General features: G+C 69.7%; 57 protein-coding genes (2 of these 57 running past the window's edge). 19 read left to right on the forward strand and 38 right to left on the reverse strand.

Translation table 11 applies throughout. From position 1 onward, the window contains the following. Positions 1-120, forward strand: the 3' portion of a protein-coding gene (locus OHA64_RS22195) for a PP2C family protein-serine/threonine phosphatase (RefSeq protein WP_405615697.1). The gene continues 1488 nt to the left of window position 1, outside the view; the window shows 120 of its 1608 coding nt (coding positions 1489-1608); its start codon lies beyond the left edge, outside the window; its stop codon occupies positions 118-120. 46 nt (positions 121-166) lie between these two features. Here the strand turns inward: OHA64_RS22195 and OHA64_RS22200 are convergent, their stop codons facing one another. From OHA64_RS22200 to OHA64_RS22215, 4 genes are all read right to left on the reverse strand, one after another. Further along, positions 167-502 (reverse strand): DUF2516 family protein, encoded by a 336-nt coding sequence (locus OHA64_RS22200; RefSeq protein ID WP_405615699.1) that lies wholly within the window; start codon positions 500-502, stop codon positions 167-169. A gap of 130 nt (positions 503-632) precedes the next feature. Continuing rightward, entirely contained in the window at positions 633-1370 is a 738-nt protein-coding gene (locus OHA64_RS22205) for a hypothetical protein (RefSeq protein WP_405615701.1), read from the reverse strand. 77 nt (positions 1371-1447) lie between these two features. Then, the gene (locus OHA64_RS22210) at positions 1448-2008 is read right to left on the reverse strand and encodes a helix-turn-helix domain-containing protein (protein WP_405615703.1); all 561 of its coding nucleotides are present in this window, start codon (positions 2006-2008) and stop codon (positions 1448-1450) included. Positions 2009-2205: 197 nt separating this feature from the next. After that, positions 2206-2940 carry a hypothetical protein gene (locus OHA64_RS22215; protein ID WP_405615705.1) on the reverse strand — a complete coding sequence of 245 codons (735 nt, stop codon included), beginning with the start codon at positions 2938-2940 and terminating at the stop codon, positions 2206-2208. A gap of 187 nt (positions 2941-3127) precedes the next feature. Here OHA64_RS22215 and OHA64_RS22220 point away from each other — a divergent pair, with 187 nt between their 5' ends. From OHA64_RS22220 to OHA64_RS22230, 3 genes are all read left to right on the forward strand, one after another. Beyond that, entirely contained in the window at positions 3128-3736 is a 609-nt protein-coding gene (locus tag OHA64_RS22220; RefSeq protein ID WP_405615707.1) for a TetR/AcrR family transcriptional regulator, read from the forward strand. Positions 3737-3912: 176 nt separating this feature from the next. After that, on the forward strand, positions 3913-4800 hold the full coding sequence (locus OHA64_RS22225) for an NAD(P)-dependent oxidoreductase (RefSeq protein ID WP_405615709.1): 888 nt from the start codon (positions 3913-3915) through the stop codon (positions 4798-4800). A gap of 189 nt (positions 4801-4989) precedes the next feature. Next, the gene (locus OHA64_RS22230; RefSeq protein ID WP_405615712.1) at positions 4990-5832 is read left to right on the forward strand and encodes a nitroreductase/quinone reductase family protein; all 843 of its coding nucleotides are present in this window, start codon (positions 4990-4992) and stop codon (positions 5830-5832) included. Positions 5833-5921: 89 nt separating this feature from the next. Here OHA64_RS22230 and OHA64_RS22235 read toward each other — a convergent pair whose 3' ends face one another. The 4 genes from OHA64_RS22235 to OHA64_RS22250 form a co-directional block, all read right to left on the reverse strand. Continuing rightward, the gene (locus OHA64_RS22235; RefSeq protein WP_405615714.1) at positions 5922-8027 is read right to left on the reverse strand and encodes a HelD family protein; all 2106 of its coding nucleotides are present in this window, start codon (positions 8025-8027) and stop codon (positions 5922-5924) included. A gap of 55 nt (positions 8028-8082) precedes the next feature. Beyond that, a complete protein-coding gene (locus OHA64_RS22240; RefSeq protein WP_405615716.1) occupies positions 8083-8688 on the reverse strand; it encodes a TetR/AcrR family transcriptional regulator in 606 nt (201 codons plus the stop codon). A 57-nt stretch (positions 8689-8745) separates the two neighbouring features. Continuing rightward, positions 8746-10923, reverse strand: a complete 2178-nt coding sequence (locus tag OHA64_RS22245; protein WP_405615718.1) for a phosphotransferase family protein — start codon at positions 10921-10923, stop codon at positions 8746-8748. 181 nt (positions 10924-11104) lie between these two features. Further along, positions 11105-12223, reverse strand: coding sequence for a phosphotransferase (locus tag OHA64_RS22250; RefSeq protein WP_405615720.1), 1119 nt, complete (start codon positions 12221-12223; stop codon positions 11105-11107). Positions 12224-12471: 248 nt separating this feature from the next. Here OHA64_RS22250 and OHA64_RS22255 point away from each other — a divergent pair, with 248 nt between their 5' ends. Further along, positions 12472-13236: an HAD family hydrolase gene (locus OHA64_RS22255; protein ID WP_405615722.1), complete on the forward strand. Its 765-nt coding sequence runs from the start codon at positions 12472-12474 to the stop codon at positions 13234-13236. On the opposite strand, the gene OHA64_RS22260 is transcribed toward OHA64_RS22255, so the two are convergent. Further along, positions 13199-14098 (reverse strand): winged helix-turn-helix domain-containing protein, encoded by a 900-nt coding sequence (locus OHA64_RS22260; RefSeq protein WP_405615723.1) that lies wholly within the window; start codon positions 14096-14098, stop codon positions 13199-13201. The two genes, OHA64_RS22255 and OHA64_RS22260, sit on opposite strands and share 38 nt — an antisense overlap. Before the next feature lie 69 nt (positions 14099-14167). Further along, positions 14168-15055: a winged helix-turn-helix domain-containing protein gene (locus OHA64_RS22265; protein ID WP_405615725.1), complete on the reverse strand. Its 888-nt coding sequence runs from the start codon at positions 15053-15055 to the stop codon at positions 14168-14170. A gap of 169 nt (positions 15056-15224) precedes the next feature. Here OHA64_RS22265 and OHA64_RS22270 point away from each other — a divergent pair, with 169 nt between their 5' ends. Further along, positions 15225-15413 (forward strand): hypothetical protein, encoded by a 189-nt coding sequence (locus tag OHA64_RS22270; protein WP_405615726.1) that lies wholly within the window; start codon positions 15225-15227, stop codon positions 15411-15413. Here OHA64_RS22270 and OHA64_RS22275 read toward each other — a convergent pair. Beyond that, positions 15404-16141, reverse strand: coding sequence for an HAD family hydrolase (locus OHA64_RS22275; RefSeq protein WP_405615728.1), 738 nt, complete (start codon positions 16139-16141; stop codon positions 15404-15406). The genes OHA64_RS22270 and OHA64_RS22275 overlap by 10 nt on opposite strands. Beyond that, positions 16141-17025 carry a GntR family transcriptional regulator gene (locus tag OHA64_RS22280; protein ID WP_405615730.1) on the reverse strand — a complete coding sequence of 295 codons (885 nt, stop codon included), beginning with the start codon at positions 17023-17025 and terminating at the stop codon, positions 16141-16143. The genes OHA64_RS22275 and OHA64_RS22280 overlap by 1 nt, the downstream gene beginning before the upstream one ends. A gap of 169 nt (positions 17026-17194) precedes the next feature. Here OHA64_RS22280 and OHA64_RS22285 point away from each other — a divergent pair, with 169 nt between their 5' ends. Further along, positions 17195-17383 carry a hypothetical protein gene (locus tag OHA64_RS22285; RefSeq protein ID WP_405615732.1) on the forward strand — a complete coding sequence of 63 codons (189 nt, stop codon included), beginning with the start codon at positions 17195-17197 and terminating at the stop codon, positions 17381-17383. A 45-nt stretch (positions 17384-17428) separates the two neighbouring features. Here the strand turns inward: OHA64_RS22285 and OHA64_RS22290 are convergent, their stop codons facing one another. Further along, positions 17429-18346: a winged helix-turn-helix domain-containing protein gene (locus OHA64_RS22290; RefSeq protein WP_405615734.1), complete on the reverse strand. Its 918-nt coding sequence runs from the start codon at positions 18344-18346 to the stop codon at positions 17429-17431. Between the two features lie 173 nt (positions 18347-18519). Here OHA64_RS22290 and OHA64_RS22295 point away from each other — a divergent pair, with 173 nt between their 5' ends. Continuing rightward, positions 18520-18705: a hypothetical protein gene (locus OHA64_RS22295; RefSeq protein WP_362447847.1), complete on the forward strand. Its 186-nt coding sequence runs from the start codon at positions 18520-18522 to the stop codon at positions 18703-18705. Positions 18706-18952: 247 nt separating this feature from the next. Here OHA64_RS22295 and OHA64_RS22300 read toward each other — a convergent pair whose 3' ends face one another. The 3 genes from OHA64_RS22300 to OHA64_RS22310 all read right to left on the reverse strand — a co-directional run bounded on the left by OHA64_RS22300 (position 18953) and on the right by OHA64_RS22310 (position 22040). After that, entirely contained in the window at positions 18953-20206 is a 1254-nt protein-coding gene (locus OHA64_RS22300) for a GNAT family N-acetyltransferase (RefSeq protein ID WP_405615736.1), read from the reverse strand. 160 nt (positions 20207-20366) lie between these two features. Next, the gene (locus OHA64_RS22305) at positions 20367-21362 is read right to left on the reverse strand and encodes an asparaginase (protein WP_405624052.1); all 996 of its coding nucleotides are present in this window, start codon (positions 21360-21362) and stop codon (positions 20367-20369) included. A gap of 87 nt (positions 21363-21449) precedes the next feature. After that, complete coding sequence (locus OHA64_RS22310) at positions 21450-22040, reverse strand: aerial mycelium formation protein (RefSeq protein ID WP_405615738.1); 591 nt, start codon at positions 22038-22040, stop codon at positions 21450-21452. Positions 22041-22199: 159 nt separating this feature from the next. Between OHA64_RS22310 and dtd the strand changes: the two genes are divergently transcribed. Beyond that, the gene (gene dtd / locus OHA64_RS22315; protein ID WP_405615740.1) at positions 22200-22625 is read left to right on the forward strand and encodes a D-aminoacyl-tRNA deacylase; all 426 of its coding nucleotides are present in this window, start codon (positions 22200-22202) and stop codon (positions 22623-22625) included. A gap of 49 nt (positions 22626-22674) precedes the next feature. Here dtd and OHA64_RS22320 read toward each other — a convergent pair whose 3' ends face one another. The 3 genes from OHA64_RS22320 to OHA64_RS22330 form a co-directional block, all read right to left on the reverse strand. Further along, a complete protein-coding gene (locus OHA64_RS22320; protein WP_405615742.1) occupies positions 22675-23640 on the reverse strand; it encodes a YgfZ/GcvT domain-containing protein in 966 nt (321 codons plus the stop codon). A gap of 10 nt (positions 23641-23650) precedes the next feature. Further along, positions 23651-24088: a Fur family transcriptional regulator gene (locus OHA64_RS22325; RefSeq protein WP_405615744.1), complete on the reverse strand. Its 438-nt coding sequence runs from the start codon at positions 24086-24088 to the stop codon at positions 23651-23653. Positions 24089-24154: 66 nt separating this feature from the next. Beyond that, entirely contained in the window at positions 24155-24730 is a 576-nt protein-coding gene (locus OHA64_RS22330) for an FABP family protein (RefSeq protein WP_405615746.1), read from the reverse strand. Between the two features lie 278 nt (positions 24731-25008). Between OHA64_RS22330 and OHA64_RS22335 the strand changes: the two genes are divergently transcribed. After that, positions 25009-25371: a DsrE family protein gene (locus OHA64_RS22335; RefSeq protein ID WP_405615748.1), complete on the forward strand. Its 363-nt coding sequence runs from the start codon at positions 25009-25011 to the stop codon at positions 25369-25371. Between the two features lie 101 nt (positions 25372-25472). Here the strand turns inward: OHA64_RS22335 and OHA64_RS22340 are convergent, their stop codons facing one another. The 7 genes from OHA64_RS22340 to OHA64_RS22370 form a co-directional block, all read right to left on the reverse strand. Beyond that, the gene (locus OHA64_RS22340) at positions 25473-25733 is read right to left on the reverse strand and encodes a DUF3099 domain-containing protein (protein WP_405615750.1); all 261 of its coding nucleotides are present in this window, start codon (positions 25731-25733) and stop codon (positions 25473-25475) included. A 108-nt stretch (positions 25734-25841) separates the two neighbouring features. After that, entirely contained in the window at positions 25842-26129 is a 288-nt protein-coding gene (locus OHA64_RS22345; RefSeq protein WP_007382995.1) for a DUF1416 domain-containing protein, read from the reverse strand. A gap of 41 nt (positions 26130-26170) precedes the next feature. Continuing rightward, complete coding sequence (locus OHA64_RS22350; RefSeq protein WP_405615753.1) at positions 26171-27010, reverse strand: sulfurtransferase; 840 nt, start codon at positions 27008-27010, stop codon at positions 26171-26173. A 428-nt stretch (positions 27011-27438) separates the two neighbouring features. Further along, the gene (locus OHA64_RS22355) at positions 27439-28176 is read right to left on the reverse strand and encodes a DUF2993 domain-containing protein (protein ID WP_405615755.1); all 738 of its coding nucleotides are present in this window, start codon (positions 28174-28176) and stop codon (positions 27439-27441) included. Between the two features lie 174 nt (positions 28177-28350). Then, positions 28351-29598, reverse strand: coding sequence for a hypothetical protein (locus OHA64_RS22360; protein ID WP_405615757.1), 1248 nt, complete (start codon positions 29596-29598; stop codon positions 28351-28353). A 2-nt stretch (positions 29599-29600) separates the two neighbouring features. After that, positions 29601-29855, reverse strand: a complete 255-nt coding sequence (locus tag OHA64_RS22365) for a MoaD/ThiS family protein (RefSeq protein WP_405615759.1) — start codon at positions 29853-29855, stop codon at positions 29601-29603. A 38-nt stretch (positions 29856-29893) separates the two neighbouring features. After that, positions 29894-30778 (reverse strand): alpha/beta hydrolase, encoded by an 885-nt coding sequence (locus OHA64_RS22370; protein WP_405615761.1) that lies wholly within the window; start codon positions 30776-30778, stop codon positions 29894-29896. Between the two features lie 170 nt (positions 30779-30948). Between OHA64_RS22370 and OHA64_RS22375 the strand changes: the two genes are divergently transcribed. From OHA64_RS22375 to OHA64_RS22400, 6 genes are all read left to right on the forward strand, one after another. Further along, positions 30949-31728: a winged-helix domain-containing protein gene (locus tag OHA64_RS22375; RefSeq protein ID WP_405615763.1), complete on the forward strand. Its 780-nt coding sequence runs from the start codon at positions 30949-30951 to the stop codon at positions 31726-31728. Between the two features lie 96 nt (positions 31729-31824). Continuing rightward, the gene (locus OHA64_RS22380; protein WP_405615765.1) at positions 31825-32847 is read left to right on the forward strand and encodes a LacI family DNA-binding transcriptional regulator; all 1023 of its coding nucleotides are present in this window, start codon (positions 31825-31827) and stop codon (positions 32845-32847) included. Between the two features lie 130 nt (positions 32848-32977). Then, positions 32978-34216, forward strand: a complete 1239-nt coding sequence (locus OHA64_RS22385; protein ID WP_405615767.1) for a S1C family serine protease — start codon at positions 32978-32980, stop codon at positions 34214-34216. A gap of 29 nt (positions 34217-34245) precedes the next feature. Beyond that, positions 34246-34428, forward strand: a complete 183-nt coding sequence (locus OHA64_RS22390) for a hypothetical protein (protein ID WP_405615770.1) — start codon at positions 34246-34248, stop codon at positions 34426-34428. Positions 34429-34532: 104 nt separating this feature from the next. Continuing rightward, on the forward strand, positions 34533-35264 hold the full coding sequence (locus OHA64_RS22395; RefSeq protein ID WP_405615772.1) for a response regulator transcription factor: 732 nt from the start codon (positions 34533-34535) through the stop codon (positions 35262-35264). Continuing rightward, positions 35261-36724 (forward strand): sensor histidine kinase, encoded by a 1464-nt coding sequence (locus OHA64_RS22400; protein WP_405615774.1) that lies wholly within the window; start codon positions 35261-35263, stop codon positions 36722-36724. The genes OHA64_RS22395 and OHA64_RS22400 overlap by 4 nt, the downstream gene beginning before the upstream one ends. 50 nt (positions 36725-36774) lie before the next feature. Here the strand turns inward: OHA64_RS22400 and OHA64_RS22405 are convergent, their stop codons facing one another. From OHA64_RS22405 to OHA64_RS22435, 7 genes are all read right to left on the reverse strand, one after another. Next, entirely contained in the window at positions 36775-37809 is a 1035-nt protein-coding gene (locus tag OHA64_RS22405; protein ID WP_405615776.1) for a hypothetical protein, read from the reverse strand. Positions 37810-37863: 54 nt separating this feature from the next. Next, a complete protein-coding gene (locus OHA64_RS22410) occupies positions 37864-38373 on the reverse strand; it encodes a SigE family RNA polymerase sigma factor (RefSeq protein WP_405615778.1) in 510 nt (169 codons plus the stop codon). A 179-nt stretch (positions 38374-38552) separates the two neighbouring features. Further along, complete coding sequence (locus OHA64_RS22415) at positions 38553-39722, reverse strand: ABC transporter permease (RefSeq protein ID WP_405624053.1); 1170 nt, start codon at positions 39720-39722, stop codon at positions 38553-38555. Between the two features lie 104 nt (positions 39723-39826). Next, a complete protein-coding gene (locus OHA64_RS22420) occupies positions 39827-40531 on the reverse strand; it encodes an ABC transporter ATP-binding protein (RefSeq protein ID WP_405615780.1) in 705 nt (234 codons plus the stop codon). Next, positions 40528-42075, reverse strand: a complete 1548-nt coding sequence (locus OHA64_RS22425; protein WP_405615782.1) for a peptidoglycan-binding protein — start codon at positions 42073-42075, stop codon at positions 40528-40530. The genes OHA64_RS22420 and OHA64_RS22425 overlap by 4 nt, the downstream gene beginning before the upstream one ends. 56 nt (positions 42076-42131) lie before the next feature. Then, complete coding sequence (locus OHA64_RS22430; protein ID WP_405615784.1) at positions 42132-43097, reverse strand: hypothetical protein; 966 nt, start codon at positions 43095-43097, stop codon at positions 42132-42134. A gap of 191 nt (positions 43098-43288) precedes the next feature. After that, positions 43289-43690 (reverse strand): hypothetical protein, encoded by a 402-nt coding sequence (locus tag OHA64_RS22435; RefSeq protein ID WP_405615786.1) that lies wholly within the window; start codon positions 43688-43690, stop codon positions 43289-43291. A 396-nt stretch (positions 43691-44086) separates the two neighbouring features. Here OHA64_RS22435 and OHA64_RS22440 point away from each other — a divergent pair, with 396 nt between their 5' ends. The 3 genes from OHA64_RS22440 (at position 44087) to OHA64_RS22450 (ending at position 49224) form a co-directional block, all read left to right on the forward strand. Continuing rightward, entirely contained in the window at positions 44087-45040 is a 954-nt protein-coding gene (locus OHA64_RS22440) for an aminoglycoside phosphotransferase family protein (RefSeq protein WP_405615788.1), read from the forward strand. Positions 45041-45185: 145 nt separating this feature from the next. Next, on the forward strand, positions 45186-47288 hold the full coding sequence (locus tag OHA64_RS22445) for a pectinesterase family protein (RefSeq protein WP_405615790.1): 2103 nt from the start codon (positions 45186-45188) through the stop codon (positions 47286-47288). Between the two features lie 175 nt (positions 47289-47463). Further along, complete coding sequence (locus OHA64_RS22450) at positions 47464-49224, forward strand: Imm49 family immunity protein (RefSeq protein ID WP_405615792.1); 1761 nt, start codon at positions 47464-47466, stop codon at positions 49222-49224. 12 nt (positions 49225-49236) lie between these two features. Here the strand turns inward: OHA64_RS22450 and OHA64_RS22455 are convergent, their stop codons facing one another. From OHA64_RS22455 to OHA64_RS22475, 5 genes are all read right to left on the reverse strand, one after another. Beyond that, positions 49237-50343: a serine hydrolase domain-containing protein gene (locus OHA64_RS22455; RefSeq protein ID WP_405615794.1), complete on the reverse strand. Its 1107-nt coding sequence runs from the start codon at positions 50341-50343 to the stop codon at positions 49237-49239. 134 nt (positions 50344-50477) lie between these two features. Continuing rightward, positions 50478-50645 carry a DUF397 domain-containing protein gene (locus OHA64_RS22460; protein WP_405615796.1) on the reverse strand — a complete coding sequence of 56 codons (168 nt, stop codon included), beginning with the start codon at positions 50643-50645 and terminating at the stop codon, positions 50478-50480. Positions 50646-50709: 64 nt separating this feature from the next. Further along, on the reverse strand, positions 50710-52128 hold the full coding sequence (locus OHA64_RS22465) for a DUF6177 family protein (protein WP_405615798.1): 1419 nt from the start codon (positions 52126-52128) through the stop codon (positions 50710-50712). A gap of 50 nt (positions 52129-52178) precedes the next feature. Then, positions 52179-53195, reverse strand: a complete 1017-nt coding sequence (locus OHA64_RS22470) for a hypothetical protein (protein WP_405615800.1) — start codon at positions 53193-53195, stop codon at positions 52179-52181. Further along, positions 53192-55363 carry the 3' portion of a hypothetical protein gene (locus OHA64_RS22475; RefSeq protein WP_405615803.1) on the reverse strand. 66 nt of this gene lie beyond the right edge of the window, so the window shows 2172 of its 2238 coding nt (coding positions 67-2238); its start codon lies off the right edge, out of view; it ends in the stop codon at positions 53192-53194. Before OHA64_RS22475 ends, OHA64_RS22470 begins: the two co-directional genes overlap by 4 nt.

Consider the following 55363-nt stretch of genomic DNA (forward strand, 5'->3'; position numbering starts at 1 on the left):
CTCTCCGCGGGGTTGCGCGGGGAGGAGTTGCTGCGGGCCACGGTGAACGAGGCGCGCGATCTCAACGGCGGCGAGCTCACCGATGACGTGGCGGTGCTGTTGCTCGACCGGACGGGCTGAACGGAAACCCGCCCCTCAGGTCCCCCCGCTCCCCCTTCGGGACGCTTCAGCGGCCGCCGTTGTAAGGGCCGTACGGACCGTCGCTGCTGGAGCCACCGCGTCGGCTGCGGCCCCCGCCGGGCAGGCCGCGCAGGGCCGGTCGTACGTCGACCATGTACACGATCGTCGCGACGAGGCCGATGATCGGCAGGAACGACAGGATGTTGAAGATCAGGTTCACCACGAACGCGAGCCCCAGGACGATCAGCCAGAAGGGCTTGGTCTTCTTGTCGGCCGCGCGGTAGGCGTCCTCGCGGCGCGTGGCGGCGTCGATCAGCGCGAAGCCGCTGAAAAGGATCAGGGCGACGCTCAGCAGCCACATGAACCCTGCGAAACCCTGCATCAGCACTACGTCCACCACCAGACTCGGCTTGTCTTCACGCGGTCACCGTACCCGTTCCCGGAATCCCGCTACCCGGAGAACGGGCCGGGCACTCCGAGAGTGCCCGGCCCGTGATCCGTACCGCGGTGCCTCACTTGGCGGGCGGCGTGGTCTTCTTGGCGGTGCTGGTGGGGGTGACCTTGCGGGCCGGGGTTGCCTTCTTCGCCTCCGGCTTCTTCGCCGGGGCGGGCACGGTCTTGGCCTCGGTGGGCTTCGGCACGGTCTTGACCGGGGCGGGCTTCGGCTCGGCCTTGACGGCGGAGGGCTTCGGCTCGGTCCTGACCGGGGTCGGCGCCGGCTTCGGCTGAGCGCTGGGCTCGGCGTTCGGCTCGACGGCGATCGCCAGGTCCTCGATCTCCTCGGCGGCCTCGCCGCGCCAGGTCCGCACGGTCTGCTCGCCGTGCTCGGCGACCTTCTCGTACGTCTCGCGGGCCTTGACGGCGTACTCGGCGGCGACGCCGACACCGCGCAGGGCGAAGTCCTGGGCGCTCTCGCCGAGCTTCTTCAGGTCGGAGTCGAGGGTGCTGCCGAGCTTCTTCAGGTCACCGTCGAGGGTGCCGAAGAACTCGCCGACCTTGGCCTGGATGCTCTCCTGCGCCTCCTTGGCCTTGACACTGGCCTCCTTGGCGCGCGCCTGGGCCTTCTCCTGGACGGTCTTGGGGTCGGTGCTGCGCACGGCCTCGATCCGCGCAGGGGCCTCGGCGCGCAGCTGCTCGACCAGACCGGGCACCTTCTTGGCCTGCTGAAGGGCCAGGTCGGCGGTGCCGGCGGCGAAGTAGAGCGGAGTCGGGTCGCTGAGGGTCTTGCGCAGGTCGTCGGTGATGGCCATGGTGATGGTCCTCCCGGATTCGCTTTCGGCTGAGGGTTTTGTGGTCCGCAGTCAGGCGGCCGGCGCCCTGGTCCGGCTCAACTGGCCGTCTGCTGCGGGTCGGCGTCATTGCCGCCGGTTGTACGGGTACGTCGGGTGGGCGTGCGCCCGCCCGCCGTGCGGGTCTCTCGTACGGCGAGGTCACCGTCGCGGACGGCCGGGTCGCCGTCACTCAGGGCATCGTCACCCGGAGCGCCGACCTTGACCCCTATGTCCGTCTCGTCGTCCTCCTGGCCCGCTTCGTCGATCCCGAACCCGTTCTCCTTGCGGAAGGACTCGTAGATCTGGAGCAGCACCTGCTTCTGCCGCTCGTTCAGCGTGGGATCGGCGAGGAGGACCGCACGCGTCTCCACCTCGTCGCGGTCCCGCTCGGCGTCGAGGATGCCGGCCCGCACGTACAACGTCTCGGCGGAGATCCGCAGGGCCTTGGCGACCTGCTGCAGCACCTCCGCGCTCGGCTTGCGCAGCCCGCGCTCGATCTGGCTCAGATAAGGATTGGACACCCCGGCGGCGTCGGCGAGCTGCCTGAGCGAGAGCTGCGCGGTTCGCCGCTGCTCGCGCAGATAGTCACCGAGGTTGCCGACGTTGAGAGATGCCATGCGTCCACCTTGCACCACCCGCGCTAACTTTTGCAAGCACCCGCTTGCAAAAGTGCGCCACGCCACGCCGAGGTCCACCCGAGTGCCCCAACCTCACCCACCGACGCACCCTCCCAGCCTCCGCAGCGGCCCCTGTTCCACCCCCTGCGACACCCGGACCGCCCGGCGGTGCGTCTCGGCGATCATGGCCCTCCGGCTCACTCCACGACCGGGTCCACGACCGGGCCGCCCGACGGCCGTAACACCCGCCAGTACTGCCGTCGCCTGTCGTCCCTCACCACGACACCGAGACGGGCAAGTTCCTCCCGAAGCTCCTGGACGTCGTCATCGCCGGGCCCCTTCTTCTCCAACGACTCCTGGCGGGCCCTGAGAACAGCGTTCGCACCCTCCGGCAGGCCGGGAGTGCCCGGGACCCAACGCCGGAACGCGTCCTTGTGCGGATCGACGTCCACCCACACGTACCCGTGCCTGGTGAAAGCGCCGGAGACGCGGCCTGCGCTCAGGTCGCATTCCTGACGGGCGAGTTCACCCTCGTCGTGACCGAGCAGGACAAGATGCTTGCCGTCCCGGAACACCGCCGCGACGGCGTCGCGAGAGAACTCCCGCTCACGGCCCTTGCGGGTGAGGACCACACGGTCGCCCGACAGGCGGATCACCAACTGCTCGTACTGGGCGACAAGTCCGAGCGCCAGCCCCGCCACCGCGCCGACGGCGGGCAGCACCGGACCGGGAAGGGACTCGACGAGTCCGGCCGGTTCCCGCAGCGGCGCCACGGGCAGGGACACGAGCCAGCCGGCCAGGAGGTCGACCAGCAGTCCGAGGCCGGCCCCGAGCAGTACGAGAACGACGTAGACACAGACCGTGCTCCACACCGGGTCGCGCAGCACAGTGCCACCCCGTGTACCGCGCCCGGATGCCACTTCCCTGTCCATACCCCTGTCCCCCTTGATCTTGATCTCTTGTTCCTGACCCTCTGCGCCTGTCTGTCTCTGTCCGTTCCTGACGCTGCCGTAATAATAAACCGAGCCCTCGGTCTAGTATTGTTGCCGAAGACTATCTGGGATCGGTCGAGGACCGAAGGAACCGAGAACCGCAGGATCAAGAAGGAGACAGGCCCCGATGAGGACGGTCGACCCCGCCAAGCACCGGGCCCGGCGCCGGCACATCATCAACGTCGCGGCCGACCTCTTCGCCGCCAAGGGCTTCGAGCGCACCACCACCGCGGAAATCTGCAGGGCCGCCGGCATGAGCGCGGGCAACCTGTTCCACTACTTCCCCAACAAGCGCGCGATCTTCCACGCCGTCTTCGAGGACGACGAACCGGACGGCGGTGCGACCAAGGCCGAGCGACTCGCCGCCGCCCGCGCCTCCGACGACCCGTGGAAAGCCCTCCTCGACACCGTGGACCTGCTCGCCGCTCCCGCCACCGAGCCGCTGGTCCCCGCCCTGGTCATGGAGGCGATGGTGCAGGCCTATCGCGACCCCGAACTCGATGCGCTGCTGAGCCGCGACAACGACGAGGAGCGGTCCACCGTCACCACTCTGCTGCGCGACGCCGCGGCGGCCGGGCAGATCGATCCCGCCCTGGACCCGGACGACACGGCGGCGTGGGTCATGGCGCTCATCGCCGCCCTCTACACCAGCGCGGCCACCGACCCGTCCTTCCGCCCGGCCGACCAACTCCCCACCCTGCGCCTGATCCTCGAACGCTTTCTCCGGCGAACCTGACGCGAGGTCCTGACGCAAGGCGCCCTCCACGCAGTACGTACTTTTTTGTAAGTACTTGGCAGCTCCCGGCGCACGGCAGAAGCTGAAGACCGTCACGCGGAAGCCCGAGGCTGCCCACGAGGCATCACAGGTTTCGGCTGTCGGCCAATACCCCTCCCCTGCACCGGAGTTGAAGCATGCCCGTGTCCACCGACCTGCCCGCCGTCACCGTTCTCGGCCTGGGCCCGATGGGTCGCGCGCTGACCCACGCGTTCCTGGAAGCGGGGCTGCGGACCACCGTGTGGAACCGCACCCCGGGCCGGGACCGGGCGTTACTCGAACGCGGGGCGGTCGGTGCCGCGTCCGCGGCCGAGGCGGTCGCCGCGAGTCCGCTGACCGTCGTCTGTGTGGTCAACTACGACGCCGCCGACGCGATCCTGCGAAACGCACCGGTCTCCGACGCCCTCAAGGGCCGCACCGTCGTCAACCTCACCGCGGACACCCCGAACCGCGCCCGGGAGACAGCGAGTTGGGCGGAGGCCCACGGCGTCCGCTACCTGGACGGCGCGATCATGACCCCCACCACGACCATCGGCACCCCCGCCGCGGTGTTCCTGCACAGCGGCCCCGAGGACCTCTACCGGGAACACCGGCCCGCACTGGACTCCCTCGGCGGCACCCACACCCACCTCGGCGAGGACATCGGGCGGGCCGCCGCGTACGACATCGCCCTGCTCGACCTCTTCTGGACGGCGACGGCGGGCTACGCCCACGCCCTGGCGGTGGCGCGGGCCGAAGGTGTCAGCGCCCGCGAGCTGGCCCCCTTCGCGCAGGGCATCGCCGCGATCCTGCCGCCGCTCATCGCGGAGTGGGCGGACGACGTCGACGCCGGCACCTTCTCCGGCGAGGGCAACCCGATCACCTCGGCGGTCTCGTCGATGGCGCACATCGTCCAGGCCTCGGAGTCCCACGGCATCGACGCGGGCGTGATGCGGGCGGCCGAGGGCCAGGCCCGCCGGGTCGTCGGACTCGGCCACGGCACGGACGGGTTCATGCGGGTCACGGAACTGCTGGGCCGCCGCTGAGAAACTCCGTGGCTTCGATTACGACCAGGACGCTACCGTGCAGCCATGACTGCCGGGTCGGCCTTGTGCCGTGAGCGAGTTGGGTGCCCGGCCTCTGAGTGAGGCCCCGGGCCAGGAGCCCGCCTCTTTCTCTGCGCCGCCTTCGAAGTTCAGAAGACTCCAGCGACAGAGAAAGAGAAAGAAGAGCGAGTGCCCAATCCTTTCAATGACCAGGTCATCGAAGAGTTCCGCGCCAACAAGGGCCGTATGGGCGGCCACTTCGAGGGCGCCCGTCTGATCCTCCTCACCACCACCGGCGCCCGCACCGGCACCCCGCACACCGCCCCCGTCGGCTACCTCCCCGACGGCGGCGACCGCATCCTCGTCATCGCCTCGGCGGGCGGTGCGCCCCGGCACCCCGACTGGTACCGCAACCTCCTCGCGCACCCCGAAGTCACCGTGGAGAGCGGCCCGTTCACGTACCAGGCGCGGGCCGAGGCACTCACCGGCGAGGAGCGGGACCGGGCCTTCGCGCGGGCGGTGGAGGCGGAGCCGGGCTGGGCGGCCTACCAGGAGAGGACGGAGCGGGTGATCCCGGTGGTCGCCCTGCACGAGATCGCCCAGGGCGGACCGCCGAACATCAACGCCGACTCCTTCGGCGAGGCGATCAAGGTCGTGCACGACGCCTTCCGTCGCGAACTCACCCAGATCCGCAAGGAGATGAGCTCGGGTACGTCCACGCTCGGCGCCCAGCTCAGGGTGAACTGCCTGACCTTCTGCCAGGGCCTGCACAACCACCACACCGGCGAGGACCTCGGTATGTTCCCGCTCCTCGCCGACCGCCATCCGAAGGCCGCCCCCGCGCTCGCCCGCCTGCGCGAGGAGCACGAGCGGATCGCGGCCCTCGTCGAGGACCTGCGCCACGCGGTGACCGCCGAGGACACCGACCTGGACACGGCCCGCGCGGAGGTGGAGCGCCTCACGACGGAACTGGAGGCCCATCTGACGTACGAGGAGCAGCAGTTGATCCCGCTTCTCGACGCCACCGCCTGACGGATCGACGCCACCGTCTGACGGAAAGGGCTCCACACGGGCGGCCGTCGCCCAGCACCTGCCCCCAGGATCTGCCCCCAGGGCCCGTCCTAGAACGGCAACGGCCGCCCGTGCACCACGTCCAACCGGGACACCGCCCGCGTCAGCACCACGTACAGCCGATGCAGCCCCCGTTGCTCCGCCTCCGCGATCGCGGCCGGCTCCACGGCGACGACATGGTCGTACTCGAGTCCCTTCACCAGGCTCGCCGGGACGACGCTCAGCCGGGCGCCCAACTCCTCCGGGCCGGCCGCCACGATGCCGGCCGCGTCGAGCGCGGCGCGCACCCGGTCCACATCCGCGTCCGCCGCGACGACCCCGACCGACCCCTCGCACGCGAGCGCGTCCCGAGTGGCGCCCACGACCGCGTCGAGCAGTCCGCCCGCAGCCGCCTCCCGGATCCGCAACTCCCCGTCCCCGCGCAGCGACCGCCCCGTCGGGACGTCCACGTCCAGCCTCTCCAACAGCCGGTTCGCCAGCGTCACGACAGCCTCCGGAACCCGGAACCCGATGGTCAGCGGCACCACGGCCGCGTCCGGTTTCCCGAGGTGCCGCAGCACCGTGCCCCAGGACCGCGCCGCCCAGGGGGTGGTCGCCTGCGCCAGGTCGCCGAGGACGGTGAGCGACCCGAAGGCGGCCCGGCGGGCGATCGCCCGGCACTCCATCGGGGAGAGGTCCTGGGCCTCGTCGACGACGAGGTGGCCGTATCCCTCCGGATGCTCGACGAGTCCGCCGACCTCGTCCAGAAGGACCAGGTCGGCGGCCGACCAGCGCGCCGACTTCCAGGACCGCGGCGGCTTCGCCCACAGCAGTGCCCGCTGCTCGTCGGCGTCCAGCAGTCCGTCCGCCGCGGCCGCCAACACCGCCCCGTCGGTGAGGAGTTCGGCCACCACCTCCTCCGCCCGCACCCGAGGCCATACGGCGTCCACGTACGCCCCGACCGCCCGCGACCGCGAGATCTTCTGCACCCAGGCGTTGCTCTGCGGCCCGGCCCGCAGCTCCGCCTGCGCCTGCACACACCGCACGACCCTGCTGCGCACCCGCTCCCGCCCGACCCCGTACGGCGGCTCCTCGGCCCGTACGCCACGCAGGATCCGCGCGAGTTCGCCACCGGACACCCGCCACCGGTACGTCCCGTCGGGCACGACGAGGGCCCCGACATACCCGACGGAACCGCCCTCCCCCTCCCTCTCCCCCTCCGACACCCGCGCGTACAGCGCCCGCCGCAGCACCTCCGCCATCCGGCCGTCGTGCTTGATGACGGCGGTCCGCTCGTCGTCCGCCCCTGGACCGGCCGCCCCGCGTGCTCGGGTGATCCGGGGGTGCCGTGCGATCTCCTCGTGGAGGGTCGACTGCCGCACGCCGGTCTCGCCCAGCGCCGGCAGCACCTCCGCGATGTAGGAGAGGAAGGTCCGGTTGGGCCCGAGGATGAGCAGTCCGCCGCGGCGGATGCGCTGCGGGTGGGTGTAGAGCAGATAGGCGGCCCGGTGCAGTCCGACGGCGGTCTTCCCGGTGCCCGGGGCGCCCTGCACGCACACCGAAACGGGCAGGTCCCCGCGTACGAGATCGTCCTGCTCGGGTTGGATGGTCGCGGCGATGTCCCGCATGGGACCGACTCGGGGCCGCTCGATCTCCCGGGCGACGATCCCGCTGGCCCGCGACTCGCCCCGGCCGAGGTGCTCGTCCTCCAGCCCGGTCAGGTCGGCGGAGTCGCCCCGGCTGCCCGGCGCCCAGCCGAACCGCCGGCGCACGGCGACACCCTGTGGCTCATGGGCGCTCGCCTGGTAGAAGGCGCGGGCGACGGGGGCCCGCCAGTCGACGACGAGGGGCGGCACGGCCGGGTGCTCGCTGATCCTCAGGCGCCCGATGTGGTACCGCTGCCCGGAGTGGTCACCCGCGCCCCCGCCGAAGTCCAACCGCCCGAAGAACAGGGGCCCTTCGGGCAGTTCCCGCAACTCCTTGGCCTGGCTGCGCAGGCGGTACCCGAGAACCTCGGCGTCGGCCCCGGAGGCGGAGACGTCCACACCGGTGACGACGTGTTCCTGGGCCCCGTCGACCATGGCGGCGAGGGCGGCGCGGCAACGGTCGTGGTGACCGCGTTCCTGGTGGAGGGAGCCGTGGAGAGTGTCCTGGAGAGCGGGGTCGGATGACGTCATTCCACTGAGCGTACCGGAATAGCGTAACCGAGTAACATTTTTTACCGAGTCTCAATCATGCGAGGTGAGGCAACCCGACCGCCAGTTGCCCGAAGGCCCGCTCGGCGGCGGCCACCGCGTCCGCCTTGACGTCCGCCACCCGCTCCCCCTCGGCGATCCGCCGCCAGTTGTCCAGCGCGAGGACGCGCCGGACGGCGATGATCTGTCCGGCGGCCAGCCGTGCCTCGAGCCCGCCACCGAGTGCCTCGGCAAGCGCGGCCTCGGACCGCTCCTGGTACGCGTACACACGAGCCGCCAGCGCGGGAGTCCCGTACAGCAACGTGTGGAAGGCGAGCACCCGCGGATCGTCGTTGAGCCCGGTGACGGGATCTGACCGCTCCAGCCCGTCCAGGAAATGCCGCCGCAGCGCGCCGAGCGGCGGCGCCTCCCCGGCGACGACCCGCGCCGCCTCGTCCTCGTGGTCGGCGATCCGGTACAGGACGAGGTCCTCCTTGGCCGGGAAGTACCGGAACAGGGTCGGCTTGGAGATCTCGGCCGCGGCGGCGACCTCCGCGACGGACACCGCGTCGAACCCCTTCTCCAGGAAGAGCCCGATCGCGACCTCCGACACCACCTCGTACATCCGCCGCTTCTTGCGCTCACGCAGACCGGTCTCGCTCATGGGGTGAGCGTAACCACCCGGGCGGATCTCCTCCGAGGGCAGAGCACCTCAGTGGAGTCACGGTCCGTACGCCAGAACCCAGGCAAGGTAGGGGTTCGCCGTCGAGCGGGCAGGCAGACCGAGCGAGGCCCACGCGGCCTGCAGGGTCATCGCGTACGAGTCCACGGCCCGCCGGACGTTGGGGGCATCCAGGCCCGCCCCGGTCACCAGGCGGTCGAGGTCGACGTAGGCGGACCGGACGATCTCAATCCGGCGGTACACCCCCCAGTCCCTGCGCCAGTCATGTGTGTACTCGGGCGGCAGCTGCTTCTCCCAGCGGCGGAACATGCGCTTCCGGATCTCCGTCCGGGTGGGCGTGAGATACATGTGCCGGACCAGGTCGTAGAGCGGATCCCCGACCAGGGCCATCTCCCAGTCGATGATGGTCAGGGCCACGTGATCCTTGCGGCGCACGAGATTCCACGGGTTCAGGGCACCGTGCAACAGTGCGGGTGCCCGATTGCTCGTCTCGTGGCGGGACAGGAGCTCGCGCAGACGCTCCGCGTCGGGCAGACCGAGAACCCGGGCCAAATGTTGTGACTCGTTCGGCAAGTCCTGCACCATGAGGACGAGTTGCTCCTCCAGCCACCAGGTGAAGCCACCCTCCCCCGCTGTCGGGTCGAGCTGCTTGTAGTCCACCCCTGTCAGGGCGCAGAGTTGGTCGACCAGCGCGTCCGCTTCGTGCGGGAGGAGACCGTGCACGGGATGGTCGGGCGGCACCGTGCCGTGCGGTGCCGCATAGGAGTGGATGGCGAACCCGTCGCCCCTCGGGCCGCTTTCGCCCAGCGCCAGGCACCTCGGTGCCGCCACCGCCACCCATGACTCCTCGATGGCCCTCAGAACGGCGTGCTCACTCAGGTAACTGCGCTCGAGCCGACGGACCTGGGGCAGCTTGCGTCGCACAACGACCGGGAACTCGATGCCCGGCACATGAACGATCGAATTCAGGTGTGTGGTGCCTTTGAACACCCGGTCGGCCGGGACCGCGCCTTCGAGGAGAAGAGCTTCGCCGACAGCGGCACTGGGGAAGTCGAAGCTCTCCGGAACGCGCATGTCCGGCCTCCACGCGATCCCTTGGCGAAAACGATCCAAGCCGCCGTGGCTCGCGCCCGCCCGTCGAGCGGTCCGCCAACGGACCAAGGCCCGCTCGATCTCGTCCTCACTCGGGATGCCCGGCAGCCTCAGCGGCCTCTCCCCAGCTTCCAGGGCCCTGCGGACCGACGCCGTCGCCACGTCCAGGCTCCTCTGGTCGAAGGAGTCCTCCAAGGACTTCGCGGCACGCATCACATCCGGATAGACGGACTGTGCCCGCTCGAAGTCCACGTAATGGCGCAGGTCCCCGCACACTCCGCGGACGGCTGCGGGGCGGATGGCCTGCATGGCCTGCGTCCAGGTGTCGATGACCTCGTCCCACTGGTGGGGCGGGTACTGCATCCGGACGAGATGGGTCGAGAGGTCGTGCAGAGGGTCGCCATACGTCGCCAACTCCCAGTCGACGCATATGAGGGGTGGCTCACCGCCGTACGAAAGGATCAGGTTGTCGCGGTGCAGGTCGGCGTGGAGCAGACTGTACGGCCGTCGGGTCATGGCGGGTGCTCGTTCGGCGAGCCGGACAAGTGCGTCCTCGGGAATGCCGAGGGCCGCGAACAGTCCGCCGAAGGCACTCCAGTTCGGCTGCCGGATCTGCGTGTCCGCCATGCGCGCCAGTGTCCGCAGGAAACCCTGGCTGTCCGTGTGGCCGGCAGGCCAGATCGCGGGCAGAGCCGGCAACGCTCCTCGTCTCACTTGGGACATCTGGGCGAGCAGCCCGGCCAACGCCCTCATGAGCAGCGGGTCCACGGGCTTGCCGTTCCCGCACACAGCGGAGAGCGGGACACCTTCCACATAGCTGTGGACGGCGAAGCCCTGCCCGCGGAAAAGGCACTCGGGGACATGGGGCAGCACACCCTTGAGCGCTCCGAGGATCTCCGCCTCGTTCTGCCAGGTACGGATCACCACCGGCAACGCCTCGGGGCGCCGGACCCGCACGGTCACGGAGGTTCCCGCCGCACGGCCGACAATCCGCGCCACGTCCTCGGTCAGCGGCAGCACGTAGTTCTGGTTGTGGTGCCCACTGCTTGCCTGCCGGGACGTCACGGCGCGTGCCACGAACGCGTCGACGGCGAACACATCACGGGTGACACGCTCCCCGGGCAAGAGCCGGGGAAGAGAAGGTGCGCCCACTGGCCGCTCCGGTGTGGTCGAGCTGTCGGCAGAGCCGGGATCCCGGACTGCCGCAACCGGCATCCAGGTATACGAACGTACAGCAATGCAAGGATCACGCGTTGTGAAGAGTCCCGGCGAGGCAACGACGACCCGGCGTCAGGTCCCGTACGTGTCAGACCGGTTCGACGCGCTCCGGCACCTGTCCGGCACGCGCCGCCCGCGTCGCGCCCAGAACGCGGTTCCAGCGGACGAGCGCTCCCATGATCCGCGCATGGCTCGGCGCTCCCTCCAGCCCGAGCGGCTCGGCGGCGTTGTCCAGGATCCTCTGCAGCTTCAGGGCGGCCCAGGGAAGGGCAGCCCAGTTGAACCCTGTTCCTTCACACAGCGACAGCGACGTCCGAATGACGTCGGTGAAAACCGACTGCACTCTCTTGAAGTCGAGGAGCAGCGGCAGATCATTTTCCCACCCGTCCGTACCGCCTGGGCGGGTGCGCTCGACCACCCTGATCCATTCCTGGGTCATACGCCGTTCCTGATCCGCCGGATAGCGCATCAGGTACAGGTGGGTGGCCAAGTCGTACAGGGGGTCGCCCAGCATGGCCAACTCCCAGTCGATCGTCCAGAGTTGGCCGTGCGGATCGAGGACGAAGTTCTTTCTGTGCAGATCCGCGTGCAGCAGACAGAAAGGGCGCTGTCGCATCCCCTTCGCGCTCTCCCGGATTCGCGCGAATGATTTTCCGTCCACACCGAGATCTCCGAAAAGAGCCGCGAATTCATCGTGGTTCTTCGTGTAGACGTGCTTCTCGGTGAATATGATGAGACGTTCCAGAAAGCCGGTCGTGTCACCGTTCTTGGGACGGTCCTCCTCCTTGCAGCGCCGCTCCACACCGAGCAGCCTGTCCGGTGTGATGCGAACCATCTCCTGGAAGAGGTCGACGATCTGATCGAAGACCGAGTGGGAGACCCGTTGGCCCCTCCAAGGGTGGGTCCCGAGGGTTCGCCCCTCGATGAACCCCTGCATTCCCATACCCGCCACGTCGTGAATGTCGGGGATACGCGTGACGCTCCCGTTGAGGGCGCGGAGCAGATCCTCCTCCGACGTGAAGCACCTGCGGTCGAACCACAGGATCTCGGCACGTGGCTCCCGGAACTTGACGGTCTGTCTCCCGTTCGGCAGGGCCAGCACGTACGTCTCGTGGTGGTACCCCTTGAGCGGACCCATGACCACGCTCGAGGCGTCGCTCACTTCCTCGGCGCGCTGCCGAGAGCCGGAGACCAGATGGGATGTCATTCTCTGGGTTCAGCCCGTTCCGATGGAACCGATGGGGTAAGGGGGATGGACGTTACTCCACCGCCCTCACGTCTCGGTGGAGAACCCGTCCATGGGACCACCCAGGTCGCCGTCCCGGGCGAACCGGTGCACGCGCGACCGACGGGCCCGAAAGGAGGGACGTACTCCGTCTGATGAGCCCCGGACCTGTGGTGTTGGAATCACGAGGCCTTGTTGCGACACACTGTCGCACCTACCGAGGAGGCCCCTTGACAGACGCGACCGACGACCAGGATGCGGTACTGGGCCTGCTCGACACCACGCGCGCCGTGCTGTTCGACTTCGACGGTCCCGTCTGTGACCTCTTCGGTGGCGCGTCCACGGCTTGCGTCGCTGAGAGAATCAAACAGGTGGCCCGACAGGACTGGGAGCCGCTCGACAGGCAGGTCGAAACCTGCGACGACTCGCACGGCATCCTCCGTCGACTCCGGGACATGTATGACCGGCGAGCCCCGGAACAACTCGGCCGACGCCCGCTCGTACGGGCTGAAAAGATCGTCGCCGATTTCGAGTCGGAGGCCGTACGGACCGCCCGGGCTTCAGAGCACATCAACCCTCTCGTGGGCCTGCTGCTCGAACTCCCCATGCGTCTGGTCATCGTGAGCAACAATGCCGAGGGCCCGATCCGGCAGCACCTGGAGCGACAGGGCCTGGATCTGAAGTTCGAGAGGGTCTTTGGCAGGGACCCGGAGAACGCCGGGCACATGAAGCCGGATCCTCATTGCGTCAAACGCGCGCTCAGGCACCTGCGCCTCGCACCCTCCTCCTGCCTTGTGGTGGGAGACCAACTGACCGATCTGAAAGCGGCGTGGTCGGTCGGCGTGCCGTTTCTCGGATACACACAGGACGAAAAGCGATACAGGGAAATGAAAGACAATGGGGCGAACGCGGTGGTTTCTTCGCACGCTACCGTCGTCGAAGCCGCCAAGGAGCTTATCAAGATCCGGCGGGCTTCGGCCTCGGATTCTCGGTGAGAAACTCCCAGGCCGAATCGAACCAGGCCTGCATGGTTTCCACGAATACCGTTCCCTGTGAATAAGGGTCCGCGTCCTTGACGTGGTGCGTGAGCCTGGCGCCCAGGCCGACCACATCGATGGCTTCGATCTCCCTGTCGTCCTCGAGAACGATGCCTCGTTTGAAAACCTCGTAGAGGCCGTGCAGCGCCTCCGCCTGGTTGACGAGATAGACCTTGAAGGGCGGCACCAGCCGGACCCGACGGATGTCGAAGTGCACGGAGGGCACGAGTTTCCGGACCTTCAGATCGCTCAGCATGCTGCGCAGTGATGCTGTGTGCTGGCGCGTGATGGCCAGATACCGTTCCTTCAGGAGTTCGTCGTGGACGCCGTCATCGGTCCGCCAGTAGGGGATCTCAAGGGTTTCCAGCGGTAGCAGCATGCGTATGGCGATGCGCTGCGGGGGCGCCTGCTCGCCCCGGATCATCCGTTCCACCTGGAGACGGATGTGAGCGTCCAGCGACTCGGACGTCAACGTGAAGACGTCCAGCGTCACTTCACGCTCCTGAAAGGCACGCTGGACGAGCGGCCCCAGCGTGACCATGCGGTCGGGCTGGCTGCTGCTCGTGGGGGAATGGATCCGCTGCACCCTGATGACCCGCGAGCCACTCCCCTGCCGGGTGTCGATCCAGCCCTCGCTCTGAAGTTCCTTGAGGACCCGCTGTACGGTGTCGCGAGAGACATGGAACATCTTGGCCAAGTCGCGCTGCGCCGGCAGGAAAGAGTTCAGGGGATAGTCACCGTTGGCCATACGCGCGCGCAGCGCACCCGCGACGCGCTCGAACTCCCTGCCGCCGCCATCGCCGATGTTGCCGTCGCTCACACCGCGACCGTACCTCTCCACACGAGCAACCAAACCAATTTCAGTCAAATTGGCAAGCCAACTTGACTGCTAGTTGTTGGATCGATCCGAGAGAAGACTCCAGACCGACTCGAACCAGTTCCACATGCTGTCCACAAAGACCGTGCCGGACGAACAGGGGTCGTCGTCCTTCACGTGATGGGTGAGGGTGGCGCCCAAGCCCAGGACGTCAAGCGCCATGACCTCCTCGGCGCGATCCAGCATGATCTTGCGCTCGATCACTTCGTACGGCCCGTGCAGCGCCTCGACGCCGTTGAAGACGTAGAGCTTGAAGGTCGGGGTCAGCGGAGCCCGGCGGATCCGCACGTCCACGAACGGCACCAGCCCTTCGGTCTGAAGGTCCCTCAGTGATGCCTCGAGCGACTCCGTGTTCCGCTCGGTGATGACGCGCAGGCGATCCCACAGGCGCTGGTCGCCGGCGTCGTCCTTGACGCGCGGATACGGCAGCGGAACCGCGGCGTCCGGCAGGAGTACGCGCAGGGTGATGCGCTGGGGTGCGATGCAACCGCTACGGATGCGTTCCGCTTGCAGCCGGATGTGGGCGTTGAGCGACTCGGACGTCAACGTGAAGACGTCCAGGGCCACTTCCTGCCGCTCGAAGGCCTCGTTGATGAGCGGGCCCAGTGTCATCCCTTGGCGCAGCCTGGTGGCCCTGAAGGTCGAGGACTGGATGTGCTGGTTCTTGACAACCCTTGATCCGCTGCCTCGCCGGGAGTCGATCCAGCCCTCGTCGGCCAGCTCCCGCAGCGCCCGCAGCACGGTGTCCCGGGAGACCCTCAGCTCCTCGGCCAAGTCGCGTTGTGACGGCAGGAAGGAACGCAGCGGATAGGTCCCGTCGACCATCCGCCCACGCAGTTCGTCAGCGACCCGCTGGAACTCCCTGCCCCCGCCGTCCTCGCCGGTCCGGTGTCCGTCCACGTGTGGACCGTACCGCTGCCAGTCCACCAACAAACCAGTCCGACGCCAACTCAACAGTCATATGGGGTGATTGGTTAAGGGATCAACCGAGACGGGCAGACCACCTTCAGGACAACCGGTCCAATTGGACCGCCGGCCGACCACTTCACCAGAAGTGGCAGGGAGGTGGATGGACATGCTCCTGTTCCACGTACTCACGGGACTCTTCGAGCTCTCGCTCGGCCTGACGGCGCAGGCGAGACTCGGTTACGTCGGTGTGGTGCTGCTGTTCCTGGTCGGCGTGGGGGTACGAGCGCGCCGCGGCGGCCTCGCCATTGGGGCGGCCGTGGTGTTCACGCTGCTGATGACTCAGGCCTGAGTGCGCACCATGGTGAGCATCGGCTCCAGCGAGGAGACGGTTACCGTGGCACCCGCGTCCCGCAGCAGCTTCTCCTTGCGCTCGTTACGCGCGTAGCCCAGAAACGGAACGCCGGCGGCCTTCGCGGCGTACAGGTCCGACGGGGTGTCGCCGATCATCAGGGCGTCCGAGGGGGCCGAACCCATCGCGTTCAGGGCCCGGTTGAGGCAGTGCGGGTCCGGCTTGAGGTGGTTGAGCTGCTGGGTACGGCCGTAGATGTGCGGTGCGAAACACGCGGTGAGGTCGCGGCCTTCCAGGTAAGTGCGCACCACCCGCGGGGAGTTGTTCGTGGCGATCGCCATCCGACGCCCCACCGCCTTCCACGTACGGATCAGCGGGTCGGCGTACGGCGTCGGCATCGCCGATGCCGTGGCCCGCAGTTCCTCCGTGGTGAGACGCTCCTCCAACTCGTTGACCAGATCACTGCCGGGGTGTCTGCGATCCAGGGCGCGCAGGACTATGTGCGGGTCCAGGGACTGGCGTTCCTCGTCCGTCAGCAGGCCGTGCAGGCCCCGCCCCTCGAGCCACTCGACCAGGTCGTCCGCCACCTTGTCGGCCGCGTGGCCGGCGAACAGGCGGCAGATCGGACCGTCGAAGTCCCAGAGCACGACACGCGCGCGGGTGATCAGGTCTCGCAGCGCCTCGGTCTGGGCTGCCACGGTTTCAGTCTGCGTCGTATCAGAAGTCACTAGGAGAGTGTCAGGTCCGTCGTGATGGTTGCCCAGAGGGCGTCGAACCACTTCTCGGATTCCTCCACGAACGCGGCATCCCGCTGACCGGACCGCTTCTCGAAGGAGAAGAGGAGGGATTCGGTGCCCAGCACGTCGTACATGTCCAGGGTTCCGCTGTCGGAGGCTTCCTCCCGGCGCGTGATCATGTAGTACGCGATCAGCGCCTCCTCCTCGTTCAGGAGGTACAGCTTCACCGGCGGGGTGAAGGGCAGCGCGCGGAACCGGACCTGGACGTCGATGCCGTGGGAGGAACGCAGGGCACGGAGGTTGTGTTTGAGGACGTGGCCCTGGGCGTTGCGTTGGGCCAGCCAGCGCTCGTGGACCGGGTCGTCGTCCTCGCCGCGACCCTCCACCGGGACGGGGAACGCGAGAGGGATCTCGCGGGAGGGCAGCAGGATACGGACGTCGATCGACTCGGGGCGGATGCGGCCCTCGTGGATCAGACGGATCGGCGCTCCCAGGGCCAGCATCAGGGACTCGGCGGTGAGACAGGCGGCGGCCACGCGGACGTGCGGTGCCGCGAACGCCTCCGTCAGGCGGGGCGCGAGGCCCACCATCGTCGGCTGCGGCTGCTCCCCCACCGCCCGGGCCGGTTCCGCGATGCGGGGCGGGCTGCCCTTGCTGACGTTGCTCAGGAGGCCGTCGTCCTGGAGGGCGCGCAGAGCCTGGCGGACCGTGCCGCGCTCCACGCCGAACTCCTCGGCGAGTTCGGCCTGGGTGGGCAGGCGGTCGCCCGCCTTGAGGTCGCCGGTGCGGATCCGCTCCCGCAGGACATCGGCGATCTCCTGGGGCGAGAGCCTTCTGCTGCCGTTCACTGCCACGTTCTCCTGAGTCACGACCAAACGCTACAACTTCGATCCATCTATGTGGAGTTGTTTGAAAGTTGTTTATGAGTAGGTACCAAGTGGGGACAACTATCTTAGAGTTGGTTGCCAACTTGGTCCCGGTTGGCGAACGCTTCGCCCTCTCGCCACCAAGACCTCTGCCGGACCGCTTGAAGGGGGAACCATCGTGCCTGTCATCGCCCTCCTCGCCGCCGTGTTCGTCGTCGGCGTCGAACAGACCGTCAAGTGGAAGTACGGCGCCGTCGGTGTCGTCGGCCTGCTCCTGCTCACCATAGGCATCAAGGCCAAGAACCCGACCGTCTCTTCCCTCGGAGCCGTCGTTCTCGCACTGCTCGTCGCGGGGCCCGCCCTATGAGTCGACCATGTCGACGGCACCCCGGTCAGCCCACTGTGGGAGACATCAGCTCGTGAGCGTCAGCTCCGAACTGATCGTCTCCCACAGTGCGTTGAACCACAGGTGGGACTGCTCCACGAAGGTCGTGTCCCGCAGGCCGGCGCCCTGCTCGAAGGCGAACAGCATCGACTGGGTGCCCTCGGCGTCGTACGTCTCCAGGTACTCGTGGTCGATCTCCGCCTCATGGCGGCCCAGCGTGTAGTACGCGAACAGCGCCTCCGCCCCGTTGAGCAGATACAGCTTCACCGGCGGGGTGAAGGGCAGCGCGCGGAAGGTGACGCGCACGTCGATGCCGTGGGTGGCGCGCAGAGCCAGCAGGTTGTGCTTCAGCACCTGTCCCTGGGCGTTGCGCATGGCCAACCAGCGTTCGTGCACCGGGTCGACGTCCCCGCGCCCCTCGACCGGCACCGGGAAGGCGAGGTCGATGTCCCGGCTCGGCAGCAGGACCCGGACGTCGACCTTGGCCGGATTCATTCGCCCGGCGTGGATCTCGCGCAGGGGCTCGCCCATGGCGAGGGTGAGGGAGACCGCGGTCAGACACAGGGCGTCGATCTCGACGTGCGGGGCGTCGAAGGCGGCCGCTATCCGGGGCCCGAGGGCCACCGTGGTGGGCAGCGGGGGCGCGGCGGGCCCGGCCGTCATCCTGGTCAGGCCCCGATCCGGCGCCACGGTCGCGGGACTTCCCTTGGATACGTTGGTCAGCAACCGCTCCGACTGCAGGATCTGCAGCGCCTGCCGTACGACTCCCCGCTCGACCCCGAACTCGTCGGCCAGCTTGGCCTGGGTGGGCATGCGCTGGCCCGGCCGCAGCTGTCCGGACAGGATCCGGGCGCGCAGTTCGTCGGCCACCTCGTGATGTGACGTGTGTGGCGGCTGTGCCCTCTTCCGCCCATTGACGGCGGCGTGTTTAGGGTCCACCACCAAACACTACAACTTCCCGCCATCTTTGAGCTCTTTACTGAAGGGTGGTTATGAGACGCATCCAAGTGGAGATAAGTACAGTGAAGTTGGTCGCCAACTTCAGCAACGTGGTCAAACTTTCGAAAGGTTGGCCGGGTGGGCGACCGACGGGATCACCGTCCCGAAGGGGGACCGACATGCCGCTGATCGCCATAGCCATCGCCGCCCTCGCCGTCGGCTTCGAACAGATCGTCCAGTGGAAGCTGGGCGCGATGGGCATCGTCGCCTTTGTCGCGCTCACCGTCGGGGTCAAAGCCAAGAGCGCCGCGATCGGCGGCATCGGCGCGGTGATCCTCGTGATGCTGCTCGCCCAGTCCGGCTGACCGGGCTCCCTTCCGGAGGGGAGCCGGGAGCCCGGTCGGTCCGCACAGCCACAACTGAACAGGGTCGACACCCAGCACAGCCACAACTCCACACCGCCGTCCGCGAGGACCTCGGCAGCACAGCCACAACTGAACAAGCTCGCTACGGACGCACCGCCACAACTCAACATCGTCAGGACCGGCACAGCCACAACTGAACAGCTCGCTACGGATGCAGAGCAGCACCTGTCCCCGCCAGGAAGGAGACTCAGAACATGTCCGGGCACCAAGGACGCCTGGACGTACGCAGCAGGGCGTCGGCCGACCGGCCGGCGCCCGCTCGTTCTTCCCGCACCCGCCCCAGCGCCGCCAGCCGTACGGCCGACTCGTCGCCGAGCCACAGCGCGGCCAGGTCGGCCACGTCGAGGGTGAGGTCGGCGCCCGCGGTCGTCGGCGTACAGGTGCCGCCCTCCGAAGAGGCCTCCAGCCGGTAGCGGCCACCGGTCAGTCCGTCCCGGTCGGTCACCTCCAGCACCAGCGACCCCTCCCCCTCGTACGTCCGCGCCTCCAGCGCCCGTTCGACGTCCAGGAGCCGCACCCACAGCCAGTCCGCCTGCGCGGTGATCCTGGCCGCCCTCGGGTCGGGCAGGAAGAACGGGAGCAGGTCGTCGGGGGCCCGCCAGCCGCTCTTGACGTGGGTGATCCAGTCGATCGAGCAGAGGTAGCGCCACAGGGCCCGCTCGGCGGCCGGGGTCGACGCGATCAGCCAGTTCACGGTCGCCGTGTTGTGCGGCTGCTTGTCGTGCCAGTTGTCGTCCGACGCGTACGAGACCAGCCCCTCCACCTCGCCCTCCGGTGAGCGGTACACGGCGTAGAACGGCTCGGTCCACGTCGGGTCGAACCGTACGACTCCCGTGTTGATCCGCCACCACATCTCGTCGCGGCTGACCGCGCCCGGCTGGGCTCGGCGTACCCGCTCGTGGAGTTCGGGGCCCAGCTTGCGGACGTCGTCCCCGTCCACCAGGTCGATACGGCCGCCGTCGTCCGGGACGCGGCGGCGCAGGTCGAGGCCGGTGCGGGGGACGTCGACCGTCCACTCGGCCATCCAGGTGCCGGGGCCGAAGCCGTAGCGGCCGTAGATGGGGTATTCGGCGGCGATCAGAGTCGCGACGACGTCTCCGCGCTCCTTCGCGGCCGTCAGGTCCTGGGCCATCATGCGGGTGAGCAGGCCGTGGCGGCGGTGGGTCGCGGTGACGGTGACGCCGGTGACGGCGTCGGCGGGGACGGTCGCGCCGCCGACGACGGTGAGCTGCTGGTCGAAGGAACGGAAGGTCGCGACGCACCGGCCACCGTCGAACGCCCCGAGGAAGCGGCCGGGCTCGAACTGGGTGCGGCGGGCCTCGAGATCGCTGTCCGGGACGGTGGGTGCGCGCAGGAACCCGGTGTTCACGGCGCGCAGCCAGTCGGCGAGTTCGGCTTCGGTGATGGGACGTACGTCGATGTCGGGGTGCGGGCGCTTCATGGGGCCACGTTAGGTGGGCGGGGCGGGGTGTCGCGGGGATTTTTCCCTTCGCCCCCGCGGCCCCCGCCGCCCCTGCCCGCCAGGGGCAAGCCCCCAAGTCCCCCTCGGGGCGCTGCCCCTGACCCGCGGCCGAGACCACGGGCCACGGACCGCGCGCCCGTCAGAAAGCAGCCCGGATCTCCCCCACCTCGTCCGCTCCCCCCATCAGCGGTGCCCGCCCGATCCGTTCGACGACCGGGGACTCCACTCCCATGAGCCTGAGGGCGCGTGCCAGTACGGGGCCCAGGGCTCGCAGGCCGCCGTCCTCCACCTTGAAGGCGAGGGCGCGGCCGTCCGGGAGCGCGACCGCCTGGACGGCCTCCGCACCCATCTTCGACAGCGTGCCGGGAAGTTCGCGCATCAGCCAGGTGTCGGGGCGGCGGGTGCCGGCGACGTACTCGGGGTGGGCGCGCATGGCGGTGGCGACGCGGTGTTCGGGGCTGTCCGGGGCGGCGAGGACGAAGGAGCGGTAGGCGCGGGCCAGGCCGGTGAGGGTGATCGCCATCAGGGGCGCGCCGCAGCCGTCCGTGCCCACGGCGGCCACCGGTTCGCCGGCCGCTTCCTCCACACCCCTGTGGATGAGCTGCTGGAGGGGGTGAGCCGGGTCCAGGTAGGAGTCCAGCGGCCAGTCCCGCAGCGCGCACGCCGCCAGCATCGCCGTGTGCTTGCCGGAGCAGTTCATGGTCACGCGGGAGCGGACCGCGCCCGACGCCAGGTACGTCTCCCGTTCCTCGGCGTCCAGCGGGAGGTCGGGCGGGCACTGGAGCTGCCCCTCGTCCAGCCCGTACTCGTCCAGCATCTTGTGGACCAGGTCGCGGTGGAAGGGCTCGCCGGAGTGGCTCGCCGCGGCCAGTGCGAGGCGCTCGCCCGCCAGGTCCAGGCCCGCCCGCAGCACGCCCGCCGCCTGCATCGGTTTGTTGGAGGAGCGCGGGAAGACGGGGACCGTCACCTCCCCGAGGGCAAGTTCCACGCCTCCGTCGGCGTCCAGCAGGACCAGGCTGCCCCGGTGCCGCCCTTCGACGAACCCGGAGCGGACGACCTCCGCGAGAACCGGCGGTACGGACGGCACGGGCGGCCCGGGCGGTATGGGCGGCGGCACGGCAGTGGACGCGGGCATGGCGGCGGACGCGGACATCGGCGATAGCCTTCCGGAGAGGGGACCCGCCCCGACAGCGGGCCCGGGATCGCCGGTACGGCCGCCGTGTCAGACGAGCAGGTCGTCGACTTGTGCTTCCCCTTCACGGTACCTGCGGGCGATCTCCGCGCTGCAGTCGTCGGCCGTCCGCTGCAGCCGTTGCCGACGCCGGGACACCCGCTGCTCGCACCGTACGAGCCGTCCCATCGCCGTGCTCAACTCCAGGTCGGTGCGCGCCTCCAGGTCCGACAACTCGACCTCGGCGAGCGCCTCCGCGGCCAGCAGCCGGTACTCCTCGCTGTGCGGCGTGCCCAGCGTCACATGGCGGGCGGAGGAGCGGTGCCGGGCCGGGGCGTCGGTGAGGATCTCCGACAGCCGCTCGACCACGGATGCCTCCTCCACGGTCACGACGGCCGTCGCCCCCGCCGGGGACCGCCGCCCCAACTCGGCCCGCAGGATGTCGATACGGCCCTGCAGCAGTCGGCGCACATAGCTGAGGTCGGCCTCGTCCCGCTGGGCGTCCCGGCGCAGGGTGCGCAGTTCGGGCAGGCTCAGCACGGTCAGGTCGGGTTCGGGCGGGTCGGCGGGCAGCCGTGGACTGTCGGTGCGCTGCACGGGCGGCCGCTGGGTGCTCAGCTGCCCGGTAATCGGTGTGCTCATGTGCCTCTACCGTCCCCTCGACCGGCGTGTGCAAGCATCGTGCCACCCCAAGTGGCCGCTATGTGACCGAGTGCCCCTGATCGGCCCCAGATGGGGGGTAAGCGGCCATAAAAAGAAGGCCCGTGCGGAGCACCGCCGGGCACCGGGCATGATGGTCGGATGCGTGCGGTGGTGCAGAGGGTGGACGGCGCGAGCGTCGTCGTGGACGGCGAGACGGTCGGGGAGATCGACGGCGAGGGACTGTGTGTCCTCGTCGGGGTGACCCACGAGGACACCAAGGAGAAGGCGGCCCAGCTCGCCCGGAAGCTGTGGTCGATCCGCATGCTGGCGGACGAGAAGTCGTGCAGCGACATCGACGCGCCGCTCCTCGTCATCAGCCAGTTCACCCTGTACGGCGACGCCCGCAAGGGCCGCCGCCCCACCTGGAACGCGGCCGCCCCGGGCGACGTGGCCGAGCCGCTGGTCGACGAGGTGGTCGCCGGGCTCCGCTCGCTGGGCGCGACGGTGGCGACGGGCCGCTTCGGCGCGCAGATGCGCGTCTCGCTGACGAACGACGGCCCGTTCACGGTCCTCATCGAAATCTAGGCTCCAGGAGGACGACGTCCCGGAGCCCACGACGGCCTCCTCGAGACCCTTACGGCTCTACGACGACTTCCTGGGCCGCCGCCGTCGTGTCCGCCACGAGCCGCGCGTCCAGCGGCACGTTCCGCTTCACCAGGGCCAGGGCGACCGGGCCGAGCTCGTGATGCCGTACGGACGTCGTGATGAAGCCGATCTTGCGGCCGTCGGGTTCGTCGTCCGCGAGGCGGATCTCCGTGCCGGCCGGCGGCAGATGGACCTCGCTGCCGTCCAGGTGGAGGAAGACCAGCCGGCGCGGGGGCTTGCCCAGGTTCTGGACGCGGGCGACGGTCTCCTGGCCGCGGTAGCAGCCCTTCTGGAGGTGTACCGCGGTCTCGATCCAGCCCAGCTCGTGCGGGATGGTGCGGTGGTCGGTCTCGAAGCCGAGGCGGGGGCGGTGCTGCTCGACGCGGAGGGCCTCGTGGGCGAGGATCCCGACCGCGGGGCCGGACTTCTCGGCGTACGTCTCCAGCTCGGCGCGCGGGAGGAACAGATCACGGCCGTACGCCGTCTCGCGTACGGCGACGCCCTCGGGGACCTCGGCGATCGAACCGGCCGGCAGGTGGACGACCGCGAAGTCCGCGGTGCGGTCGGCGACGTCGACCCGGTAGAAGAACTTCATCGACTCCAGGTAGGCGATCAGCGCGTCCTGGGTGCCGGGCTCGACGTGCGCCCAGACCGTCGAGCCGTCGTCCACCAGGTACAGGGCGTGCTCGATGTGGCCGTGCGCGGACAGGATCAGCGCCTCGGTGGCCTGTCCCGTCGGCAGGTCGCTGACGTGCTGGGTGAGCAGGAGGTGCAGCCAGCTCAGCCGGTCGTCCCCGGATACGGTGACGACTCCGCGGTGCGAGAGGTCGACGAAGCCGGTGCCGTCGGCGAGGGCGCGCTGCTCGCGGAACAGGTCGCCGTAGTGGGCGGCGACACCTTCGTCCACGCCTTCGGCGGGGACGGCGCCGGGCAGGGTCAGCAGAGGGCTCTTCATATGCATAAGCCTACGACTCGGTAGTTGAACCCTTCAGGGAGCAGTCCTTACAGCGACCGAAGATCGCGAAGTGCTTCATGTCGGTGTCGAAGCCGAACTCGCGCCGGAGCTTGGCGGTGAACTCGGCGGCCACACTCACGTCCGCCTCGATCACGTTCGTACAGTCCCGGCAGACCAGGTGGATGTGATGGTGCCGGTCGGCCAGATGGTAGGTCGGCGCGCCGTGCCCGAGGTGCGCGTGGCTGACCAGCCCGAGCTCCTCCAGCAGCTCCAGGGTCCGGTAGACCGTGGAGATGTTGACCCCCGACGCCGTCTTCCGTACTTCCACGAGGATGTCGTCGGGGGTCGCGTGTTCCAGGGTGTCCACGGCTTCGAGCACGAGTTGCCGCTGCGGCGTCAGCCGGTAGCCGCGCTGCCTGAGGTCACTCTTCCAGTCGGTGCTCACCACAACACCCAGTGTAGAAGCCCGAAGCCGATCACGGACCGGGCAGCGGCCGGGCGAACGCCCACTCGCCTACTTGAAGAACGCGATGCCGTCGTCCGGCATGTCGTCGGGGAGGGCCTTGGCCCAGCGTTCGACGTCCTCCGGGGTGACGACCTTCTTCAGGTGGGCCGACATGTAGGGGCGCAGCTCGACCTCGGGGGTCTGCTTCTCGCCCACCCACATGAGGTCGGACTTGACGTAGCCGTACAGACGCTTGCCGCCGGTGTACGGGCCGGAGGCGGCGGTGCGCGCGACCGCGTCGGTGACCAGGTCGATCTGCGGCTTCTGGTGGGCCAGCTCGCCGTACCAGATCTCGACGACGCCGTCGTCTCGGGTCATCGTCACCTCGACCTTGCGGTCGGCGTCGATGCGCCAGAAGCCGGACTCGGTCTCCAGGGGCCGGACCTTGTTGCCGTCGTTGTCCAGCACCCAGGTGTGGGAGCGGTACTCCAGGAAGTCCCGGCCGTCGTGGGTGAAGGTGACCTCCTGCCCGAAGTTGCACTTCTCGGAGCCGGGGAAGTCGTGCACGCCCGCGCCGGCCCAGTTGCCGAGCAGGAAGGCGAGGGGCACGAGCTCCTTGTGGAGGTCGGACGGGATCTCGATCATGAGTAGCAGTTCCTAGACGTGGGTCAGCGCTGGCCCTGGTACAGCTTCTTCACGGTCAGCCAGGCGAAGCCGAGCACTCCGACGCAGACCAGGACCAGCAGGGCTTCGAAGAAAACCTCAAGCACGGAGTGCTCCTCGGACGATCGTTATGGGGCGGTACACAGAGCGGCCCCCAGCTTACGCGGCCGGGGCCGGGCTCTTCGTGCGAGGTCCGCCCTCGCGGGCGCTCGCCCCGGCGGCCGGCCTGCGGCCGTGGAGAAGTTGATTACGATTCGAGCATGGCGAAGAAGCTCGTGATCAAGGTGACGGCAGGGGCGGACGCTCCCGAGCGCTGCTCGCAGGCGTTCACGGTGGCGGCGGTGGCCGTGGCCAGCGGTGTCGATGTGTCCCTGTGGCTGACCGGCGAGTCCGCCTGGTTCGCGCTCCCGGGGCGCGCCGCCGAGTTCGACCTCCCGCACGCCGCGCCGCTGCCCGACCTCCTCGACTCGATCCGGTCGGCCGGCCGCGTCACCCTGTGCACGCAGTGCGCGGCCCGCCGGGACATCACGGAGAAGGACGTCATCGAGGGCGTACGCATCGCCGGCGCCCAGGTCTTCGTCCAGGAGGCCCTGGGGGACGAGACACAGGCGCTCGTCTACTGAGACGACTGAGACGCCGCTGGGACACCTGCGGGGACATCTGCTGGGACGTCTGCCGACACACCGGCGTAGAGGGGCGGAGGGGGCGCCCGGCACTCGGGTTCCTACCGCGGCGGTTTCCGCCCGTCCAGCTCGTCCCACCACTCGTCGGACTTCGGGTCGCCGGAGGGGTCGTCCCACCAGCGGTCGTCGGGGCCGCGTCGGTTCGCGACCATCGCCGCGAACGGCGGGATGAGCATCGCGACCACGCACATCCCGACGGCCACCGGGACCGACCAGATGCGCACCACTCCCCAGGCCAGGACGAACAGCGTGATGCAGACGCCCATCAGGACGAAATACGTGCGACGCCGCCGTGCGTACATACGTCCAGCGTAGGCCCGGGGAGCCGGAGCAGGCATGCCGAAGGGCCGCATCCCAGAGGTTGAAAACCTGGGGTGCGGCCCTTCAGTGTCCTGTTCGCCGGGCCGTCGTCAGACCGCGATCGCGACCTCCGCCAGGCCGCCCTGCTGGGCGACGACCGTGCGGTCGGCGGTACCGCCGGGGACGAGGGCGCGGACGGTCCAGGTGCCCTCGGCCGCGTAGAAGCGGAACTGCCCCGTGGCGGAGGTGGGGACCTCCGCGGTGAACTCGCCGGTCGAGTCGAGCAGACGGACGTAGCCGACCACCGGCTCGCCGTCGCGGGTCACCTGACCCTGGATGGTGGTCTCACCGGGCTTGATCGTCGAGGCGTCCGGGCCGCCGGCCTTCGCTCCACACATGTCGTACTCCTGAAGAGGTCTTGAAAGGTCGGTCGGTTGGACTACTTGTTGGCGCCGAGCTCGATCGGCACGCCGACGAGGGAGCCGTACTCGGTCCAGGAGCCGTCGTAGTTCTTGACGTTCTCCACACCGAGCAGCTCGTGCAGGACGAACCAGGTCAGCGCGGAGCGCTCACCGATGCGGCAGTAGGCGATGGTGTCCTTGGCGAGGTCCACCTGCTCCTCGGCGTAGAGCTCCTTGAGCTCGTCGTCCGACTTGAAGGTGCCGTCGTCGTTGGCGTTCTTCGACCACGGGATGTTGCGCGCGGACGGGACGTGGCCCGGACGCTGCGACTGCTCCTGCGGCAGGTGCGCGGGGGCGAGCAGCTTGCCGGAGAACTCGTCGGGCGAGCGGACGTCGACCAGGTTCTGCGCACCGATCGCGGCGACGACGTCGTCACGGAAGGCGCGGATGGCCTTGTTCTGCGGCTTGGCCGTGTACGCGGTGGTGGCGCGCTCGGGCACGTCCTCGACCAGCTCGCGGGCGTCCAGCTCCCACTTCTTGCGGCCGCCGTCGAGAAGCTTGACGTTCTCGTGGCCGTACAGCTTGAAGTACCAGTAGGCGTACGAGGCGAACCAGTTGTTGTTGCCGCCGTAGAGGATCACCAGCGTGTCGTTGGCGATGCCCTTCTTCGACAGGAGCTTCTCGAAGCCCTCCTGGTCGACGAAGTCGCGGCGGACCGGGTCCTGGAGGTCCTTGGTCCAGTCGATGCGGATCGCGTTGCGGATGTGGTTCTTCTCGTAGGCGGACGTGTCTTCGTCCACCTCCACGATCGCGATGCTCGGGTCGTCCAGGTGGTCCTGGACCCAGTCGGCGTCTACCAGGACGTCGCTGCGGCTCATGCTCTTTCTCCTCCGGGGCAGTTACGGCGGGGCGTGCGAGTGCGAGGGGTGCGCGGTCGGGCCGGGATCGGCGCATGCGCACGGATGCCTTGTCGGGGCAGGCTGAATGCGGAGGTCGGCGCTTCCGCTCAGAAGGTGCGACAGAGCATGGCGGCGACGCGGCACAGGTCTACTGCCCGCCGCTTCGTGAGGTCCGCCTGTCGCTTCATAGGTGTCGATCGTAGGGATGGACAGGCGGCCATGTCACCGGTGTGTCGTATTCTGAGACGCGATCGTCCGCGATGTGAGAACAAGGCAATGCCCGGGCCGTGTTCCCACGGTTCCCGGGCGGATGCAGCCGTCATTACAGCTGCCGTACGGACGGGGCGTCTCGCCCCTCGGACAGCGGCGCGGTCTCCCGCGGCCTGGGTGCCCGTTCCCCGCCCGTCCTACCCCGCGAGCTTGACGTTCGAACCCTTCACCGTGATCTCCACACCGCTCCTCGCCGCCTGCACCTTGTCGAGCTGGATGCCGCCGGGCAGCCCCTCGATCTTCTGCTGGAAGTCGGTGATGGCCCTAACGCGGTTCTCGGCGAGGTCGGCACCGCCGAAGGACGGCAGATTGTCCGCCTGCACCCGCACGGTGTCGCCCTTGGCGGTGACGGTGCTGAGCACGTCCACCGGCTTCGGCAGCTTGGTGCCGAACACCGTCGCCTCGACCGCGACCTTGATCTTGCCGTTGCCGCCGTCGGAGAGCCCGACGATGTTGGCCGTGACACCGGGGGCGACCTCGGTGGGCTCGGACTTGGCGGCCTTGAGCAGCTCGTCGTAGGTGACGGACGCCGTGCCGGTGGCGGTGGACGCGGTGGCGGAGCTGTAGTCGCCGGAGAACTCGACGCCCTTCATGTTCGCTTCGAGATCGTCGATACGGATCGTCCCGCCGTCCGTGCCGGTGTCCGCCTCGTAGTCCGCGATGCCGACCTGCACGTCGTCCAGCGCACCGCCGACGACCTGGGTGAGGAAGGGGAAGCCCTTGATGGAGACGTCCGGGGTGGTGTCCAGGTTCTCGCTGGTCTTCAGCTTGTCCGCGACCTCGCCCTCCGCGAAGTTGACCGCGACGCGGTCGGCGATCACGAAGAGGCCCCCGAATATCACGACAAGGATCAGAAGTATTCGAAGTGCGCGCATGCGGGTCCCCCAGGACGGCGATCGGACGACGGTCGGTTGACGACCGGGTGGCCGCCGAGCGTGAGGGTAACCCCGAGCCCGTAAGGGATCGGCAAATTGTCGATCTTTCGTGACAGGAGAGGCCCGGGCCGGGCCCGTCACGAGAGTGCCGGCCCAGCGCCCGTCACGAGAGCGTCAGCCCAGCGCCCGCCCCAGCAGGTACACCGCCGGTGCGGCCGCCGCCAGTGGCAGGGCGACTCCCGCCGTGAAGTGCACGAACCTGGACGGGTAGTCGTAGCTCGCCACCCGGTGCCCGATCAGCGCGCACACCGCCGCGCCCGCGCCCAGCAGCGCCCCCTTCGCGCCCAGGCCGGTCATCTGGCCGACCGCGATGCCCGCGCCCGCCGCGGCGAGCAGGGCGACGACCACGGAGGCCGGGGTCGGCAGGGGCAGCGCGCGGGCCAGGACGGCGACCGCCACCGCCGCCGCGCCGACCGTCACCGCGTCCGGCTCGGCCGCGAGGTGTCCGGCCGCGACGATGGACAGCGCCGCCGAGGCGACGGTCGCCATCAGGCCGTACATCCGCTCGTCCGCGTCGGCGTGCGAGCGCAGCTGGAGGACGAGGGAGAGCAGGACCCACACGCCGAGCGTGCCGAGGATCGCGGCGGGCCCGTTCTCCCGGCCGGCCACCAGCAGCGCGGCGTCCGCCACCAGCGCCCCGAGGAACGCCAGCGCGATGCCCTGGCGGGCGGGCCACATGCCGTTCAGCCGGAACCAGCCCGCGGCCGTGACCGCCTGGAGGACGACGAGGGGCACCACCAGGGCGTACGAGCCGACGGCCGCCGTACCGGAGAGCAGCAGACCGAGGAGCGCGGTGAGCGCGGCGGGCTGCATGCCGGGCTCGATGACCGGCGAGCGCCCCTCCTGCCTGGCCCGCTGGGCGTCGGTGACGCGGGCGTTGCCCGCGACGGTGGCGGGGCCGAACCCGGGACCCGGCTCCTCCGCGGCCGACGCGGACGTGCGCGGCTGTTCCTGTGCATGGGCGTGGGTGTTGCTGTTGGCGTGGGCCTGGACGCCGGGCACCTGCGGCTGCTGCGCCGCGGGGTACGCCTGCTGCCCGGGCGCCTGCTGCGGCAGATACGCCGTCTCGGCGGCCGACACCGGCTGGTGCACCTGGGTCTCCCAGGTCTGCCCCTGCCACTGCTGCGTGTACTGCTGGGCGGCCTGCGGATCCTCGTGGGCCTGCTGCCAGTACGGGTCGTAGCCCTGCGGGTCGTACCCCTGCTGTCCGTACTGCTGTTGCCCGTACTGCTGCTGCTCCCGCTGGTACTGCTGCTGCCCGTGCGGCTCCCCCTGGTACTGCTGCCGCCGTTGGTACTGCTGTCCTTCGTAGGGCCCTTGGTACGGCCCTTCGTAAGGGCCCTCGTACGGCTGGTCGGTCATCGTCACCCTCCTGCGAACGGCGGGAGCACCTCGACCGTGCCGCCGTCGGCCAGCCGTACCGTCTCATGTCCGCGGGTGCCCACGGGGTCACCGTCGATGAGGAACGAGCATCGGCGCAGGACACGCACGAGCTCGCCGGGGTGTCGCCCGCGCACGGCGTCGAGCGCCTCGGCGAGGGTGTCCGCGTCGAACAGTTCCTCGGCGATCCCGGCCGCGGCCTTCGCGGCGGCCCAGTAGCGCACCGTGACCTTTGCCATCCCGGTTCCTCAATCAATCGGCGGTGTACACGGTCAGGCTAGCCCGCCCGGCCGACAGCCCAGTCCCCGATGCGGTCCAGCAGGTCGTCCGTGGCCGCGTGTTCGGCGTGGCCCATGCCGGGCTCCAGCCAGAGTTCGCCGTGGTCGCCGGCGGCAGCGGCCAGCATGCGGGGGTGGTCGAGGGGGAAGTAGCCGTCCTGTTCGCCGTGCACGATCAGCAACGGCGTCGGCGCGATCCTCTCGACCGCCGCCACGGGCGACAGCGGCACCGGGTCCCACCCACGGTGGTGGATGCGCGTCCGGAATCCGTAGCGGCCCACCAGACGGCCCTCGGGACGGCTCACCAGCCAGTGCAGTCGGCGCATGGGGGCCGTGCCCCGGTAGTACCAGCGGGCCGGGGCGCTCACCGAGACCACCGCGTCCGTCGCCCCTCGAGCGTGCCCCTCGCGCACCGGCTCCTCCTTCGGGGGATTCGGGCCGTACAGCGCCGCGTGCCGCAGGGCCACCGAGCCGCCCATGGAGAACCCGACGGTGATCACCCGTGGGTGCCCGAGCGAACGGGCCCACTCGACCGCGGCGGCGAGGTCCAGCACCTCCCGGTCGCCCACCGTGGAGCGACCGCCGGAGGCGCCGTGGCCCCGGAAGGAGAACGTGACCACGGCGCCGTACCGCGCGAGCGCCGTGGCCACCCGCCGGACGTGCGGCCGGTCCACGTCGCCGGTGAAACCGTGCGCGATCACGAACACCGGGCCACCGGAAGGTGACGCCGAGGCGTCGTATACGACGTCCCCCGGGTCGTATACGGAATCGATCGTCACCCCGTCGACGGTGTACAGAAACGTACGCAAAGGTGTACGTCTGGTCGTCTCGGAGTGCGGACGATCGGTGGATCGCGCCACATGACCTGCCGGACCGGTACCCATGTGGGCTATTCTGCTGGGCAGAGGACTCGGGCAACGTAGCCCCCGGGTCCTTTTGTGCTTTCGGGAGCGTTGTATACGACGCGGGAAACCGCAGGTGTACGGGCCACCGGGATCGCAGCGAAGTGCCGCACCGCACACGTCCTCGCAGGGACCGAGGAGGAACCAGACATATGAGTTCTCTGCTGCTCCTGACCAATGCCCTCCAGCCGTCGACGGAGGTGCTTCCCGCTCTCGGTTTGCTGCTGCACAACGTGCGCGTGGCCCCGGCCGAGGGCCCCGCCCTCGTCGACACCCCGGGCGCCGACGTCATCCTGATCGACGGTCGCCGTGACCTGCCACAGGTCCGCAGCCTGTGCCAGCTGCTGCGCTCCACCGGGCCCGGCTGTCCGCTCATCCTCGTCGTGACCGAGGGCGGCCTCGCGGCCGTCACCGCCGACTGGGGCATCGACGACGTACTGCTCGACACCGCCGGTCCGGCGGAGGTCGAGGCCCGTCTGCGCCTGGCCATGGGCCGCCAGCAGATCGTCAACGACGACTCCCCCATGGAGATCCGCAACGGCGACCTGTCGGTCGACGAGGCGACCTACTCCGCCAAGCTCAAGGGCCGGGTCCTCGACCTCACCTTCAAGGAGTTCGAGCTCCTGAAGTACCTCGCCCAGCACCCGGGCCGCGTCTTCACGCGCGCACAGCTCCTCCAGGAGGTCTGGGGATACGACTACTTCGGCGGCACCCGGACGGTCGACGTCCACGTACGACGGCTGCGCGCCAAGCTCGGACCCGAGCACGAGTCGCTGATCGGGACCGTCCGGAACGTCGGTTATCGATTCGTTACTCCGGAGAAGGGCGAGCGCGCCACGGACGAGGCGAAGGCCAAGGCGGCCGCGGCAAAGCAGGACGATACGGATGAGACGGACGCTCTGGACGCCGCCGAGATCGCAGCCGAGGCGTAGCGGGCCCGTGGCCAGGTCATCACACGCGTACGCTCCCGCTCGGGCAGGCCTCCGCACGCCCTGCCCAGAGCGGGTCCATCCGCGTAGACTCCGCGCGTGGCCAAGGTAACCAGGGATGATGTGGCGCGGCTGGCAGGGACGTCCACTGCCGTCGTCAGTTATGTCATCAACAACGGACCCCGGCCGGTTGCCCCGGCCACGCGCGAGCGTGTCCTCGCCGCGATCAAGGAACTGAGCTACCGGCCCGACCGGGTCGCCCAGGCAATGGCGTCCCGGCGCACGGATCTCATAGGCCTGATCGTGCCGGACGCCCGCCAGCCCTTCTTCGGGGAGATGGCGCACGCGGTCGAACAGGCCGCGTCCGAGCGCGGCAAGATGGTGCTGGTCGGCAACTCCGACTACGTCGGCGAGCGCGAGGTCCACTACCTGCGTGCCTTCCTGGGCATGCGGGTCTCCGGCCTCATCCTCGTCAGCCACGCCTTGAACGACAACGCCGCCGCCGAGATCGACGCCTGGGACGCCCGGGTGGTGCTGCTGCACGAGCGGCCGGAGGCCATCGACGACGTCGCCGTCGTCACGGACGACCTCGGCGGCGCCCAGCTCGCCGTCCGCCACCTGCTGGAACACGGCTACGACTACGTCGCCTGCATGGGCGGCACCGCCGAGACCCCCGCCGTCGGCGACCCCGTCTCCGACCATGTCGAGGGCTGGCGGCGCGCGATGCAGGAAGCCGGGCTCCCCACCGAGGGCCGGGTCTTCGAGGCGCCGTACAACCGTTACGACGCCTACCGCGTGGCGCTCGACATCCTCTCCGGGCCGCAGCGGCCGCCCGCGATCTTCTGCTCCACCGACGACCAGGCCATCGGCGTGCTGCGCGCGGCGCGTGAGCTGCGGCTCGACGTGCCCGGCCAGCTGGCCGTGGCCGGCTTCGACGACATCAAGGAGGCGGCGCTGGCCGACCCGCCCCTGACGACGGTCGCGTCGGACCGCTCCGCCATGGCCCGGGCCGCCGTGGACCTCGTCCTCGACGACGGGCTGCGGGTGCCCGGCTCCCGGCAGGAGCGCCTGAAGCAGTTCCCGTCTCGGCTGGTGCTGCGCAGGTCCTGCGGCTGCGCGTGAGACCGCGCGCGCTTCACTAAGCAGCCCCACACGCTCCGAGACGCGTCTTTATATCGGGCGAACGAGGTTCTGCCGGGCTTCTCAGGGAGCGCTCAGGTGGCTCTCATGGTCGGCGGACAAGCTACGTGTCATGACCGAGAGCTTCCGCCGCAGCGGCGCGTACGAGAACCCCGAGAACTCCCAGGGTCACGGCGAGCAGGCCGCGTACCCCCAGCAGCAGTACTCCCCCTCCCCCGTGAACCCGGAGTGGCCGCCCCCGCCGAACCAGGCGCCGGGTCAGGTACAGGCTCAGGCACCGGCGCAGGGCCCGGCCCAGGCACCCGCGTCCGCCGGGTTCGCGACCGAGGGTGGGTACGGCGGCGGCGCGTACGGCGGTGGTGCGTACGACGGTGGGCACGGTGGTGACGGCGGTGGCGGCGGTGGCGGTACGGCCGTGATGACGGCGGTTCCGGCCGGGCCGGCGCCCGCCGCGGCCCCCAAGAAGCGCACCCGGGGTCCGCTCGCCCTGCTGGCCGCCGTGGCGATCGTCGCCGCGGCGATAGGCGGCGGGACCGCGTACGGCATCCAGGAGCTGACCGGCAACGACACGGCCACCTCCAGCAGCACCAGCACGACCGTGGTGCCGTCCTCCGCCAAGGGCACGGTCGCCGGGGTCGCCAAGGCGGTCAGCCCGAGCATCGTCGAGATCAACGCCACCTCGAACGCCGGCGAGTCCACCGGCTCCGGCGTGGTCATCACCGGCGACGGCGAGATCATCACCAACAACCACGTCATCTCCGGCGCCACCTCGATCAAGGCGAGCACCAGCGACGGCAGGACCTACACCGCGAAGGTCGTCGGCACCGACAGCAAGAAGGACCTGGCCCTGATCAAGCTGGAGAACGCCTCCGGCCTGAAGACGGCCACCCTCGGCGACTCCAGCGGCATCCAGGTCGGCGACACGGTCGTGGCGATCGGCTCCCCCGAGGGCCTGACCGGCACCGTCACCAGCGGCATCGTCTCCGCCCTGAACCGCGACGTCACCGTCTCCACGGACGAGAGCCAGCAACAACAGCAGCAGGGCGGCGGCAACGGCCAGTGGCCGTTCGAGTTCGGCGGCCGGGAGTTCAACGGCGACACCGGCTCGTCCACGACCACGTACAAGGCGCTCCAGACGGACGCCTCGCTCAACCCCGGCAACTCCGGCGGCGCCCTGATCGACATGAACGGCAACATCGTCGGGATCAACTCGGCGATGTACTCGGCTGCCTCCGGATCGTCCTCGTCCTCGTCCGTCGCGGGCAGCGTGGGCCTCGGATTCGCCATACCGATCAACACCGTCAAGGCCGACCTGGCCACCCTGCGGGCCGGCGGCTCCGACAACAACTGACCCCGCACCGCGTCCGTAGGGAGTACGTCATGATCCAGCAGGTTCCGCACACGGTGGTCGACACCGGCCCGGCCGGGTTCGCCCTGGCCCTCGAGGTGGCGTACGAGCTGCACGAGCCGCAGCCGCGGGCCCCGGAGGTGGCGCTCACCCACGGCACGGGTCGCCGCGCGACGGCCGCCGCACGCAGCCGGCGCCGCACGGTACGCGGCTGATCCCGCCCGACTCTTCCCACAGCACCAGCCGGGAACCGTGCGAGGCTGAAAGCGTTCATCCATGTCAGCCCCGTCGTTCCACCGCACCCGAGGAATCCACGCCCATGAGCCCCGCCGAAGGCGACCGTGACACCCAGCGCATCCTGATCGTCGACGACGAGCCGGCGGTACGCGAGGCACTCCAGCGCAGCCTCGCCTTCGAGGGCTACGACACTCAGGTCGCGGTCGACGGCGCGGACGCCCTGGAGAAGGCGACCGCGTACCAGCCCGACCTGCTGGTCCTGGACATCCAGATGCCGCGCATGGACGGTCTGACCGCCGCGCGGCGCATCCGCGGGGTCGGCGACACCACGCCGATCCTCATGCTCACGGCCCGCGACACGGTCGGCGACCGGGTCACCGGGCTCGACGCGGGCGCCGACGACTACCTGGTCAAGCCCTTCGAACTCGACGAACTCTTCGCCCGTGTCCGCGCGCTGCTGCGGCGCAGCTCGTACGCGGCGTCCCGAGCGGGTGTGGAGGAGGACGAGGCCCTCACCTTCGCCGACCTGCGCATGGACCTCGCGACGCGGGAGGTCACGCGGACCGGGCGGCCGGTGGAACTGACCCGGACCGAGTTCACGCTCCTGGAGATGTTCATGGCGCACCCGCGCCAGGTCCTCACGCGTGAGCAGATCCTGAAGGCGGTGTGGGGCTTCGACTTCGAGCCGTCGTCCAACTCGCTCGACGTGTACGTGATGTACCTGCGCCGCAAGACGGAGGCGGGCGGCGAGCCGCGGCTCGTGCACACGGTGCGGGGTGTGGGGTACGTGTTGCGACAGGGCGGCGCGGAGTGAGCAAGGTCGTCCGCAGGTTCCGTACGCTGCCGATCCGGTCCAGACTGGCGCTGCTGGTGGCGGCGGCGGTGGCGTTCGCGGTGGCGGCGGTGGCGGTGACCTGCTGGTTCATCGTGCAGGGGAAGTTGTACGACCAGGTCGACGCCGATCTGCAGAAGGGCGCCAAGCCCCAGCAACTCGGCGAGGTCCAACTCCTGCTCCGCGCGTGCCCGCAGGCTCCGCAGGCGGACAACGCCAGCGACCTCCGGGCCCACAACAGCGTGTACCTCCAACTGGTCGAGACCGACGGGAAGTCCTGCGTCTCCTCGAACTCCGAGGGCACGGTCGAGACCACCGACGCCGACAAGAACGTGATCAAGAACGCCGACCCGGAGCAGGGCACGTTCCGCAACGGCACCGACAAGGACGGCAACGCCGTACGCGTTCTGACCGTCCCCCTGCTGGTGAGCCAGGGACCCGGCTCCCCGCCGGTGCTCTACCCCGACACGGCTCTCCTCGTCGCGGTCCCCCTGAAGAACACCCAGTCCACCCTCAACGACCTCGCCCTGATCCTTCTCCTCGTCTCCGGTGTCGGCGTCCTCGGCGCCGGGGCTGCCGGTCTCGCGGTCGCCCGCGCCGGTCTGCGTCCGATCGACAAGCTCACCGAGGCCGTCGAACACGTCGCCCGCACCGAGGACCTGGGCATCCGCATCCCGGTCGACGAGGCCAGCGAGGACGAGGTGGCCCGCCTCTCCCACTCCTTCAACTCCATGACCTCCGCCCTCGCCAACTCCCGCGAACTCCAGCAACAGCTCATCGCGGACGCCGGTCACGAACTCCGCACCCCCCTCACCTCCCTCCGTACCAACATCGAACTCCTCACCCGCAGCGAGGAGACCGGCCGCCCCATCCCCGCTGCCGACCGCAAGGCCCTGCTCGCCTCGGTGAAGGCGCAGATGACCGAACTGGCCGCGCTGATCGGCGACTTGCAGGAGCTGTCCCGTTCGGAGGGGCAGCAGGGTGAGCGCGTCCAGGTGATCGCGCTGGAGGACACGGTCGAGTCGGCTCTGCGCCGCGCCCGGCTGCGGGGGCCCGAGCTGACCATCACGGCCGACCTCGAGCCCTGGTACGTCCGCTCGGAACCGGCCGCGCTGGAACGCGCGGTGGTCAACATCCTGGACAACGCGGTGAAGTTCAGCCCCGAGGGCGGAATCATCGAGGTGCGGCTGAACGAGGGGGTCCTGACGGTCCGCGACCACGGACCCGGCATTCCCGCCGAGGAACTCCCGCACGTCTTCGACCGCTTCTGGCGCTCACCGAGCGCCCGCGCGCTGCCGGGCTCGGGCCTGGGTCTGTCGATCGTGGCCCGCACGGTCCAGCAGGCGGGCGGCGAGGTGACGCTGGCCCGCGCGGAGGGGGGCGGCACGGTGGTCACGGTACGCATGCCGGGGGCGCCGGTGCCGCCGCCGGAGGTGCCGTGACCTGGCTCAGTGGCGCAGTGCGCGGAACACGATGTCGTACGTGTCCGTTGTCAGGACAGGCCCTTCGCCCCGTCGTTCACCGAAGGCTCCACCCACGCCTGCCAGTCGGCGCTGTCCGCGATGGCGGTGAGCTGGGCCAGGGTCAGGGGCGGGGCGGTGACGTCCGCGGGGCCGCGCTTGGTGTCCGTGCTGTTGGACGTGACCACGACGATCCGGGTGCCGTCCTTGCGGAGGAGGTCGGCGGTGCGGCGGGTCAGCGGGCCGGACTTCTCCTCGTAGCTGATCAGGACGGAGCCGTCGTCGAGGTTGCGTGCCTGGCAGGAGGACATGGTGGCCTTGGCGTCCGTCCGGGCCGCGCAGGAGTAGAAGGTCTGGAGTTCCGCCCTGGTCGCGGGGCGGATCTTCTTCTCCGACGTCGACTTCGACTCCGGCTCCGACCCTGCGGCCTCCTTCGCCGCCGCGGACTTGTCCGGTGCCGTACGTCCGGTCTTGTCCTGCTCCTGCTCCCGCTGCCCGGACTTCCCGGCCGCCTCGCGTGCCGCGTCCTTGTCGAGAGCGTCGAACGCGGTGAGCTGGAAGGCGCCTTGGACGCTGACCGTCGTCTCCGCCCGGCCCTGAACGAGCAGCCGCCCCCCGGCGCTGACCGAGTCCGCGCCCTCCTTGCCGTCCCACCACCGGTATCCGCTGGTCGCGGGCTTGCCGGGCAGCAGGTCCCGCAGGGTCGCGACGGCCGCCTTGCCGGTGACCGCGACCTTGCCCGCCGGTGCCGACGTCTGGGCTGCCGCCAGTGAGAAGTCCGGGATGGTCACGGTGGCGTCGGCGGCCTGGTTGTCCTTGCCGCCGCCCGTACCGTCCGGGATCACCCCGGCCAGGACCGCGCCGCCCGCGAGTCCCGTCGCCACAGTGAACACGGCCGCTCCCCACAGGGTCTGCCTGCGCCTCCGCAGCCGGCGGCCGCGAGCGAGTCCTCCGCTCACCAAATCTGTTGCCGGAGTGGGCAGTTCGTCGGCGTACGCGTCGAGCATGCTCCCCAGGCGCGGGCCGAACTCCCGCTCGTCCCGCTCCATCTGCCCCATGTTCTCCATGAGCTTCCAGCCCTTCCCCACCGAAGTGGTGCCGCGGCGATGATGTGATACCGGTCAGCGACCGGCGAGAACGTCGTGCTCGCCGCCCAGCGACGTACGAAGCGTCGACAGTGCCCGCATGCTGCGGATACGCACGTTTCCGGCGCTCAGGCCGAGTTCCGCCGCGGTCTGCGCGACGCTTCTGTCCTCCCAGTAACGCAGCACCACCACGGCCCGGTCCTGCGGCGACAACAACGCCAGCGCCTGCGTCAGCGCGAGCCGCAGGGCCGGGTCGTGGGTGGTGGCCGGCTGCTCCGGCAGCTCGCCCACGGGTCTCTCGTACGTCCGATGCAGCCGGACATGCGAGAGATACGTGCGCATCAGGATGGTGCGCACATAGGCGTGCGGGCTGTCGGCCTTGCGGACCCGGCTCCAGGAGACGAACGCCTTGCCCAGGGTGGTCTGCACCAGGTCCTCCGCGAGATGCCAGTCACCGCAGACCAGCAGCGCGGCACGGAAGAGACGGGGGCTCACGGCCTGCATGAAGGCCTCGATCTCTTCCGACCGGTGTGACGACCTGGCCATGTAGGTACCCCTCCCAGTAACGCGTCCGCGCTCACATGCCTATGACGCTCCACGCCTCCGGTTCTGTTACGCCCGCGGACAAGAAACCGCCAACTGGAAACCGCCGACTGGAAACCGCGGACGAAAAAGCAGGCTCCCCCGGACAAGGGGGAGCCCACCACACCGCTTCGTCGGTCGCGCTACCTGCGGAGCGCCTCGGCCGGTTGGATCCGTGACGCCCGCCAGGCCGGATAGAGGCCGGCGACCAGACCGGTGACCAGTCCGATGACCGGAGCCGCCGCGACCGTCGTGGGATGCACGACGGGAGTCCAGTCCCGGGCGATGGCGACCCCCACCACTGTCAGGGTGCCGAGGCTGGTGCCTATCAGCCCCCCGAGCGCTCCCAGCGAACCGGACTCGGCGAGGAACTGGACGGTGATGTGCCCGCCCCGCGCGCCCAGTGCCCGCCGCAACCCGATCTCCCCGGTGCGCTCCAGCACCGCGACCAGGGTGGTGTTGGCGATGCCCACCGCGCCGATCACCAGGCAGATCGCCGCCAGCAGCAGGAAGAGCTGCTGGAGGTCGGACGTCACGTTCCCGCGCAGGGTCTTGGGGTCGGGCGGGGGCACCGCCTTGAAGTACTCGGGGTGATCCGGACGCAGCGCGGTGGGCGCCAGCCTCGCCACCTGCTGCGCGGCACCGATCTTCGTGGAGACCAGCATCTTGGCGCCGCCCGCGGCCGGTTCGCCCCACATCTTCTCCGCCGTGGAACGCGGCACGACGACGGACAGGAGCAGATCGGCCTTGCGTTCCACGTCGTCGATGATCCCGACGACGGTGAACGGCTGCTCGCCGATGAACAGCGCCGGGCGCGTCCGCAGAGTGGTGATGCCCAGCCGGGCGGCCATCCCGGAACCGATCATGACCACGGGCTGAGCGGTCCGTTCCGCGTAGGCGTCGTAGACCCTGCCCTGCGCCACATGGGGTACGGCCGCCTCTACGGCGCCCGGTGACGCGGCGACGATGTTGGACCGCTCACCCGTCGACGCGTCGCCGACCGGCGAGGAACTGATGGTGGCGTCGGTGTCGCGGGTGTCGACCGTCCAGTAGACGCCGGCGTGCTCGACCCCGCCGAGCCGTTGTACGCGCGCGTCGGCGTCCTTGGGGAAGGCCAGGGGCACGAACTCGTTCTGCTCGAGGCCGATGTCCTCGACATTGACCTCGGTGGCGGTCAGTACGTTGAACCGGGCGTCGATCTGGGACGACGTGGTGGCGGTCAGACCGAGGATCGCCACGAAGGTGCCGACGCCCAGGACGGTACCGAGGGCGGTCAGCGCGGACCGGGCCGGACGCTGCAGCATGCCGGCCATCGACTCGCCGATCAGGTCCCGGGGCGCGAAGACGGAGGGCTCGACGGTCGTCGTCTCTTGGCGACGCCGGGTGGGGAAGGTGAGCCGTCGGGGCCTGCGATGGTTCACACCGTCACCTGCTCGCGCAGGACGCCGTCGCGGATGGTGACCGTACGCACGCCGCGTTCGGCCACGGCCGGGTCGTGGGTGATGACGAGGACGGTCATCCCCAGGGCGTGCAGGTGCTCCAGCAGGCCGAGGACGGAATCGGCGTTGCGGCTGTCCAGGTTGCCCGTCGGCTCGTCGCACAGGAGCAGCGAGGGCCGGGACACCAGCGCCCGGGCTATCGCCACGCGCTGCCGCTCACCACCGGACAACCGGGTGGGCAGGGCGTCCAGCCGGTGTCCGAGGCCGACCTGCTCCAGGGCGTCCTGGGCGCGTTGCCTGCGTTCCGCCCTGGGGGCGCCGTTGTAGACCATGGCCAGCTGGACGTTCTCCCGGGCGCTGCGGTGCGGCAGCAGATGGAAGGACTGGAACACGAAGCCGATACGGCGTCCACGCAGGGCCGTGCGGTCCCCGTCCTTCAGCTTTCCGGTGTCGATGCCGTCCAGGAGGTACGTCCCCTCGGTCGGGGCGTCCAGCAGGCCCGCGATGTTCAGGAACGTCGACTTCCCCGAGCCGGAGGGGCCGATCACCGTCACGAACTCGCCCTGCTCGATGACCAGGTCGCAGGGCCGGAAGGCCGGCACGGGCGGGGGGCCGGGGTAGGTCAGGCCGACCTGCCGGAACTCGATCACCGGGGGGCCGACGGGCGTACCGGGGGCGCTCACTTGTCGCCCTTCGCGGTGCGGTCGACGCCGGTGACGACCTCGTCACCCTCGGCCAGTCGCGCGCCGGCGACCGGTTTGACCTCCACGTACCCGTCGCCGGTGGTGCCGGTCGTCACTTCCACCCGGCGCTGTTTGTCCCCGGCCTCCTGGACGGTGACCACGGTCTTGCCGTCGGCCCCGGCGGTGATCGCGGTGACGGGGACGACGAGTGCCTTGCCCTTGGTCGACGCGGCCTCGACGGTCAGCCGGACGTCCTGGCCCACGGTGTTCGACGGCAGTGCCTTCTCGGGTTCGACGACCACGAGATAGCCCTGCGTCTGGGCCGCCGCGCCGCCGGCGCCCTCGGCGGCCCCGCCGTTCTGAGCCGGATCGCCGGTGGTCTGCTCCTGCCCGGTGTCCATGGTGTCCGCCACCGAACGGACCGAGGCGGTGACCTTGACGCCCGTCGTCTCCGACAGGATCTCGACCTTCTGGCCGACCCTGACGAGCCCCTTCTGGGACTCCTGGAGATAGCCGTTGACCGCGAGCTTGCCGGCGGAGACGGTCATCACCTTCCCGGTGGCCGCGGAGCCGAGCACAGCGTTGACGCTGTCCACCCGGGCCGGGAAGCCGGAGAGGTAGACGACCTCGGACGCGGGCAGCATGGGTCCGGCCGCCACCTGTGCCTCGGTGAGCCTGGTGCGGGCGCGTTCCAGATCCTGCGCGGCCCGGTCGACGGCCTTGCGGGTGTCCCCGTTCGGGGTCTTCACGCGGGCGTCCTCGGCGTCCTGCCAGGCACGTTCGGCGGCGGTCACGGCGTCCTGCGCACCTTGGACGGCGGTGGTGCCGTCCTCCTGCGCGGACACCGGGTTGTAGCCGATCGACGCGTAGAACGCGGTCAGCGCGGACTTGGTGCCGGCCCCGAAGGTGCCGCGCGTGTCGCTGCCCGTGCCGTGTCCCAACCCGGCGAGCGCGGACTGGAGTTGGGCGACGTCGTCGCCGGTGGAACCCGGCTTGAGGTCACGGTAGACGGGGACCCGTCCCTTCAGCGCGAAGACCGGGCGGCCGGAGACCTCGACGAGCACCTGGCCCGCCTTGATCTCCGTGCCCACCTTCTTCGGGGCCTTGGTGACGACCGCGCCGGTCGTTCCCTCACCGCCGGCGCCGGAGGGGGAGACGTCCACGGACTGGCCCGCCACCACCGTGCCGCGGATGATGACGGAGTCCTTGAGCACCCGGTTCTCCACCGGCGCCGTCAGGATGTCCTCCGGCGGCGGCTCGGCCTCGGCCGCGGCCTGTGCCGGTGACTTCACGACGAACGAGGCGGCGATGCCGGCGCCGGTCAGCAGCACCGCGGCCACCGCCACCGCCGCCACCCACCTGCGCTTCTGCGCCAAGCCGGAATCCGCGGCCCGGGAGGGCTCACCGGACCGGTCGGACTCACCAGGCCGGTCGGACTCACCGGACGGGGCGAACTCACCGGGCCGGGCCAACTCCCCGGACGGCGCGAACTCACCGGACCGGTCGAATCCCGGCGTAGGGACGGACTGTTTGGGTTCGGACACTGCGCCTCTCCGGGCCGAGTGGTTTTCTACCTGGACGCGTTGCGGGCCGCCCGGCGTTACAGAACCTCGGCCATCAACTTCAACTGCTTGTCCTTCGTCTTCCTGACCTCGGCGAGCGCCTCGGCGTTCTGCTCGATCATCTGCTCCTGGTAGGCGACGTCCACGGCGAACCAGGTACCGACGACGTTGTACTTCGCCTTGCAGGCGACGTCGGCGGCGGCGACCTGCTTCTCCTTGGCCGTGGCGAGGGCAGCCTGCTGCCACTGCGGGTCGTCGTTGGCCTTCATCGGGTCCGCGTACGTGTAGCCCTTCTCCTTCATGCAGGCGGACCACTTCCCGAAGACGGCCTTCACCCGCGAGTCCTCGTAGGACTTGGCCCAGCTGTCGGTGTTGACCTTGTCGGCGATCGGCGGGGCGCCGTCCTCGGCGGGCTGGTCGGGCGAGTAGCCCAGTTTGGTCTTCGCCTCACCGATGCATCCGCCGACCGGAACCTTCTGGCCGTTGTAGTCCTGGCCGCCCTTGGCGGCGGCGGACCCCGGCTTCACATCCGGGTCGTTGGTGCCGTTGAGCACCATGGCGGCCGCCGGGGCCAACTCCTGGGGCTTCGGCTTGCCGACCGCCTTCTCCGAGCCCGGCGGCTTGTATCCGTGGCCGGCCACGTCGTCGCCGTCGGTGGGGCCGTAGCGAAGCTGGGTGAGGCTCTTGGGTTCAAAGACGGCCGCCTGATCGGGGACCTGGTAGGAAATGCCGAACCTGGACATGCACCGTTCCCTGAGGACGAGTTCGGCCCGCAGGATCTGCTTGCCCTCCTCGGGGCTGAGCAGGTACGCCTCGATCGGGAGGGACTTGTCCGTCACCGAGACCAGCTTCGGGATCGAGGAGACGTCGGGTGCGCCCGCGCCCGGGGCCGGCTTGTCCTCGTCCCCGGATCCGGAGTCGGAGGAACCGCAGCCCGCGATCCCGGACAGCACCACGGCGGCGCACAGAACGGTCAGCGGGGCGGTGAAGCGACGGGTACGCATCGTGATGCTCATCCTTGGTTGGCTGGTCCAGTGCTGGTGACGGGGGCCGCTGGCTGGTGCCGTGGCAGGCAATGTTTGTGCCTGCCACGGCACTAGAATCCGGGCGCGGGGGTGCGCTGCCCAGCTGCATTGGGCAGCGCACCCCTTGCCTGTTGCGGTGACGTGGGCCTGGGCCCGTGTCGTGCGGCGGACTAGCGGTAGAACTTGCCGGACGCGTTGTCGTTCTTGAGATCGCCGTTCAGGTTCGCCGCGCCGCCGGCCGGGATCCCCTGGGAGGCGCCGCCGTAGTTGCTGTTGAAGTACTGGCGGATGCCCCAGTCGAAGTCCCAGTTGTCCACCGAGGCGGTGTTGTTCTTCACCGCCACGCCGGCGCCGGCACTGCCGGCCGCACTGGCGCTGAAGTAGTAACCGGCGTAGTTGGGGATGTCGAAGTACTGGCGGTAGAAGGCCCCCTTGAAGTCGCTGTTGTAGTACAGGCAGGCGTAGCCCGTCGTGCAGTACTCGGCGGCACTGGCGGAGCCGGCCGTGCCGAGGGAGACACCGAAGCCGGCCAGAGCGACAGCTCCGGCGGTGGCCAGGGTTCTGATGCGCATGAAGTTCCCTTCGTAGGTTCATGCCGACATGACGCTCCGGACCCCGCGGCGCGTTACAAAGACCGTGGCGTCCGCTGCGACCGGAACGTACATAGCCCGAACGTCTGACCGAAAGGCGATAAACGGGGGTGACCAGAAGCCGCCCTCTGTCACCTTTTTCCTGACGCGGAGTCACCCGGCCGTCACTGATCCGCTGGCCAGCGCAACGGAACACGGATAAGGGGAAGGCGGGAGAAGCCGGGTCAAATATCCCTGATATCGGAAAAAGGCGGAATTACCAGGACGGTGGAACATATAATTCCACCCCATGTTCCCCAGCAAGCTTGGCCGGTTTCACCCACCACGCCCCCGACCGACGCCCGCGCATGCGGGGCCCGCGGCACGTAAGGTGCCCGGATGATCGCGGTACCGGAGACGTTCGTACGCGGCACGGTCGAGCGGGAGGGAGCGGCCGGGGAGACCTGGCTGGCCGAACTGCCGGGCGTGGTGGAGGAGTTGCTGGGTCGCTGGGCGTGCGTGCCCGACGGCGAGGTCACCCATGGGGGCGTCGGCCTGATCGCCCCGGTACGGCGGCGTGGTTCGGGCACCGCCGCCGTACTGAAGGTGTCGTTCCCGCATCCCGGCAACGTGCACGAGCCGGACGCGTTCGCCGCGTGGGGCGGGCAGGGTGCCGTCCTGCTGTACGAGCGGGACGACGACCGGTTCGCGATGTTGCTGGAGCGGGCCGGCACGCGGACGCTGGCGGAGGTCGAGGCCGGTGACGAGGACGTGATCGTCGGTGTGGCGGGGCGTCTCAGTCGCCGGCTGGCCCTGCCCGCGCCGACCGGAGGGCCGCCGCTGCCACGGCTGCGGGAGCGGGCCGAGGTCTGGGAGGAGGAACTGCGCAGGGACGCGGGCGAGTTGGAGCACGAGCTGCCGGAACGGGTGCTCGACGCCGCCCTGGCGACCGTCCGCGAGCTGGGCCCGGCGCAGCCGGACCTCCTGGTCCACGGCGACCTGCACGCCCGGAACATCCTGTGCGCCGACCGGGAGCCCTGGCTGGCCGTCGATCCCAAGGGCTGTGTGGGAGACCCGGCGTACGACGGCGGCACCCTGCTCAAGTCGCGGGCCCTGGCGCTGCTGGAGGCGGACGACCTGGGCAAGGCCGTGCATCGCGCCCTGGACGTGTTCGCGGAGGCGGCGGAACTCGACCGGGAACGGGTCAGGCGCTGGGCCCAGTTCCACGCGGTGCAGGCCGCGTTCCACGGGCGTCGGCACGGGTTCCGGGTGGCCCGGGGCGGGGCACGGCTGGACTGGATCATCCGGTTCGCGGACGAGTTGGCGCACTTCCTCACGCAGCCCTCGTGGTAGCTGAGCTCACGCGGCCCTCGCCGACCCGTCGCTGAGCCCCGCCGGGCCCGCCCGCCCGGATCGCGACGGGATCCCGGCAACGTTTCCGTCATCGGCTGCGACTGCCACGTGTCGGTACCCGCCCCCCACTTGATCGGAACCAGCCGTGAGCGAAACCCGCAGCAGGACCCGCCACCGCAGAAGGAAGACGGCGCTGGCGGTGACTCTCCCCCTCGCCCTGACCGCCGCAGGGACCATGGCGTTCGGCACTGACCTCGGTGTCTTCGGCGCGGACGCACAGTCGACGGCGTCCGCCGCCACGGCCGCCCCCGCCTGGGCCACCGCCACCGCCGACGGCTTCGCCTCCGTCAACGCGCTGGGCCAGAGCGGCACCTACGGCGGCCGGGACGGCAAGACCGTCACCGTCAAGACCCTCGCCGACCTGGAGAAGTACGCGACCGCGCCCGAGCCGTACGTGATCGTCGTCGCCGCGGCCATCACCATGGACCCGGTCGGGAAAGAGATCAAGGTCCAGTCGGACAAGACCATCGTCGGCGCCGGCACCTCCGGGCACATCGTCGGCGGCGGATTCTTCCTCGGCCAGGGCGTGCACAACGTCATCATCCGCAACCTGACGATCCGGGACGCCTACCAGGGCGTGTGGAACGACAAGGAGCACGACTTCGACGCCATCCAGATGGACGGCGCCCACCATGTCTGGATCGACCACAACGACCTGCGGCACATGGCCGACGGACTCATCGACAGCCGCAAGGACACCACGTACCTGACGGTCTCCTGGAACAAACTCAGCCAGGAGAACAAGGCGTTCGGCATCGGCTGGACCGACAACGTCACCGCGGACATGACGATCCACCACAACTGGATCCGCGAGACGGAGCAACGCAATCCCTCCACGGACAACGTCGCCCACGCGCACCTCTACAACAACTACCTGGAGGACGAGGCGGGCACCTCCATCACCTCCTCCTACGGCAACTACTCGCGCGGCAGGACGAACATGGTCCTGGAGAACTCCTACTTCCAGGGCCTGAAGAACCCGGTGACCCGCGACGACACGGCCACCGTCGTGCAGCGCGGCAACGTGTTCTCCGGCACGAGCGGCGACAACGAGAGCGGCGGCCCCGGCGCCGCGTGGGACCCGAAGAAGTACTACGCGTACACGCTGGACAAGGCCGCCGCCGTCCCGGCGCTCCTCAAGTCGGGTGTGGGCCCCCGCACTTCCATCGGTACGACGGCCACGACGGCCACGACGGGCGGGACGACCAGGACGGCCAAGACGAAGGCAGCCGCGGCCACCACCCTCACCGTCGCCAAGGACGGCAGCGGGCAGTACTCGACGGTCCAGGCCGCCGTGAACGCCGTACCCGTGAACAACCCCTCCCGCGTGGTGATCGCCGTCAAGCCGGGCACGTACCGCGAGCTGGTCAAGGTCCCGTCCAACAAGCCGCACGTCACCATCCAGGGCACCGGCGGCAGCCGCAAGGACACCACGATCGTCTACAACAACGCGTCGGGCACCCCCAAGCCCGGCGGAGGCACGTACGGCACCGGCGGCAGCGCCAGCGTCGCCGTCGACGCGGACGACTTCCAGGCCCGCAACCTGACCATCTCCAACGACTTCGACGAGGCCGCCCACCAGGACATCGCCAACCAGGCGGTCGCCCTGCGCACCTCCGCCGACAAGGTGTTCCTCGACGGCGTCATCGTCAGCGGCGACCAGGACACCCTGCTGGTGGACACCGCGTCCAAGGACAAGCTGGGACGCGTCTACATCGCCAACTCCTACGTCATCGGCAACACCGACTTCATCTTCGGCCGCGCCACGGCGGTGATCGACAAGTCCGTCATCACCCTGAAGAAGCGCTGGAACGGCACCTCGGCCGGCTACGTCACGGCCCCCAGCACGGCCGCGAACCGCAAGGGCATCCTGATCGCCAACTCCACGGTGAGCGGTGACGTGTCCGACCGGAGCTTCTTCCTCGGCCGCAACTGGCACGCGGGCGGCGACGCCACCCTCGACCCGCAGACCACCGTCCGCAACACCTCCCTCAGCGCCGCGATCAAGACCACCCCCTGGTCCGACATGGGCGGCTTCCCCTGGAAGGACGACCGCTTCGCCGAGTACAAGAACACCGGCTCGGGCTCGGGCGCCGCGAGCTCCGACCGCCCCCAGCTGACCGACGCCCAGGCCACCGGCCAGGAGGTCGCCGACTGGCTGGGCGACTGGACGCCCACGGCTTCCTGACGCACGGCCTGCTCCCCCGGTCGTCCCCGACCCACCCCTCCCCGACACCGCGCCTTCCCGACCCCGACGCCCAACCGACTCCCATCGCTTGACACCCATCGCTCCCCCGGCGACCCGCGATCGATCTAGGCTTGGGCCGGATCATGGAGTCGGGGAACGACGGGGGAGCGGGACAGTGCGAATAGAGCGGCACCGGGTCGGGGAGGCGGCCGTCGCGGCGGTCCGCGATGATTTCGTCAACCGGATCGGCTCGCAGGTGCGGTCGATGTCGAAGGCCGGTCCGGTGACCTCGTACGAGTGGTGGCTGCTCGCCGAGGAGTTCGTCGAGTACCTGGGCGCGCTCTCCGTCGAGACGCCCGATCTGCACACGCCGGAGGCGAAGGCGGTGCTGGAGGACGCCGTGGAGGCCGCCGCCGGAGCGGTGGCGTACGCGGCGTACTTCCCGAACAACCACTTCCAGGTCTTTCTCAACTACGTGAACTGGGGCATGGTCTACGACCCCGAGTCCGAGGGCAGCCCGGAGTCGGTCGGCGCCGGCCAGTGGCTGGACGCGTTCTGCCTGTCCGTCCTCGGTGCCAAGGCCGAATGGCACGGCGAGGCCTTCCACTTCGCCCGCGAGGCCCCGCAGCAGGGCCGGGCCGGGCGGCCCGACACCGAGCTGATCAACGGCTTCATGGCGTACGTCATCGGCGACACCGGGGACGACGACGCGAACTACCCGCCCTCCCGCGAGGAGAAGCTCGCCGCGATCGACGCGGCGATCGCCCGGATCCGGGCCCTGGAGGCGGAGACCGCCGAGAACCTGGTCGACCATCCGCACAGCCTCGGTCTGCAGGCCCTGCGCGCGCTGACCGCGGGCGACCGGGAGGCGTTCGGTTCTGCGGTGGTACGACTGCTGCTGCCGCTCGCCGACCTCCCCCGCCCGGGCGCGCGTCCGGGCAGCCTGCTGCCGCTGCTGCCGCTCGCGCTGACGGCGCTGGCGTACCGCCGCGAAGGCTGGCCGTCCCCCGTCGACTCCGGGTATCTGCCGCACGCCCTGGTCACCGGTTTCGAGACGCCGCCACCGAGAGTGGGGGCGTACGGCCGTGACCGACGCCCGGACGCGGTCGCCGAACTCACCCTAGGCGTGGTGGAGTTGGAGCGGCCGGTGGATCCGCAGCCGCTGAGCCCGGAGAGCGAGGCCCAGTTCGAGCGGTACACCCGGGAGGCCTTCACCCCGGTGCCGGGGGAGCCGCTCGCCGCCTGGGAGCTGGCGCACGCCGTCACGGACCAGGAGATCCTCTTCAAGACCCGCGCCTCGCACTCCGCCGACGCGACCGACCTCCAGTTCGGCAACCTGCGGCTCGCCGCCGAGCTGGGCGCCGCGCTCTTCCGTACGACGCTGGCGGAGCCCGGCACCGAGGTCGAGGTGACGATCGACGGGACGACCGTCACGTATCCCGCCTGCCGTGACGAGGACGCCGGGCCGGGCGCCTGGCACCGGGCGGTGAACCTCGCCCTGATCACGGGCCGTCGCGAGGACCTGGCGCCGCTGGTCCTCGCGGGCCCGACCTGTGTCTCCTCCGACGGGTCCGCCTTCGCCTCGTACCGGCAGGCCCTGCACGACTACCTGCGCGGCGAGGATCCCGAACCCGCCACCGACCAGGCACTGCTGGACTGCGCGAAGGCCCAGAACCACGCGTTCCTGCCGCCCCCGGCGGTCCTGTTCTCCCAGCTCGTCGAAGGCGACGAGGAGACCTTCAACCTGGCCCTCCTCGACGCCCTCGAAGCCCACCGCGACCACCACCGCATCGCCGACCGCGCCACCGACTGCGACGCCGCGATCAACCTCGACATCCTGGCCCTCGTCTGCCACGCCCGCCGCCGCGGCTGGCAGATCAGAGTCACGTCCCCGTACCTGCCGGCCCGGATCCTGGAGGCGGCGGAGCCGTTCTAGAAGGCCTGACTGTCAGTCGGTGAGCGCTGCGTCGACGAGGGCCTTGATGTACGGGAGGTCACTGCCGGTCCCCGTCGGGTTCAGGGAGTACACCACGCGGTGCCTGAGGCCGCGGGTGGCGAAGACCCCGTTGTCCCAGCCGGGGCGAGAACCGGTCTTGCCCCAGGCGTACTCGCCGTTCGGGAGCTGGTGGCGCATGAGCCCGCCGACGCTGTAGCAGGCCGCCTGGCCCACGCAGTTCGTGTTGTCGGCGGCGCTCCGCACGTCCGGCACCTCGAACACCAGCCTCTGCTGTGCCGACGGGAGCAGGCGGCCCCGGAACAGCGCGGTGAGGAAGCGGTCCAGGTCGGCGGCGGTGGAGATCATGCCGCCCTCGGCCCACGGATACGGGCTCTGCTCGGTCACGTCCTGCCCGTCGAGGTACACCTCCGCGTGGGGCGAGGGGATCGTCGGGTCGTCGGCGGCAGGCAGGCTGGTGTGGCGCAGGCGCAGCGGCCGGATGATCCTGTGCTCCAGTTCCCTGGTGAAGGAGTGGCCGGTGACCTTCTCGACGATCAGGCCGAGGACCAGGGAGTTGAGCCCGTTGTACTGCTGCTCGGAGAGGGTCGAGGGCGGCACGTCGGTGGCTGCGGCGAACGAGTCGCGCAGGAAGTCTTGGGGTTGCACGGACTTGAGCTGCCATCCGGGTCCGTCGGCCGGGCCGGGGGTCGGTGCGGGCCTGGGCAGGCCGCTCGTGTGGTCGAGGAGTTGGCGCACGGTGACGCGGTCGTACGCCTCGGGCAGCACCGCGGGAACGTACCGTCGCGCCGGTGTGTCCAGGCCGATCCGGTGCTCGGCGACGAGTTGGAGGACCACCGTGTTGGTGAACACCTTGGTCACACTGCCGATCCGGACATACGCGTCAGCGGAGACAGGGCCGACCGCGGCGCCCACGCCGTCCCGTCTGACCAGCGCGCCCGCGACGACGTCGTCCGGCAGGTGGTCGAGGATGTCCTGGACAGCCGGGTCGGCGGCCGCCGGGGCGCCGGAAGCAGGCGTGGCGGCGGCTGCGGGCAGAGCCGCGCCGGCGGTGAGAGCGGTGGCCAGGGCGAGGGTGGTGAGGGCGAGGCGGATACGCATCAGGGTTCTCCGGAATGGCGCGGACGGGGACTTGTTGACCACGTCAACTCTGCTGCGTGCAGCCGCCCTTCGCCCATCAGTGATCACCCTGAGCAGCACCCTGAACTGCCCCTGAGAGATGCGACCGCGACGCCCTACTCGCCCTTGATCCGCGCCACGAACGCCGACCAGGAGACGGCCGCGAAGACCAGCGGAGGGGCAGCGGGGGTCTTGCTGTCACGGACGGGGACGAGACCGGCGTAGCCGCCCGCCTCGCGACGACGACGCCGGGCCGGGCACCTGGCACCGCGCGGTGAACCCATCCCGCATCACGGTCCGCCGGGAGGACCTGGCACCGCTGGTCCTCGCGGCCCGTGTGCGCGGCCGTCATGCCCTATCGGCGCGGCTCTTCAGGTGTTCGTCGACCTGCTTGAGCCGATGCCAGGCGGCAAGGTCGGTGCCGTCGCCGAGGCCGTAGTGCAGCGAGGGGCGGGCAGCCGGCCCGAGCTGGAGGGGCGCCACGCCTGGTAGAGCTGCGCTGGCGTGGCCGATGCCGAGATCGGCCACGGCATCGGGGCCGAAGGTGACAGAGACTGGGACCGGTGGTGGTTCGAAGTGGGCGGGCACCGTCAAGTCGGCGCGGGCTGACCGCAGTTCGGTGACCATCGTCGCCAGGTTGTGCCCGGTTGCAAGAGCCTCGGCCAGACCGGGGAGTGAGTCCATCGGCGGGGTCTCGCCGTTGGTGTAGCCGAGGGCGAGGGTGATGTGCTCTTCGACTCCGGCTCGAGTGTGGACGATGCGCATGGTGGCGATCGCCGGGCGGTCGGGGGCACCTGCGACGACCAGCCAGGTGGGCTGGGCCTGACGGGCGCGCGTGCGGGCCAGATCGGTCAACTGCCGCTGCGACCATGGGACGTTGACTGGCTCGGCGGTGGCCCAACCAGCGGGCGATGATCCGGTGAGGATCTGCCAGGCATGGTCCACTGCCCCACCGAGGCGGATGCCCTCGCCCGCGGGGTGGATCGTGCGCAAGGAAAGGAGCAACTGTCTCTCGCCGCCCACAACAGGTGCCGGCTGGAAGGCGTCCGCGATCCGCGGGCCGCCCCCGACGCCGGGGATGAAATGCCCGTCGTGCCAGCGGAGTACGGCTCCGGAGAGTCCGTCGTAGTAGCCGTTATCGGGGTCATGGACGACCCAGCGTGCGGGGAGTCGCTCCAGCACAGTGCGGGTGGGCAGGGTGAGCCGAGTGCCGGGTGGCGTGATGATGTTCAGTTCGCGTCCGGTCCCGATGGTGGTGCGCACGACATCGGTCAGCCATGTCGTGGCGGCCACCAGCGGGCGGTCATGGAGCACGATGGCGGCCTTGTCGGTGAGGGCGTCGATACCCGTTGAGTCGGCCGTCGCTTTGGCTGCGGCTGTGGCTGCGGCGGGAACGGACACGACATCGGTGTGGGCGGCGTCCCGTGGCCATGTGGCGCCACCGAGCAGGGCGACCAGCCGCCCGGCAACGGACCCGGCCAGCCGTCCCGCACCCTCTGTCCCTGTCGACGCTCGCGCCTCGGTCCACCACACCGGCGCGTCGGCCCGGACGCCGGACCCGAGCAGCCGGGCCACCTCACCCGGCACCTGGAGGTAGCGGGGCGCCTCGACCGACACCAGGGTCTGCCCGTCGTCCGAGCACAACTGGACGACGGCTCCGTCACCCGCCCGGTTCACGCGCAGGCCAGGGCCGCCTGCGTGCAGCGCGGCCAGCAGCGTCTGAGTGTCCGGCATCTGCGGGGTGAGGGCGATGACGTCCTGGGGCATATGTGGAGCTTTCTGGCGGAAGGTCTCTGAGAGCGGGAGGCTTCGGCGCGTCAGTGCCGTCCCGACAGCTCTTCCAGGGTGTCCAGGGATTCGGCTTCCTCCAGGGTGGCCTCGGCGATCCTGCCGAACTGCGGCGGCGGCGGATGCTCAGCCAGCCAGTCCAGTGCCGCAAGCGGGGAGAGGCCCTGGCTGTGAGCCTCCCGCAGGCGCAGCAGCCATCCCGCTCCCGCGTCGAAAGCCTCGTCACCGGCCGCCGTCCGAGGCACGTACCCGGCGGCGGCATCACCGACGGATGCCCAGACGAAGCCGAGTGTAATCCCCTCCCGCTGGACGGTGAGGTACCGCACCGAGTACTCAGTGATCGCCTCGTACTCGTTCTCGGAAGGTGGAATGCGAGAGTCCAGCAGGCTTGCCCGGTTGAGCCCTTCGAACGTCCCCCAGGAATCGGTATAGGCGGGGCCCTCGTTCCGTAGGTCCTTGAACCCGGTCGCGCTCGGCGCCGCGTAACGGTTCTCGTCGCCGGGGGTGGGGGGACTGCCCAGCAAGGCCGAGATGCCCTCCAAGGCGGCGGCCAACCTAGGCGCGTTCGCCGCGTGCACCTCGGGCTGCTCGCGATCGCGGGTGTCCATCGTCAGCCAGGCGTCGGAGTACGTCTCCAGCGTCACGACGAGTAGCTTGCCGTCCCAGACTTCCACTTGGACGCTGAACAGTTTCTCGGCGCGGTAGGCGAACCCCCGTTCCAGCCATCGCCCAGGGCATTCGATCCGGATGGTGAGCACGAAGTCGCCGTCGAGTAGCTCGGCCTGCGCCACTGCCTCAGCAAGATCTGCCCACGGATCCAGAGAATCCGCCCCCAAGCGCAACCCATTCGCATCGACGCGGACGTCGCGCAGCTTGTCCCCGCTGCGGACCAGAACCCTGGCCTTACCCCCGGGCACGGCCAGTTCCCGTTCTTTCAGCTCATTCCAAACAGCTGTCACGGTCTGTGCCGCACGGGTGGGCCGGATCTCGCTGTCGTGCGCCGTGACTTCCCACGTCCAGTCGCCGACAGGGGTCGAGGTGATCACAACATGTCCTTGGGGTCGGTCTTACTGCCTGGCGGGATCACGAGGTTTCCGTCCTCAAGGCGTACGACGAACGTGATGCCCATCCCCTTTCGTCCCCGTGCGCCGCCATTGATAGCCATGAGTTCATCGTAGGAGCCGTTGGACATCCACTGCGCGATCGTTCCCCTGCCGCCGTCCACCAGCAACACGGAGTGATCGGCCTCGGCATTGGCAAGCTGGAGCAGGTACTTGCCTCGAGTGATCTCGCTGACCGGATCCTGGGGATCGTTCAGGTGCTTCATCTGGTACGCGTAGACGTCACCGGACTCGTCCTTGATACGGATGTCCATGTCCGCACCGACCGGAAACTTCTGCTCGAAGTCGATGGTGTGCGCGGGCACACCGCTCCTCACCAGATCATCCGCGAAGATCAGTTGATCGGCGGCAGGCTGGAACATCTGCTCTCTCTTTGCCCCCAAGGCCGAGACGACCTGCCCGTACTCATCGCCCTGGTTGAAGTGTCCAGAGCTGATGATCTCGGCGACCCGTTGCCCGTCAGGCTCCGAGGCAAGACGATCCAGCACTCGCTCCATGACGTTCGGCTTGGGCCGCTTGGCACCGGGGACTCCCTTGATCGCGTCGCGAATACGCTGTTCCGTCTCACCTCCGCGAACCATGGGCTGCCCCTCACCATCGGGCGAGGTCCCGTCAGGTGCTGCGGGCGGTTCCCCGCCGGATCCGCCATCGGCGCCGCCGGAGCCGTGCCCTGTGTCAGGGCCTGCCGGTGCGTCACCATGATGGCTGTCCGTGCCGCCATGTCCCGCGTCCTGATGTCCGCCGGAATGCACCTCCTCAGCACCTGGCCCGCTACCGGCCTCGCCGGAGGGCCCATCCCCAGTCTGCGGAGAGTCGGCACCGCCGCTACCAGTTCCCGAGGTGCCGTGATGATCCTGCGGCCTCACGTTTTCGCCTGCACGGGCGGTCGCTTCGGGTGCGCGCCCTCCCACACCGGCGAGTTCCCGGTCTCCCGGCTGAGCGGCTGCGGGTGCGCGGTCGCCTGCCGCGGGCTCGTGCGGCGCCGGGGTGAGGTCGGGGTGGCCATCGAGGTCGAGCGCGATGAGGTTGCCGTCTTTGTCGACCCGAAAGCGGTCGCTGAGGTCGAGGGCGCCGTCCGGGAACCTCGTTTTCGGCAGTTGCAGGTGATTGCTGACGTTGGCCAGCACCTCCGAGACCTTGGGCAGAGCCGCTACGGACTTCGCCGCCTTCAAGCCGCCGGAGAGCGGGTCGAGTGCGTCGCCGATCTTTGCGACCGTGCCGGCGGCCTTCGCGAAGGAGCCGCCCTTGCCGAGCTTGGAGATACCTGCTGCTGGGCCGGCCATCACTGTGAGGAGGTTGAAGGAGACCACTGCGTGGGCGCGGGCCGGGTCCTCCTCCTGCATGTCGTACGCAATGAAGCCCTTGGCGAACTCCTTCGCGTAGTCCTTGCTGTCGCGCTGCCAGTCGGACAGATGGTCACCCTGCCCGAGGATGTCCATGCCGTATGCGTACGCGCCTACGCCAGTGCGCCGCAGTCCGTCCCAGGCTTCGTCCCGGGCCTCTGCTCCGTGGTACCCGATGAGGGTGCCGAGACCGTCGATACTGCCCCAGACGCTGTCCTTGACAATGCCGTCCCAGACCCAACTCTTGGCGCCGTGGCCCCACCAGTCCAGGCTCCACCGATCGTAGGTGCGCCCTTCCGGGCTGCCCCACGGCAGGTCTTCCACACCCTTGAGCATGTCGGCATTGACGCCGTACATCCCCGTGCCGTGCGTGCCGTCGTCCTCGACCCACGCGGGTCTGCACAGGGCAGGACTGATCGCGTTGATCTTGTTGGCGGCATCTCGTTCGGCTTCCTGGAAGCCCGCGACAGCCGCGGCCACGCCGTCCATCAGTGCCTGGTGCCGGTCGACCTTGCCCTGGTCCTCAGTCCAGTCGTCATCACTCTCGACGCTGTCGACGAAGTCGACGGCGTCGAGCTTCAGCTGCTTGAGCTTGTCGGCGTGTGGCTTGGCCTCGGCGGCAAAGGTCTCCAGGGCGTCGGCAAGGGATTCCACCGCGGCGGCGAAATCGTCGGCCGTGTCCATCACCGGCTGTGTGGAGGAGAAGAGCTGCTCCGCTTCCGGGGCCTGGTAGTAGGCCGCAGTGGCCTG

The organism is Streptomyces sp. NBC_00076 (genome assembly GCF_045041235.1).
Lineage (GTDB): Bacteria > Actinomycetota > Actinomycetes > Streptomycetales > Streptomycetaceae > Streptomyces.

Bases quoted from the DNA above. Each gene is read 5' to 3' on its own strand.
- OHA64_RS22405 (WP_405615776.1), bottom strand. From the start codon at position 37,809: ATGGAGAACATGGGGCAGATGGAGCGGGACGAGCGGGAGTTCGGCCCG.
- OHA64_RS22295 (WP_362447847.1), top strand. From the start codon at position 18,520: ATGCCGCTGATCGCCATAGCCATCGCCGCCCTCGCCGTCGGCTTCGAA.
- dtd (WP_405615740.1), top strand. From the start codon at position 22,200: ATGCGTGCGGTGGTGCAGAGGGTGGACGGCGCGAGCGTCGTCGTGGAC.
- OHA64_RS22215 (WP_405615705.1), bottom strand. From the start codon at position 2,940: ATGGACAGGGAAGTGGCATCCGGGCGCGGTACACGGGGTGGCACTGTG.
- OHA64_RS22360 (WP_405615757.1), bottom strand. From the start codon at position 29,598: ATGACCGACCAGCCGTACGAGGGCCCTTACGAAGGGCCGTACCAAGGG.
- OHA64_RS22300 (WP_405615736.1), bottom strand. From the start codon at position 20,206: ATGAAGCGCCCGCACCCCGACATCGACGTACGTCCCATCACCGAAGCC.
- OHA64_RS22460 (WP_405615796.1), bottom strand. From the start codon at position 50,645: ATGGGTTCACCGCGCGGTGCCAGGTGCCCGGCCCGGCGTCGTCGTCGC.
- OHA64_RS22310 (WP_405615738.1), bottom strand. From the start codon at position 22,040: ATGAGCACACCGATTACCGGGCAGCTGAGCACCCAGCGGCCGCCCGTG.
- OHA64_RS22415 (WP_405624053.1), bottom strand. From the start codon at position 39,722: ATGGCCGGCATGCTGCAGCGTCCGGCCCGGTCCGCGCTGACCGCCCTC.
- OHA64_RS22250 (WP_405615720.1), bottom strand. From the start codon at position 12,223: ATGACATCCCATCTGGTCTCCGGCTCTCGGCAGCGCGCCGAGGAAGTG.
- OHA64_RS22205 (WP_405615701.1), bottom strand. From the start codon at position 1,370: ATGGCCATCACCGACGACCTGCGCAAGACCCTCAGCGACCCGACTCCG.
- OHA64_RS22375 (WP_405615763.1), top strand. From the start codon at position 30,949: ATGAGTTCTCTGCTGCTCCTGACCAATGCCCTCCAGCCGTCGACGGAG.
- OHA64_RS22320 (WP_405615742.1), bottom strand. From the start codon at position 23,640: ATGAAGAGCCCTCTGCTGACCCTGCCCGGCGCCGTCCCCGCCGAAGGC.
- OHA64_RS22345 (WP_007382995.1), bottom strand. From the start codon at position 26,129: ATGTGTGGAGCGAAGGCCGGCGGCCCGGACGCCTCGACGATCAAGCCC.
- OHA64_RS22440 (WP_405615788.1), top strand. From the start codon at position 44,087: ATGATCGCGGTACCGGAGACGTTCGTACGCGGCACGGTCGAGCGGGAG.
- OHA64_RS22210 (WP_405615703.1), bottom strand. From the start codon at position 2,008: ATGGCATCTCTCAACGTCGGCAACCTCGGTGACTATCTGCGCGAGCAG.
- OHA64_RS22305 (WP_405624052.1), bottom strand. From the start codon at position 21,362: ATGCCCGCGTCCACTGCCGTGCCGCCGCCCATACCGCCCGGGCCGCCC.
- OHA64_RS22330 (WP_405615746.1), bottom strand. From the start codon at position 24,730: ATGATCGAGATCCCGTCCGACCTCCACAAGGAGCTCGTGCCCCTCGCC.
- OHA64_RS22225 (WP_405615709.1), top strand. From the start codon at position 3,913: ATGCCCGTGTCCACCGACCTGCCCGCCGTCACCGTTCTCGGCCTGGGC.
- OHA64_RS22395 (WP_405615772.1), top strand. From the start codon at position 34,533: ATGAGCCCCGCCGAAGGCGACCGTGACACCCAGCGCATCCTGATCGTC.
- OHA64_RS22240 (WP_405615716.1), bottom strand. From the start codon at position 8,688: ATGAGCGAGACCGGTCTGCGTGAGCGCAAGAAGCGGCGGATGTACGAG.
- OHA64_RS22340 (WP_405615750.1), bottom strand. From the start codon at position 25,733: ATGTACGCACGGCGGCGTCGCACGTATTTCGTCCTGATGGGCGTCTGC.
- OHA64_RS22390 (WP_405615770.1), top strand. From the start codon at position 34,246: ATGATCCAGCAGGTTCCGCACACGGTGGTCGACACCGGCCCGGCCGGG.
- OHA64_RS22365 (WP_405615759.1), bottom strand. From the start codon at position 29,855: ATGGCAAAGGTCACGGTGCGCTACTGGGCCGCCGCGAAGGCCGCGGCC.
- OHA64_RS22350 (WP_405615753.1), bottom strand. From the start codon at position 27,010: ATGAGCCGCAGCGACGTCCTGGTAGACGCCGACTGGGTCCAGGACCAC.
- OHA64_RS22465 (WP_405615798.1), bottom strand. From the start codon at position 52,128: ATGCCCCAGGACGTCATCGCCCTCACCCCGCAGATGCCGGACACTCAG.
- OHA64_RS22435 (WP_405615786.1), bottom strand. From the start codon at position 43,690: ATGCGCATCAGAACCCTGGCCACCGCCGGAGCTGTCGCTCTGGCCGGC.
- OHA64_RS22335 (WP_405615748.1), top strand. From the start codon at position 25,009: ATGGCGAAGAAGCTCGTGATCAAGGTGACGGCAGGGGCGGACGCTCCC.
- OHA64_RS22370 (WP_405615761.1), bottom strand. From the start codon at position 30,778: ATGGGTACCGGTCCGGCAGGTCATGTGGCGCGATCCACCGATCGTCCG.
- OHA64_RS22200 (WP_405615699.1), bottom strand. From the start codon at position 502: ATGCAGGGTTTCGCAGGGTTCATGTGGCTGCTGAGCGTCGCCCTGATC.
- OHA64_RS22270 (WP_405615726.1), top strand. From the start codon at position 15,225: ATGGACATGCTCCTGTTCCACGTACTCACGGGACTCTTCGAGCTCTCG.
- OHA64_RS22385 (WP_405615767.1), top strand. From the start codon at position 32,978: ATGACCGAGAGCTTCCGCCGCAGCGGCGCGTACGAGAACCCCGAGAAC.
- OHA64_RS22235 (WP_405615714.1), bottom strand. From the start codon at position 8,027: ATGACGTCATCCGACCCCGCTCTCCAGGACACTCTCCACGGCTCCCTC.
- OHA64_RS22410 (WP_405615778.1), bottom strand. From the start codon at position 38,373: ATGGCCAGGTCGTCACACCGGTCGGAAGAGATCGAGGCCTTCATGCAG.
- OHA64_RS22430 (WP_405615784.1), bottom strand. From the start codon at position 43,097: ATGCGTACCCGTCGCTTCACCGCCCCGCTGACCGTTCTGTGCGCCGCC.
- OHA64_RS22355 (WP_405615755.1), bottom strand. From the start codon at position 28,176: ATGCGCGCACTTCGAATACTTCTGATCCTTGTCGTGATATTCGGGGGC.
- OHA64_RS22455 (WP_405615794.1), bottom strand. From the start codon at position 50,343: ATGCGTATCCGCCTCGCCCTCACCACCCTCGCCCTGGCCACCGCTCTC.
- OHA64_RS22220 (WP_405615707.1), top strand. From the start codon at position 3,128: ATGAGGACGGTCGACCCCGCCAAGCACCGGGCCCGGCGCCGGCACATC.